The organism is Pseudarthrobacter sp. AG30 (genome assembly GCF_003116525.1).
Classification (GTDB): domain Bacteria; phylum Actinomycetota; class Actinomycetes; order Actinomycetales; family Micrococcaceae; genus Arthrobacter.
The window spans coordinates 1-55,484 of the sequence record NZ_QEHL01000027.1 but is presented as its reverse complement, the minus strand read 5'-3'; the positions used below and the strand labels follow the sequence as shown (position 1 = coordinate 55,484).

60 protein-coding genes are annotated in these 55,484 nt (G+C 63.7%); 20 read left to right on the top strand and 40 right to left on the bottom strand.

The genetic code is table 11. The features are described 5' to 3' along the window. The first annotated feature begins 583 nt into the window (after positions 1-583). Complete coding sequence (locus DC347_RS19335; protein WP_109864119.1) at positions 584-1,156, top strand: adenylate kinase; 573 nt, start codon at positions 584-586, stop codon at positions 1,154-1,156. Positions 1,157-1,603: 447 nt separating this feature from the next. Here DC347_RS19335 and mftF read toward each other — a convergent pair whose 3' ends face one another. From mftF to mftA, 6 genes are all read right to left on the bottom strand, one after another. Next, complete coding sequence (gene mftF, locus DC347_RS19330; protein WP_109864118.1) at positions 1,604-3,016, bottom strand: mycofactocin biosynthesis glycosyltransferase MftF; 1,413 nt, start codon at positions 3,014-3,016, stop codon at positions 1,604-1,606. A gap of 325 nt (positions 3,017-3,341) precedes the next feature. Then, positions 3,342-4,094, bottom strand: a complete 753-nt coding sequence (mftE, locus tag DC347_RS19325; RefSeq protein ID WP_109864117.1) for a mycofactocin biosynthesis peptidyl-dipeptidase MftE — start codon at positions 4,092-4,094, stop codon at positions 3,342-3,344. After that, positions 4,091-5,293: a pre-mycofactocin synthase MftD gene (gene mftD, locus DC347_RS19320; RefSeq protein ID WP_109864116.1), complete on the bottom strand. Its 1,203-nt coding sequence runs from the start codon at positions 5,291-5,293 to the stop codon at positions 4,091-4,093. Before mftD ends, mftE begins: the two co-directional genes overlap by 4 nt. 27 nt (positions 5,294-5,320) lie before the next feature. Beyond that, positions 5,321-6,556 carry a mycofactocin radical SAM maturase gene (gene mftC / locus DC347_RS19315; protein WP_109864115.1) on the bottom strand — a complete coding sequence of 412 codons (1,236 nt, stop codon included), beginning with the start codon at positions 6,554-6,556 and terminating at the stop codon, positions 5,321-5,323. Continuing rightward, entirely contained in the window at positions 6,549-6,848 is a 300-nt protein-coding gene (gene mftB / locus DC347_RS19310; protein WP_109864114.1) for a mycofactocin biosynthesis chaperone MftB, read from the bottom strand. The genes mftC and mftB overlap by 8 nt, the downstream gene beginning before the upstream one ends. Before the next feature lie 14 nt (positions 6,849-6,862). Further along, positions 6,863-6,967, bottom strand: a complete 105-nt coding sequence (gene mftA / locus DC347_RS19305) for a mycofactocin precursor MftA (RefSeq protein WP_109864140.1) — start codon at positions 6,965-6,967, stop codon at positions 6,863-6,865. A 127-nt stretch (positions 6,968-7,094) separates the two neighbouring features. Here mftA and mftR point away from each other — a divergent pair, with 127 nt between their 5' ends. After that, positions 7,095-7,685: a mycofactocin system transcriptional regulator gene (gene mftR, locus DC347_RS19300; protein WP_109864113.1), complete on the top strand. Its 591-nt coding sequence runs from the start codon at positions 7,095-7,097 to the stop codon at positions 7,683-7,685. Between the two features lie 1,290 nt (positions 7,686-8,975). Beyond that, positions 8,976-9,305: an Lsr2 family protein gene (locus DC347_RS19290; protein WP_109864111.1), complete on the top strand. Its 330-nt coding sequence runs from the start codon at positions 8,976-8,978 to the stop codon at positions 9,303-9,305. 96 nt (positions 9,306-9,401) lie between these two features. Here DC347_RS19290 and DC347_RS19285 read toward each other — a convergent pair whose 3' ends face one another. The 11 genes from DC347_RS19285 to DC347_RS19235 form a co-directional block, all read right to left on the bottom strand. Then, positions 9,402-9,842 carry a DUF4913 domain-containing protein gene (locus DC347_RS19285; protein ID WP_109864110.1) on the bottom strand — a complete coding sequence of 147 codons (441 nt, stop codon included), beginning with the start codon at positions 9,840-9,842 and terminating at the stop codon, positions 9,402-9,404. Between the two features lie 10 nt (positions 9,843-9,852). After that, positions 9,853-11,622, bottom strand: coding sequence for a type IV secretory system conjugative DNA transfer family protein (locus tag DC347_RS19280; RefSeq protein WP_109864109.1), 1,770 nt, complete (start codon positions 11,620-11,622; stop codon positions 9,853-9,855). Continuing rightward, a complete protein-coding gene (locus DC347_RS19275; protein WP_240617866.1) occupies positions 11,619-13,079 on the bottom strand; it encodes a DUF87 domain-containing protein in 1,461 nt (486 codons plus the stop codon). Before DC347_RS19275 ends, DC347_RS19280 begins: the two co-directional genes overlap by 4 nt. A 113-nt stretch (positions 13,080-13,192) precedes the next feature. Next, complete coding sequence (locus tag DC347_RS19270; RefSeq protein WP_109864107.1) at positions 13,193-14,701, bottom strand: SCO6880 family protein; 1,509 nt, start codon at positions 14,699-14,701, stop codon at positions 13,193-13,195. Continuing rightward, positions 14,688-15,851: a hypothetical protein gene (locus DC347_RS19265; RefSeq protein ID WP_240617865.1), complete on the bottom strand. Its 1,164-nt coding sequence runs from the start codon at positions 15,849-15,851 to the stop codon at positions 14,688-14,690. The genes DC347_RS19270 and DC347_RS19265 overlap by 14 nt, the downstream gene beginning before the upstream one ends. Positions 15,852-15,959: 108 nt before the next feature. After that, on the bottom strand, positions 15,960-16,706 hold the full coding sequence (locus DC347_RS19260) for a hypothetical protein (RefSeq protein ID WP_109864105.1): 747 nt from the start codon (positions 16,704-16,706) through the stop codon (positions 15,960-15,962). 27 nt (positions 16,707-16,733) lie between these two features. Then, positions 16,734-17,003: a hypothetical protein gene (locus tag DC347_RS19255; RefSeq protein ID WP_109864104.1), complete on the bottom strand. Its 270-nt coding sequence runs from the start codon at positions 17,001-17,003 to the stop codon at positions 16,734-16,736. An 11-nt stretch (positions 17,004-17,014) separates the two neighbouring features. After that, a complete protein-coding gene (locus DC347_RS19250) occupies positions 17,015-17,614 on the bottom strand; it encodes a DUF6668 family protein (protein WP_109864103.1) in 600 nt (199 codons plus the stop codon). A gap of 40 nt (positions 17,615-17,654) precedes the next feature. Further along, a complete protein-coding gene (locus tag DC347_RS19245; protein WP_109864102.1) occupies positions 17,655-19,115 on the bottom strand; it encodes a chromosome partitioning protein ParA in 1,461 nt (486 codons plus the stop codon). A 43-nt stretch (positions 19,116-19,158) separates the two neighbouring features. Next, positions 19,159-19,671 carry a hypothetical protein gene (locus tag DC347_RS19240; protein WP_109864101.1) on the bottom strand — a complete coding sequence of 171 codons (513 nt, stop codon included), beginning with the start codon at positions 19,669-19,671 and terminating at the stop codon, positions 19,159-19,161. Beyond that, the gene (locus DC347_RS19235) at positions 19,668-20,747 is read right to left on the bottom strand and encodes a CHAP domain-containing protein (RefSeq protein ID WP_109864100.1); all 1,080 of its coding nucleotides are present in this window, start codon (positions 20,745-20,747) and stop codon (positions 19,668-19,670) included. The genes DC347_RS19240 and DC347_RS19235 overlap by 4 nt, the downstream gene beginning before the upstream one ends. Positions 20,748-20,917: 170 nt before the next feature. On the opposite strand from DC347_RS19235, the gene DC347_RS19230 reads away from it, so the two are divergent. Continuing rightward, positions 20,918-22,060, top strand: coding sequence for a S9 family peptidase (locus DC347_RS19230; RefSeq protein ID WP_109864099.1), 1,143 nt, complete (start codon positions 20,918-20,920; stop codon positions 22,058-22,060). Positions 22,061-22,068: 8 nt separating this feature from the next. Here the strand turns inward: DC347_RS19230 and DC347_RS19225 are convergent, their stop codons facing one another. The 3 genes from DC347_RS19225 to DC347_RS19215 are packed head-to-tail and all read right to left on the bottom strand — an operon-like array spanning position 22,069 to position 23,883. Next, complete coding sequence (locus DC347_RS19225; RefSeq protein WP_109864098.1) at positions 22,069-22,980, bottom strand: hypothetical protein; 912 nt, start codon at positions 22,978-22,980, stop codon at positions 22,069-22,071. Positions 22,981-22,983: 3 nt separating this feature from the next. Next, positions 22,984-23,430, bottom strand: a complete 447-nt coding sequence (locus tag DC347_RS19220; protein ID WP_109864097.1) for a hypothetical protein — start codon at positions 23,428-23,430, stop codon at positions 22,984-22,986. Continuing rightward, entirely contained in the window at positions 23,431-23,883 is a 453-nt protein-coding gene (locus tag DC347_RS19215) for a hypothetical protein (protein ID WP_109864096.1), read from the bottom strand. It abuts the gene before it with no gap. A gap of 571 nt (positions 23,884-24,454) precedes the next feature. Between DC347_RS19215 and DC347_RS19210 the strand changes: the two genes are divergently transcribed. Beyond that, positions 24,455-24,748, top strand: coding sequence for a hypothetical protein (locus DC347_RS19210; protein ID WP_240617864.1), 294 nt, complete (start codon positions 24,455-24,457; stop codon positions 24,746-24,748). A 237-nt stretch (positions 24,749-24,985) separates the two neighbouring features. Continuing rightward, complete coding sequence (locus tag DC347_RS19205) at positions 24,986-26,809, top strand: MarR family transcriptional regulator (protein WP_109864095.1); 1,824 nt, start codon at positions 24,986-24,988, stop codon at positions 26,807-26,809. A gap of 81 nt (positions 26,810-26,890) precedes the next feature. Here DC347_RS19205 and DC347_RS19200 read toward each other — a convergent pair whose 3' ends face one another. Further along, on the bottom strand, positions 26,891-27,148 hold the full coding sequence (locus tag DC347_RS19200) for a hypothetical protein (protein WP_109864094.1): 258 nt from the start codon (positions 27,146-27,148) through the stop codon (positions 26,891-26,893). A 254-nt stretch (positions 27,149-27,402) separates the two neighbouring features. Further along, positions 27,403-28,173: a ParA family protein gene (locus DC347_RS19195; protein ID WP_109864093.1), complete on the bottom strand. Its 771-nt coding sequence runs from the start codon at positions 28,171-28,173 to the stop codon at positions 27,403-27,405. Between the two features lie 1,357 nt (positions 28,174-29,530). On the opposite strand from DC347_RS19195, the gene DC347_RS19185 reads away from it, so the two are divergent. Genes DC347_RS19185 through DC347_RS19175 form a run of 3 tightly spaced genes read left to right on the top strand, consistent with a single transcriptional unit; the run spans position 29,531 to position 33,311 of the window. Next, positions 29,531-31,198 (top strand): Mu transposase C-terminal domain-containing protein, encoded by a 1,668-nt coding sequence (locus DC347_RS19185; protein ID WP_109864091.1) that lies wholly within the window; start codon positions 29,531-29,533, stop codon positions 31,196-31,198. A 2-nt stretch (positions 31,199-31,200) separates the two neighbouring features. Beyond that, positions 31,201-32,109 carry a TniB family NTP-binding protein gene (locus tag DC347_RS19180; protein WP_109864090.1) on the top strand — a complete coding sequence of 303 codons (909 nt, stop codon included), beginning with the start codon at positions 31,201-31,203 and terminating at the stop codon, positions 32,107-32,109. Then, the gene (locus DC347_RS19175) at positions 32,106-33,311 is read left to right on the top strand and encodes a TniQ family protein (protein WP_109864089.1); all 1,206 of its coding nucleotides are present in this window, start codon (positions 32,106-32,108) and stop codon (positions 33,309-33,311) included. The genes DC347_RS19180 and DC347_RS19175 overlap by 4 nt, the downstream gene beginning before the upstream one ends. A gap of 107 nt (positions 33,312-33,418) precedes the next feature. Here the strand turns inward: DC347_RS19175 and DC347_RS19170 are convergent, their stop codons facing one another. From DC347_RS19170 to DC347_RS19135, 8 genes are all read right to left on the bottom strand, one after another. Further along, positions 33,419-33,907: a universal stress protein gene (locus tag DC347_RS19170; RefSeq protein ID WP_109864088.1), complete on the bottom strand. Its 489-nt coding sequence runs from the start codon at positions 33,905-33,907 to the stop codon at positions 33,419-33,421. Continuing rightward, positions 33,897-35,105, bottom strand: a complete 1,209-nt coding sequence (locus tag DC347_RS19165) for an MFS transporter (protein WP_109864087.1) — start codon at positions 35,103-35,105, stop codon at positions 33,897-33,899. The genes DC347_RS19170 and DC347_RS19165 overlap by 11 nt, the downstream gene beginning before the upstream one ends. A gap of 2 nt (positions 35,106-35,107) precedes the next feature. Further along, positions 35,108-35,536, bottom strand: coding sequence for a low molecular weight phosphatase family protein (locus DC347_RS19160; RefSeq protein ID WP_109864086.1), 429 nt, complete (start codon positions 35,534-35,536; stop codon positions 35,108-35,110). After that, positions 35,533-36,192 carry an arsenate reductase ArsC gene (locus DC347_RS19155; protein ID WP_109864085.1) on the bottom strand — a complete coding sequence of 220 codons (660 nt, stop codon included), beginning with the start codon at positions 36,190-36,192 and terminating at the stop codon, positions 35,533-35,535. The genes DC347_RS19160 and DC347_RS19155 overlap by 4 nt, the downstream gene beginning before the upstream one ends. Before the next feature lie 31 nt (positions 36,193-36,223). Next, positions 36,224-37,612, bottom strand: coding sequence for an FAD-dependent oxidoreductase (locus DC347_RS19150; protein ID WP_109864084.1), 1,389 nt, complete (start codon positions 37,610-37,612; stop codon positions 36,224-36,226). 164 nt (positions 37,613-37,776) lie between these two features. After that, on the bottom strand, positions 37,777-38,781 hold the full coding sequence (gene trxB, locus DC347_RS19145) for a thioredoxin-disulfide reductase (protein WP_109864083.1): 1,005 nt from the start codon (positions 38,779-38,781) through the stop codon (positions 37,777-37,779). A gap of 28 nt (positions 38,782-38,809) precedes the next feature. Then, the gene (locus DC347_RS19140; RefSeq protein ID WP_109864082.1) at positions 38,810-39,232 is read right to left on the bottom strand and encodes an arsenate reductase ArsC; all 423 of its coding nucleotides are present in this window, start codon (positions 39,230-39,232) and stop codon (positions 38,810-38,812) included. Positions 39,233-39,424: 192 nt separating this feature from the next. Further along, positions 39,425-40,096, bottom strand: a complete 672-nt coding sequence (locus tag DC347_RS19135; RefSeq protein WP_109864081.1) for a helix-turn-helix domain-containing protein — start codon at positions 40,094-40,096, stop codon at positions 39,425-39,427. Between the two features lie 46 nt (positions 40,097-40,142). Here DC347_RS19135 and DC347_RS19130 point away from each other — a divergent pair, with 46 nt between their 5' ends. The 8 genes from DC347_RS19130 to DC347_RS19095 all read left to right on the top strand — a co-directional run bounded on the left by DC347_RS19130 (position 40,143) and on the right by DC347_RS19095 (position 46,183). After that, positions 40,143-40,883: an MIP/aquaporin family protein gene (locus DC347_RS19130; protein ID WP_109864080.1), complete on the top strand. Its 741-nt coding sequence runs from the start codon at positions 40,143-40,145 to the stop codon at positions 40,881-40,883. Positions 40,884-40,946: 63 nt separating this feature from the next. Further along, positions 40,947-41,297, top strand: coding sequence for a helix-turn-helix transcriptional regulator (locus DC347_RS19125; protein ID WP_109864079.1), 351 nt, complete (start codon positions 40,947-40,949; stop codon positions 41,295-41,297). Beyond that, positions 41,294-41,806 (top strand): GNAT family N-acetyltransferase, encoded by a 513-nt coding sequence (locus tag DC347_RS19120; protein WP_240617863.1) that lies wholly within the window; start codon positions 41,294-41,296, stop codon positions 41,804-41,806. The genes DC347_RS19125 and DC347_RS19120 overlap by 4 nt, the downstream gene beginning before the upstream one ends. A gap of 28 nt (positions 41,807-41,834) precedes the next feature. Then, positions 41,835-42,365 carry a DinB family protein gene (locus DC347_RS19115; protein ID WP_109864078.1) on the top strand — a complete coding sequence of 177 codons (531 nt, stop codon included), beginning with the start codon at positions 41,835-41,837 and terminating at the stop codon, positions 42,363-42,365. Between the two features lie 142 nt (positions 42,366-42,507). Further along, positions 42,508-43,080 (top strand): recombinase family protein, encoded by a 573-nt coding sequence (locus DC347_RS19110; RefSeq protein WP_109864137.1) that lies wholly within the window; start codon positions 42,508-42,510, stop codon positions 43,078-43,080. Positions 43,081-43,095: 15 nt separating this feature from the next. Next, positions 43,096-44,556: a Mu transposase C-terminal domain-containing protein gene (locus DC347_RS19105; protein WP_109864077.1), complete on the top strand. Its 1,461-nt coding sequence runs from the start codon at positions 43,096-43,098 to the stop codon at positions 44,554-44,556. After that, entirely contained in the window at positions 44,543-45,454 is a 912-nt protein-coding gene (locus DC347_RS19100) for an AAA family ATPase (protein WP_109864076.1), read from the top strand. The genes DC347_RS19105 and DC347_RS19100 overlap by 14 nt, the downstream gene beginning before the upstream one ends. Before the next feature lie 117 nt (positions 45,455-45,571). Continuing rightward, positions 45,572-46,183 (top strand): recombinase family protein, encoded by a 612-nt coding sequence (locus tag DC347_RS19095; protein ID WP_109864136.1) that lies wholly within the window; start codon positions 45,572-45,574, stop codon positions 46,181-46,183. A 100-nt stretch (positions 46,184-46,283) separates the two neighbouring features. Here the strand turns inward: DC347_RS19095 and DC347_RS19090 are convergent, their stop codons facing one another. The 10 genes from DC347_RS19090 to DC347_RS19045 all read right to left on the bottom strand — a co-directional run bounded on the left by DC347_RS19090 (position 46,284) and on the right by DC347_RS19045 (position 54,046). Beyond that, on the bottom strand, positions 46,284-47,492 hold the full coding sequence (locus DC347_RS19090; protein WP_109864135.1) for an MFS transporter: 1,209 nt from the start codon (positions 47,490-47,492) through the stop codon (positions 46,284-46,286). A 291-nt stretch (positions 47,493-47,783) separates the two neighbouring features. Further along, positions 47,784-49,274: a multicopper oxidase family protein gene (locus DC347_RS19085; RefSeq protein WP_109864075.1), complete on the bottom strand. Its 1,491-nt coding sequence runs from the start codon at positions 49,272-49,274 to the stop codon at positions 47,784-47,786. Then, entirely contained in the window at positions 49,271-49,543 is a 273-nt protein-coding gene (locus DC347_RS19080) for an SHOCT domain-containing protein (protein WP_109864074.1), read from the bottom strand. The genes DC347_RS19085 and DC347_RS19080 overlap by 4 nt, the downstream gene beginning before the upstream one ends. Before the next feature lie 84 nt (positions 49,544-49,627). Beyond that, on the bottom strand, positions 49,628-51,034 hold the full coding sequence (locus tag DC347_RS19075) for a rhodanese-like domain-containing protein (RefSeq protein ID WP_109864073.1): 1,407 nt from the start codon (positions 51,032-51,034) through the stop codon (positions 49,628-49,630). Positions 51,035-51,082: 48 nt separating this feature from the next. Next, on the bottom strand, positions 51,083-51,538 hold the full coding sequence (locus tag DC347_RS19070; RefSeq protein WP_109864072.1) for a rhodanese-like domain-containing protein: 456 nt from the start codon (positions 51,536-51,538) through the stop codon (positions 51,083-51,085). A gap of 6 nt (positions 51,539-51,544) precedes the next feature. Beyond that, entirely contained in the window at positions 51,545-51,907 is a 363-nt protein-coding gene (gene trxA / locus DC347_RS19065; RefSeq protein ID WP_109864071.1) for a thioredoxin, read from the bottom strand. Positions 51,908-51,960: 53 nt separating this feature from the next. Continuing rightward, complete coding sequence (locus tag DC347_RS19060; protein WP_109864070.1) at positions 51,961-52,257, bottom strand: rhodanese-like domain-containing protein; 297 nt, start codon at positions 52,255-52,257, stop codon at positions 51,961-51,963. A gap of 52 nt (positions 52,258-52,309) precedes the next feature. After that, complete coding sequence (locus tag DC347_RS19055) at positions 52,310-52,651, bottom strand: rhodanese-like domain-containing protein (RefSeq protein WP_109864069.1); 342 nt, start codon at positions 52,649-52,651, stop codon at positions 52,310-52,312. Between the two features lie 22 nt (positions 52,652-52,673). After that, positions 52,674-53,432, bottom strand: a complete 759-nt coding sequence (locus DC347_RS19050; RefSeq protein ID WP_109864068.1) for a sulfite exporter TauE/SafE family protein — start codon at positions 53,430-53,432, stop codon at positions 52,674-52,676. Continuing rightward, positions 53,429-54,046, bottom strand: coding sequence for a rhodanese-like domain-containing protein (locus DC347_RS19045; RefSeq protein ID WP_109864067.1), 618 nt, complete (start codon positions 54,044-54,046; stop codon positions 53,429-53,431). Before DC347_RS19045 ends, DC347_RS19050 begins: the two co-directional genes overlap by 4 nt. A gap of 124 nt (positions 54,047-54,170) precedes the next feature. Here DC347_RS19045 and DC347_RS19040 point away from each other — a divergent pair, with 124 nt between their 5' ends. The 3 genes from DC347_RS19040 (at position 54,171) to DC347_RS22020 (ending at position 55,466) form a co-directional block, all read left to right on the top strand. After that, positions 54,171-54,428 (top strand): metal-sensitive transcriptional regulator, encoded by a 258-nt coding sequence (locus DC347_RS19040; protein WP_109864066.1) that lies wholly within the window; start codon positions 54,171-54,173, stop codon positions 54,426-54,428. A gap of 34 nt (positions 54,429-54,462) precedes the next feature. Further along, the gene (locus tag DC347_RS19035) at positions 54,463-54,879 is read left to right on the top strand and encodes a DUF302 domain-containing protein (RefSeq protein ID WP_109864065.1); all 417 of its coding nucleotides are present in this window, start codon (positions 54,463-54,465) and stop codon (positions 54,877-54,879) included. 161 nt (positions 54,880-55,040) lie between these two features. After that, a complete protein-coding gene (locus DC347_RS22020; RefSeq protein ID WP_368665765.1) occupies positions 55,041-55,466 on the top strand; it encodes a DsrE family protein in 426 nt (141 codons plus the stop codon). The last annotated feature ends 18 nt before the right edge of the window (positions 55,467-55,484 follow it).

The window sequence follows — 55,484 nt, the reverse complement described above, 5'->3', positions numbered from 1 at the left end:
CGCAACGACTACGGCGCCTCACCGCTTTTTCAGGTCGGTGCCAGATAACTGTGAGTCCGAGGGGCCGCAGGAGTTATGAGTGCAGGGACGTGGTCGGAAGGCCGCGATGGATCCCGCCGACGGAGGAGGAATTTATGACCCTTCACTTGCAGCCCGATTGGCTCCGACTTGTAGGTCAATTTGTGGAAGTCCGGTGCCCTGACAAGACCATCAGGACGGGCACCGTTGCCCATGTCATGCCCGACAACTCAATTTTATGGCTGTCGTGGGCCGAGGAAGGCAGGAGAACAATGATCCCGAGGTCTGATGGGTATCAGGTCTACGCGCGATACCCATGGGACGAACCACCGCTGGGATTCGAAAAGCAGTTGTATAGCGGCAGGAACTGACACCAAGAGCGCCTTCGTGAGGCAGTTTTCTCCCCGACGCGCAGTAAAGTACCCGCACTGCATACAGCCAGCTCCCAGTTTAAAGCTAAGCCGGGTATTACCCGAATCCGGCTGCTAACAATTGGCCTTTCAACACAACATTTGTCCTACAAAAGCAGAAGTACACCAGCGTACCCACAAGAAGGAGCACTGTAATGGCCAGACTGATAATCATGGGCCCTCCCGGATCTGGAAAGGGCACTCAGGCAACAAGAATTGCCACGCACTTGGGTGTGGTAGCGATATCGACAGGAGAGCTCTTTCGCGCGCACGTTGACGGAGGAACCGCGCTTGGCGTCGAAGCCAAGAAATTCCTCGAAGCCGGCGACTTTGTGCCGGATAGCGTCACCAATCACATGGTGCGTGACCGGCTCGGCGAGCCGGACGTGGAAGGCGGATTCATCTTGGACGGGTACCCGCGCACTTGTGAGCAAGCGGACTATCTGGACCACGTGCTGGCGGAGAGCGGTCAAAAACTTGATGCTGTGTTGCAGTTGACGGCGCCAGAGGACGAACTCGTCACACGCCTCCTGAACCGTGCCGGGGAAGAAGGCCGACTTGATGACACCGAAGCCGTGATCCTTCACCGACTGAACCTGTACGAGCAGAAGACACAAGCCGTCATCACTCTGTACGCAGAGCGTGATCTTCTGACCCAGATAGACGGCACTGGCGAAGTTGAAGACATCACGAAGCGTACGCTCGAGGCGCTTAGCGTAAGCCTCTGAATCGCTCTGAGTCTCGAAGCAGGTACTTCACTTCCCCTCCTGGTGGCTGCTGAACGGCAGCCACCAGGAAGGAGCTCAGCTCAAGGACTGCCGAAAGGTACGGCACCATTTATCGCTTGGCTAAAGTTCGTTCCTATGAGCGACGGGGTCGGCTCGACCACCTGGTCTCATTCAGGAGTTTCGGCGGGAAGGCCTGACTGATCCGCCGGGACGGATCCGGCTTCCAGCAGCGCAGCATCGAGCGTTCAGAGGATCCTCGCTCAGTTATAGGGCGGTAGGGGGCAAGGCAGCGCCCGCTCCCGCCACGAGGGCGTCGTACTTCATGGCGCCGTTCTTCAATAGTTCAACCTTTACGTGCAACTCGGAGGCCTCATTCCTTTAGACGCCGATGGGCCGGCTCGAAAGCCGGCCCATCGGCGTTTTGGTCGGAGACCGTGCCCGGATGTCCTATTTGGGGTTTCTCCTGACATCGGGCAGAAGACACCGTAGGGATCTTCCTTTCAGCGCGCTGTACCAAACCCCGGATCCGTAGGCTAGATCATCGAGGCGGCGTGCCAGAGCGAACCGGAATAGATCGAGTTGGGGACGGGTGCGGCGGTACTCCCAGAGGGCGTCAACCACGCAAGAGATGAGGAGCGCCCGACGCAGCCTGCGGGAGAAAAAGCTTCCCGCAACGGCCAGAGGCCACCAATGACGGACCAACAGCGCCATAGTCTGCGTTTGTGCCGCCATAAGTCCGCGAGCCGTCAAGCCCGCACCCACACGGACTGGGTGCTCGCTTCGACCAAGCTTCCTCGTGATCTGCCATCCAGCAAGGGTGGTAATGGCCCCTGCAGCCGGAACCGACCAGGGGCGCTGGAAGAGGATCGCTGCCACAACCGCCAACGACCAAGGTGCAAAGACCGCTGGTGCTATCGCCTCGGAGTGCCGGAGGGCTAGGACGTGCGCGGAAGTTCCATAGAAGGCCTTCCGAGACAACCAAGCAGCAACAGCTTGGCGGTGCTCGTGCCAGACTTTCGCCTCGGGTTCAAAGCGCACCCGCCAGCCTTGTTCCGCCATACGCCAGACGAGGTCCACGTCCTCCCCCACTCGGCTGCCGGCATCAAATCCTTCTCCCAAGGCATCTGCCCTGGCGAGAAGGAACGCCCCTGGAAGCCAGGAGACAGGAGAACGTGGACGGACCGTGGCTGGGTAGACGCCCAGGTCAAGCGAGGACCGGGCCTCTTCATACCGCTCGATCCAGTTCATTCCTTCGCCGTCATCGAGACCGAGCACCCTGGGACCGACCAAGCCCACTTGGGGGTCATTGAAGTGCTTGAGGAGCAGCGAGATGGTGTTTGTGTCGACGATGACGTCCGAATCGGCGAAGGCCACATACGGCGTGGCTACATGCTTGAGCCCTGCGTTGCGGGCCTGTGCCGGGCCGCCGTTGACCGCCAGCCGCAAGAGCTGGACGTTGTGCTTCTCCGCAACGGCTTGGATGGGCTCCGGCTCCGGCGAGCAGTCATCAACCGCAATGACCCTGTGTTGACTGCCGATACTAGTGAGCAGTCTGTCCAAGGCAAGGGGGCGGCCGTAAACGGGAACAACGACCGTGACGGTTGCGAGATCAAGGTCCGGCAGCGACGCGAGCACCGGATCGGCCATACCCGCCTCAAGGAGGCGGTCGGCCAACAGGCCGGTCCCGGCGTCATTGACCGAAACCTTCCTATTCACGATCATTCGGCTGGCTGCCTCCGATAGATAGAGGACCCGGGTCGGTGAACCGCCGATGAGCTCCCTGCCGCCACCGGAAATTCGTACCCGTCGGTTTAGCTTAACGATGGTCCCCGGAACGAGCCCTGGTCGGGAGGTCGTCATATGATTTCCTGATGGCGGAGAGAGCTGTGGCCCAGCGCCTGCGGTTCTAAAACGTGGACCGTCAAACCGCCGTCCTGCCAGATCAGTTCCCTGCCGGCGTTGCCCAACGCGGCCAGCCAAGGCCCGGAGCTGTCTGGTCTGGCGGCATCCACCGGTCCCTGCAAGTACGTTCGGCCCCTGCGCTGCACTGCGACGCCCTCTAGAGTGGGCCACTGCGAATTCCCTGCCGGAGGCTCGACAGGGCACTCGCCCGGAATCGGAGGCCCATGCACGTCGATGTCCTGCGGTATAGGCGGTTCGGTGCCGGCCTGATGGGGAGTCCCGTTCATGCCGGCACCCGCACGGTCCCCCGCCGATCAACGGCAAGCATGCCGTGATCATCCGCGACGCCATGTGTAAGGCGCCGGAAGGCATCCTCGACCATCAGCTCCAGTGAGCGCTGTCCTTCTCCGACGGAGGCGCCGGCTGGATCGCCCAGCACTCCGGAGGGCGAAACGGCGCGGACACCGTGGGCCTTCAGCTCCGGAAGAATGTCCGCCAGAGGCCGAATGTCCCCCGCAACGGCTCTTTCCAGCCTGACAGTGTCTGGGCTGAGGTGAAGCATCAGCGAAGTCTCCACCCGTCCCGCGTGGAGATCGCCGCCTTCGGTCACGCAAGGAAGCCAGGCGACGTCATGACACTCTGCCCTGAGCTGGCGCACGGCAGCCGAGACAGCGGCGACGTTTCCGCCATGGGCGTTGACGAGGACGACGCGCCCACACCAGGCGGACAGGGACCGGACGAGCTCGACGACAAGGAACCGCAGAGCCTCGAACCCGATCGACGCCGTACCGGCGAAAGATTCATGCTCGCCGCTGGAGCCGTAACTGATTGCAGGTGCTACCAGCACCTGTCCGTTTGTTCTAAGGGACACAGCATCTGCGACGGCGATAGTCACCGCCGTCGCGATAACAGTGTCCGTGTCCAGGGGCAGGTGGGGTCCATGCTGTTCGGTGGACCCCACCGGGACCATGACCATCGGTCGGCTGTGAATGTCGGGCCACGCGAGATCACCCAGTTCTTGCCAGCTGATAGTCATAAGCGCACTGGTGCAGGAAGGCCCAGCTGGCGGACAAATCCGGGAGGTATGACCAGGTGTTCGGGCCGGAGGTCCTGCACCGAGGGGACGCTCAGACCCATCAAAGCGGAGTCGATGCCTCCCCGCAGGATGTCGAGAATGTTTTCGACGCCCGCCTGCCCGTTAGCGGAAAGTCCCCAGAGGTAAGCGCGTCCGATCATCACGGCACGTGCCCCCAAGGCCAGCGCTTTAACAACATCGCTGCCGCGGCGAATTCCTCCGTCAAGCACGATCTCTATCTGATCGCCTACTGCACCGGCGATCGCGGGCAGAACACGGATTGGAGCTGGTGTGCCGTCGAGGTTGTTTCCTCCATGGTTGGACACCGAGATCGCGGTGACGCCCGCATCTACGGCGCGCAGGGCATCATCAACCCTGCACACGCCCTTCAGCATGACAGGGCCACCCCAAGTGGTGACCATCCATTCGATGTCCTCCCACGTCGGTGGAGGGGTCTTCATCCATTCGTAGTAGGCGCCGAAAAAGGTGGGTCCTTTCTCCCCCGCAGGGGCGAGATTTGGTGCCGTCAAATCCGGCAGGCTGCGCGCAAACGAGGCCAGCCAGCGGGGCTTCAAGGCAACTTCGGGGGCGAGCCTGACGGCTGCCTTAAGATTGACCTTTTCCGGGATTTCCGGGCTGCCCCAATCCCTTCCCATGGAGAATGACCAGTCCGTTGTGATGATCAGGCCTTTGGCGCCCGCGGCCCTCGCCCGTTCCATGCGGTTGACCATCTGGTCCCGAGTCCCGGTCCAGTACATCTGGTAGAACGTCTTTTCGTTGGCAGCAGTGACCTCCTCCACCGGCTTGGAGGCGAAGGAGCTCAGCCCCACGATGGTTCCGCGCGCCGCGGCGGCGCGGGCTACGGCCACCTCACCATCCGGGTGCACAGCCTGCACCCCTGTCGGGGAGATCATGACGGGAAGGGAGATGTGCTGACCCATGACGGTAGTCGCCAGGTCACGTTCGGCCGGCTGGCCGACGACATGGGGGGCGAAGCCGAGTTCACCGAACGCGGCGGTGTTGTCATCGAGCGTGGTGCCCCGCTCCGAGCCGGCCACGAGGGCAGCGTAGACGGACGCCGGGAGTCGCTTCTTGGCCCGACGCTGGGCCTCGGCTACAGATTCGAACCAAGGGTTCTGAGCCCAGGGATTCTTTAACATGGTTGCCTTTCAAAATTTGTGTTGTGCCTAAGGCCTGAACCCGGCCAGCGGGCTGGCAGCGCAGGCCGATACAGGCGGGGCGGTGATCTCGGGCCTTTTGAGACTGAGTTGGACCATGACGGGCTGCGCCCGTTTTGGGAGGGCGGACCGCGAGTGGTCCTGGCTGGGTTGTGGACGGCTACGGTCGCCGGCAAGGGCGGTTTCACCGTAGCCCTGGACGCATTCCGGATCAGGCCCGTCCAGCGGTAGGCCCGTGAAGAATTTCGCCGCCATACAGCCACCGCGGCAGGTGTCGAAGAACGCGCACTTGGTGCACGCCCCTGAGGTCTGTGGGGAGCGGAGTTCGGTAAACAACGCCGATTCCTGCCAGACCTCCCTAAAACCCCCCGCGTTCAGGACGTTACCGGCGAGGAAGGTTTCGTGGATCGCGAAGGGGCATGCGTAGACGTCCCCGACCGGGTCGATCAGGCATACGACCCGGCCTGCCCCACACAGGTTCAGCCCTGGCAGGCTCTCTCCAAAGGGTGCGAGATGGAAGAAGGAGTCACCGGTGAGAACGTTGTCGCCGTTGGCTATGAGCCAGTTGTAGATGATGCGCTGCTGCTCGGGCAGCGGGTGCAGTTCATCCCATACGTCGGCGCCGCGTCCTGATGGGCGCAGACGGGTCAGGCGCAGCGTCGCGCCCTGCTCATCGGCGATCCGTTTGAAATCATCGAGCTGGTTCACGTTTTGCCGGGTCACCACCACGGAGACCTTTGCGTCCTTAAAACCGGCTTCCTTGAGGTTCTTCAGGGCCCGAATGGCTGTGTCGTATGATCCGGGTCCGCGGACGTAGTCATTGACTTCCGCGGTGGCGCCATCCAGTGAGATCTGGACATCGACGTATGGGGTGGAGGCGAGGAAGGCCGCTTTTTCCTTGTCGATGCGGATGCCGTTGGTGGAAAACTTCACGCCGACCTGGTGGTCTACGGCGTACTGCAATAGGTGCCAGAAATCAGGACGCACTGTCGGTTCCCCGCCCCCGATGTTGACGTAAAAAACCTGCATGCGCTGCAGTTCATCGATCACTGCCTCGCACTGCTCCGTGGTCAGCTCGCGGGGGTCACGTCGTCCCGACGACGACAGACAGTGTACGCAGGCCAGGTTGCAGGCGTAGGTCAGCTCCCAGGTCAAGCAGATCGGGGCATCAAGTCCGAATTCGAACTGGTCAACCAAGGAACCGCCCGAGGGGCGTGTTACGGGCGTGCTGATGGTGTCAGTCATTGGTCTTTCCTTCCATGGCGCGGATCATGTCAGTTGCCGCCAGACTTCGCAGGGCGGCAATGTACGCGGGCCACTGGGATTCAGGGACAGCTGCCTGGGCCAGTGCCTGCCGCACCGTTCCGCTGTCCTGAAGGGACTGAACCACCCGGACAAGTTCGGGTCTTTTGAGGAATGTCAGCTTGCGGTTGCCGAAGTGGTAAGCCATGGCCCCGAACGGTTCCGGTCTCAGCGCCACGGCCGGGGACAGCACCCACCCCTCGTCAAGCATGGCGTCTGTGCTGGTCGTCTTCATGGATCTGGCCGTGCTCAGTACACGCCGCACATGCCGTCGATCGACACATCCTCGACGAGGTCCTCGATGACCAGTTCCTCGGATTCCTCGGTACCTTCCGATGCATGGTTCGGGTTCATGTAGTCCACTGTTTTCTCCCTGCTGTACGGGCTCTCCGGACCGTCCGGAAGAGGTAGGAATTAGAATAATGGCACTCAGCGCCAAAAAGATAGAGGGAGAGAGGAAGGCTGCTAAATTGTTCTCACGATGACCGCAACCGCAAACCGCTCCCCGGGCCGCCGGGCCGTAACGGACCATGGCTCTATTGAACGCGCCGCCTTCACGCTGTTCGAGGAACAGGGGTTTGATGAGACGACGATGGAACAGATTGCGGAGGCTGTGGGTGTGGGACGCCGGACACTGTTCCGTTATTTTCCGTCCAAGAACGACATCCCGTGGGGTCAGTTCGATCAAAGCCTGCGCGTCTTTGCCGCGCAACTGGCTGCTGTCCCTTCGGACGTGCCGGTTGCCGATGCCGTTCACCGTTGTGTTGTAGCCTTCAACGATTTTGATGAGCCATCCTTGCCGCAACACCGGACAAGGATGCGGCTGATTCTGGGCACACCGACTCTTCAGGCCCATTCAGCCCTCCGGTACGCCGCGTGGCGGGGGGTCATTGAGAACTACGTGGCAGCCCGGTTGGACGTGGAGCCGGATGGGCTGATGCCCCGCCTCGCCGGCCACGTGAGCCTGGCACTGGCCGTCTCATCGTACGAGCAGTGGCTTCGTGAACCACACAGTGATTTGACCCGCATCCTGCAGCTGGAGATGGACGCGCTTCGCTCGTACCTGCGCTAAGAGGCTTCAGAAAATCCCCCCTTGCCGAATAATGCAGCTGCGAAGGCTCGGTTTCTCATGGCAGCGGTGCATTAGCTGTGCTCGATCCGGGTGACCGGAATGTTGCGGCTGGTGCGGGCATCAAAGTTCAGCCATCGTCAGCTGGTGTACACCCCAACCTGACGTCAGATTGGGACGCGTTCGCTGCCAAGATAGGGTCCAAACCCGCATTTCGCTACGTTCTAGTGAGAAGGTCTTAGGGTCTATCCCGACATTGCCTGTCTGGAACCATCATCTGGCCGTTCTGCCGGTAAGGAAATGCCGGGTCGATCAGTCGATCATGGTGCAAGCGCAGCACCCTTTAGGGGCGTGCCGCGGAAAAGCAAGAGCGCGAACTCTCTATTCGTAGGGCCGTCAGCACCATACAAACGGATGTCATTTGTCATAGATTCGATCACGCGCCGGTTCAGCCGCCCCCGCCCGCGATTCCTCAGAGCGCGGGTAAGCCTGGCGCGCTGAAAGCGAATGACTTGTGTAACCCTCACAGTGATGAGGAGCAGGAATGAACCCGGCAGCGCACAAGCAATCATCAGCATCGCCAACGCCGGCGAAAAAGGCGAAGCCAAGGGCAGCCCGAACGCCACAACGATCAAGAGGACACCAGTCCCAGCTATCCAGGGCAGCGCCCTGGAGACGGGGTATTCCGATTCCACCCGGCTGGCTATTGCGGCATCGTCCCGGGCCAGTTCGTCCAGGCGACTCGCTGTCGAACGTGTAAAGCGGAAATCGAATGAATGCACTAGCCGGTGAGTCCGTGCCTCCATCGAACTCTTAGGTGGAGTTGCACGCAGCAGTCTTCCAAGCATCGGTGCCAAGGCGGATACAAGATCGTGGAGCATACCCGAAAGATATAACCCCGATAAGACAAATTGCGGGATATGCCGCCCGGCAGTTGCCCGAACGATGGAGATTTTCGCGGGGACTAGGAGATTGCGCAACAGGCTGTTGCACAATTGTCCAGAGGGCGTCTGGACGATTGGTTCCGCTGCCCACAGCCGGGGACAATCCTGACGGGTTGTCCACCGCTACTGCTGTTGAGGGAGCTTTCCCGATGGCTCCCGGTTTCAGCCGTGGATAACCCGAGTTGACCCCAACTGTGGACTGCTCGCTTCGTCAGTGCCTTTCGCTGCGCACTTCTTATGGCCCAGCTGTTTCGAAAGTTAGCACCGTCCTGCTTGGTCTCCTCAGCGGTCTATTAATCACCTGCGAGTGGCACATCCCTTTCGTTCAGCAGGCTGTTAAAATCGTTTTATGGCAAGAAAGACGGTCGTGGTTCTGGAAGATGACATTGATGGCTCGGAAGCCAGCGAGACGATATCTTTCGCCCTCGACGGCAGTGAATACGTGATTGATCTGAACGAGGGGCACGCAAATGAACTGCGCGGAGCCCTGAGCCGTTTTACCGACGCTGGACGCAGGGTATCCGGCGGCCGTGGTCGTCCGGCGCCCCGAACGAAGTCCTCGCAGGGCGGACCGGATGCAAAAGCGGTACGGATGTGGGCAGTTGAGAACGGCATCCAAGTAAATACTCGTGGTCGTATTCAAGCGGAAGTCGTAAGGAAATACGAAGCCGCTCACTAGGGCCGAAACAACCAAAAGTCGGGGCTGGGATCTCTAACAGATTCCAGCCCCGACTTATTTTTTGTTGAACTGACCTCATCCCGCAGCTTCCTGTTTCTAGGAGAAAATAGTCCGCACGTCCGGAAACCAGCCGGCCGGAGCCTTCTTTGGTTCGAGGTGTTCGGGGTCCCGGTGCTTTTGCATGTCGCATTTGTAGAACGGCCCGCGCGGATCCAGGAGCACGCTCATGTGGTGGTCTGCGTGGTCTTTGAACCAGACGCTCATGCCGGTGGCCCCGTCGAGTCTTAGGTGTTCCCAAGCCCGCCACAGCGCTTCCACCCGGCAGACAGCTTCAGGGTGGAAATACCATTCAGTGCACCACTTCGCTGCACGACCGTCCACGTCACGGACGTACGTGGGGAGCAGTTGCTCGTGCAGGAATTCCTCGGCCGAGCCGTAGACCAGCTGCGGAGGCTCCTGCTGCTCGCCGTCATCAGCGCCAGCTTCTTGCGCGTTGGAACTGGGAGCTTCACTGAACCGGCCAATCTCGATAGTCATGCCTACTCCCCTAACCGTTCACCCACGGATTTGGCGTCGGCGCCGCTGCTACCGGTACCGGTTCCTTCTCTGGCTGCGGGCTGTACTTCTTGATGGATGCTTCCACGGCGTCTTTGTGGGGGCCGGTGTACCAGGGCATGGTGCGCACCAGCGTGGCCGGGGCGCCGGATGCGAGGACGACGGCGCGGCCGCGGTCGAGTTCGGCGAGGTTGGAGACGTCGAAGATCCGCTCCTTCCCTTCCTGGCAGGAGCGGCTGGACCCTGACTTCCCTGATGAGATGGAGACGTTGATGTAGCTGTAGTCTCCGATCAGGTCAGAAAGGGCGCGGAGGAATCCTTCTTCGGCGACGCCGCCGCCATAGATCTTGACATTCGCGGCGGACCAAATCTTCCTCATGTTCGCCTCGCCCCAGAGCTCGACGCCTTGGGACCAGGACTGCAGGATGCCCATGACAATCAGGCCTTTGGAGCCGTAGTGGCTGAACTGATCCGGCAGGCCGGCCCATCGGACGACGTTGGCCAGCTCGTCCAGAGCGAACAGCGCCGGCTTGGCCAGGCGTCCGCCGCTGCGCTCTGCGCGCTCCTCCATTGCCTCAGCGATGGCCACCGTCAGCGCGGTGGTCAAAGGAGCGGCAGAGCCAGCACCTTCCTTGGAAAGGATGTAGATCGACTCCTGGGACGCAGCGAAGGCGTGAGGGTTGAACTGTCGACGCGTCTCCGTGGCCACGTTGGCACCACGGGTGGGGGCGACCCAGCGGAGGGTGTTGCGGCTCTTGAGGCATTGGATCATCTTCTCGGCGGTGCCGAAGATACCGTCCCGCTGCTTGTCGGCCAGCTTCAGCGTGGACTCCAGGCCCTTGTACTGCAGCTCGTAGTTATGCTCACGGAGGATTTCGATGGGTTCCTGGCTGACCTGCTCGGTCACCCACAGGTAGACCTGCGTGATGGGCAGGCCGCCCAGTGCTGCAGCGAGGAAGTAGGAGGAAAGAATGTCTTCGGCTTTGGGGTCGAAGTAGGCATCCGGTTTCGACCCGGGTACCCGTGAGCCGACCGCGAAGTGTTGGGTGAGCTTGTACGCCTTCTCTTCGTCGGTGACGTAGGAGAGGGGGTTCCACCACCAGTCCGGTTCTTCCTGGGCGATCTTTTGTGGGTCGAATACCCACACCGGGGCCGTGGCTTCGCGGACGCCGCGGGTGCCGTCCACCACGTCACGCTTGTTCGAGGTTGAGACGACGGCGCCCGGGGCGTCCAGGATTGCGGGGATCACCCGGGAGGTCGATTTACCGGTCCGTGGTCCCCAGATGTCGAGGCTGAGGTCTTCCCAGGACTGGACGAATTTCTGGCCGGTGGAAACCACCTTGCCGACGACGATGCCGGGGTTGTCCTTGATTCCCAGCCGTTCGGCTTTGGCTTGCGCACCCTTCTCGGAGAAGGCTGCGAGGGACTTTCCGCGGCCGAGGTAGCGGGCGGCTTTGTCCACTCGGGCACGCTTGGATGCACCCTGACGCCAGGCCACCAGGACGACGACGGCCAGGGCCAGGACCGGGCCCGCCATGACGGAAACGACGACGGTGGACTGGGCCGGCCAAGGCACCTTGCCCTTGATGAGCCCGGCGATCAGGTCAATGGGGTGGGCCGGCGGGGTGTCGATGCCGGCCATCCAGGACCCGATGTGCACGGCGGCGTACGTGCCGCCGCCGAAGACGACGATAAAGCCGATGGCCAGCCAGACGAGGATGGCGTCCCCGAGACCGATGCCTTTGCGGTTCGGTGCGCTCACAGGGCGCCTCCTTCAATCGTCAGCATGGTTGCTGCCGGGTCGAGGATGGGTTCCGGGGATCCGTGCCATTTCCCGTCGGTGTCGTTGACCCCGTCGGGGCCGTGCTCCACGGAGGTCAGGCCCACCTGGACCGGGATTCCGGGACGGCCGCCGACCTTGATGAGGAACTTCCCACGACCTGGCGGTTCGACGTCGACACCCCGGGAGTCCCACGCGGGCGGGTCCTGCCAGGAGATGAGTTTCTGTTGTTCCTGCCGGGACAGCGGGATCGCGGAGGTCAGCAGCGGCATTTCGGAGGCTGGGAGGCCGCCGCAGATGACCATGCCGGAGCGTTCGACGAAGCCCCGTGCTTTCATCCGGTCCTCTTCTGCGGGCAGTGCCAGCAGGTCGGACATAGTGTGGGAGATCATGATCTGCCCGACGCCGACGGACCGGTTGAGGCGGGTCAGGGCGTCCACGCGGTCGACCATGCCCTTGCCGGCGCGCAGGGCCCGCCACAGCTCGTCCAGGACGACGAAGTAGTTTCTGCGCGGTTCCAGCCCTGCTTCGGCGAGGGCGTTGGCGACGTTCACGGTGCCGAAGCCGTAGGACCAGCAGGCCAGCAGCACGGCGGCCTGCAGATCGGTTTCTGTCTCGTCGATGCTGGAGACGTCGAAGACGACGGCCCGGTCACGCTTCATGGGGTTGGTGGTTTGCCGGGAGAAGATTTCGCCGAGCTTTCCGCCGCCGGTCAGGCCCAGCAGGGTGGCTTCCAGGGCCCGGGTTTCCTGGAGGTAGATGTTCATGTCGCCGCGGTCCAGTGCGACCTGGCGCAGTTCGTCTGGTGCGGAGACGATCACGTCGAGCAGGTCTTTGAGGACCGGGACGCCGTCGAAGCGTTCATCGAGGACGCGCAGGGCCCGGTCCAGGATTGTTTGTTCCTGGTCGGTGGGCGGGTTGTTCCGGCTGATGGTGATGAGGGAGACGACCATGGTCAGGCGGCGGCCGTGGGCGTCGGCGCGGACCCGTGCGGCGTCTTCGTGGTGCCCGCTGTCTTCGAGCAGCTGGGCGGCTTCGACGGCCTGGCCGGGGTCGAGGATGTTCATGTAGCCGACGCCGCGGCCGAGCTTGATGACCTGGCCTTCGAGGGCTTTGACGGCTTTGACGTGCTCGCCTTTGAGGTCGCCCAGGATCAGCGGGTGCACGCCTTGGGCGGAGAGGCCGATGAACATCCGCCGCACTACAGTGGATTTTCCGAGGCCGGGTTTGCCGAGGATGAACGCGGACGGGTTGGAAATCAGGCGTGCGCGCTGGAACCAGCTGATCGGATCACAGCAGACTGTTGCCTGGGTTTCCTCATGCCGGCCGAGCGGGACACCGATCATGGGTGATGAGGCACCGGAGGAGAACGGCCACAGTCCGCAGACCTGGACCGTCGTCCCTCGGTACTCCCGGACTGACGGGAGGAGCTGGGCCATGCCGCCGCCCCGTCCGGTCCATCCCCGCGAGCCAGGCCCTGCTTCCTTTGCCGGGGGTTTTGCTGTCTTTACTGTCGTTGCCTTCTTTGCTTTCAGAAGCTTGATCCGGGCCATTAGAGGGCGTCCTTAATCTCGGTGGGCACCATGCTGTGCTTGGGCAGAACCAGCCCCAGGGGCAGGGAGGCTGCGAAGGCGGTGTCCTGGGAGCCGTAGGCGCGGCGCAGCAGCACGCGGGCGGTACCGGAGGTCTGCTCGATGGCGGCAACGGCGTCCGGCAGGCGTTCCATGTCGGTGACGGTGGCCGTGACGACCATGCCGAAGTTCACCAGACCGGCGCCTTGGGCTTCTTCCTGGGCGGTCTGCGCAGCAGAGCGGGCATCGATCAGTGCCCGTGCTGTGGGGCGGGTGCCGGAGGTGATGCGGACATTGGCGTTGTTCTGGTCCCGCTCAACGACGGCTGCGGCGCGGGCGGAGTCCATCGGGCGGTACAGCAGGGAGACGCGCTTGCGGTCAATGTCCCCGTGCGGGGCCAGCAGCCGTGACAGGACCGATGAGTTCACCGAACCGCGGGGAGCGCCGGTCATCGTCCAGGACGCCGAGAAGGCAGAGTCGTGCCGGTAGTCGTCCCAACAGGCCTGCGTCGCGGTCGGACCGACCTCGCCCCAGCTCAGGGACACCGGCGTGCCGGCCGCGTGGGCCTCGTCAATGATCAGCGCTGCAGGAGGGTCGTAGGCGATCCTTACTACCTCACAGAGTTCCTGCGCGGCCATAGGCCGGGCAATCCCGGCCCCGGTGGACTGCAGCCGGGCCGACAGCCCGGGGATCCGGGAGGCCAGGTCGCGGGCGACGTCCTCCGGGGTGCGCTTCTTCGACCCTGCACGCAGAGAGGCGTTGAAGGTCAGGGACACCCAGGCACGCACCGTGGCCGATCCTTCCGGATAGGTGTCTACGACCTCGTGGAGCATGTCCCTGGCGAACTGCGGAGCGTCCGGGTTGATGTTCATCAAGACCTCATTCCGCAGCCGGTACCCCGAGTCCGGAGCGGTCTCAACGGTCACGGCAGCGGCATCCAGACCGGCCTCGTCCGCCAGCCCGGCAAGCCAACCGCCCCAGTTAGCCACCCAGGCATCAACCTGCTCCGGATCCACAAGGGAAGCCCCATCCGGTTCTGTGGAAAAGATCACGGTGAAGTGGCTGGTGGCCGGTACATGGAGCATGGCGAACGGTCGCTTGTAGGAGTCGGCGAACTCGTACAGGGTCGACTTCGCCGCCAACCCGGGCAGCTGGTACATGCCCCATTCAGTCACGCCCAGCGGCCCCGAACGGTACAGGTTGGTCCCTGAGGACTTCGAGACCTGGAACGCCATGCGAATACCCAGACGATCTACGACGGACTGGCCGTGTATGTCCTTGACGGTCAGAAGCAGTGCGCAGGCGCCGGAAACGGCGAGGACGCCTAGGCCGACGAATAGACCCCAGATGGCGAAGCTGACGATGCCCAGTAGGAGTCCGACCATGACAACGCCGGTGCCGATAGCGCCGAGGTTGCCGAGTCCGGCTGAGCGCGGGACCCGCCAGTTGCCGTAGGACGGTTCCTTGTATTCGGTGTTAATTGCTGCCACTGGGGCCCTCCCCGGTTGAATCCTGCGCGGTCGTCTTGATTGCCTCTGATGTCCTGGACGCCACCTGTACGCCTGCGGCTACGGCCATGCCGGCCGGGCCCGCGGCCGTGGCTCCCGTCGCAGCCCCAGCACCTCCGGCCGGTGCGGCTGCTCCCGCTTTGCCTGCGGTGCCTGCGGCGCCGCCCGGTCCTGTAGTGCCGGGCGTCGGCTGTCCTCCCCCACCCCGTGGGCCCGAAGAACCAGCGCTGCCCTTTGGAGAGCTGCCCGTGTGGGTGTTGGGCGTGCTGTTGTTGCTGGCCGGCATCGGTGTCGCGTTACCTCGTCCACTGCCGGGACGGCCCATGGAGACAGCCCCGGTTGCAATAGCACCGAACGCGGCCCCGGCTGCCGCGCCACCGCCGGAGGCAACGGCTCCGACCATTGGGGTGACGAACCGCATCAAGGCTGGAAGCGCGAACAACGCCACGATCATCAGCGTGAATCCGCTGATGGAACCCACCAGAGCGTCACGGCCGCTGGTGTTGCCCATCAGTAGGAACGCGACCGAATACACGATGGCTGCCGCCGGTTTGTAAAGGATAAAGGCGATAGTCCAGCCGACTGCCCTCTGGAACCATTGCCTGCCCATTTCCGTGTTTGTGAAGGCGGCCGTGGTTGGCAGGATGCCCGCCAGGATCACCAGCATGCCGCTGCGGACAACCATCAGCACTATCTGCACCAAAGATGCGATCAAGCCAACCAGGCCCAGAACGATCAGAATGAACCGGGCGATACCGCTCTGACCGGTCATAACCAGGCCATTCATTGCCTCGGCAAAACCCTTACCATCTGTGGACCTCTGGATGATCGCGGCCGCGAAGGTATCGGCTGCGATCACTAATATGGCGATGACTCCCAGACCGAGTCCTGAAACCAGGGTGAGTGTGAGAAGCGACCGGAGCAGATCCTTTAGGGGCACCCCGCGCTGTTCCCAGACCATTCGGATGCCGCCAATAATTACGGCAAGGACGGCCAGGGCCAGAGTCCAGGGCATCAGCTCACTGTTCACGGCGGATACCACTGGACTCGCTGCTGATCCGTCCTCACTGGTCAGGTTCACGGTCGGCATGGAAACCCAGAACGTGGATAACGTCGTCACCATCTGGCTCATGCCTTCAGTGATGGCTTTGCCCAGGTTGGTTATAGCGTCGTCCACGGCTCCCGATACCACGTTGCCGGCAACGCACGTGATATCCCCCAGTTTGCAGTCAGCCATCGCTTACACCCCAGACCAGGCAATGAAGCCGCTCAGATCAGTGAGCTGGGCGGTGCCGGTGAATATCTGGCCCTCATCTGAGGCTTTAACCTTCCAGTCCCCGTCCACCCACCGCAGCGAGAGGACGCTGTGCGCCAAGGCCCCGTTTTGGAGCTGAAAGGCCAAATCAACATCGGCCTCAGTGGGGCTGTAGGACTTCATGATGAAACCCCTGATTTGTGCGCTTTGACTGGATTCAGCCGATGAACTTCGTGTTGTCGCGGCCGTGATGGCCGCATCTCTGCCAGGGCCCGGTACCAGTAGCCGCTCCGCGAGCTTGACCTCGTCCTGAGCGGAGGAACCGAGAGCGACGGCGTTCGCCGCGGAATAGAGTGCTCCAGTCGGTGAGTGTGCAAAGCAGGAGCGGAAGCCGCTGGCGTCGGTCAAACCTGGGCCGGAAGTCGTGGGCTCAGTCGGTGCAGCCATGCGGCCGACCAGTTCCCACTTGGATTGGGGAGCCTTTCCTAGGGCTGTGTCAGAAGAAGAAGGCAGCCCACAGATGCTTTTGTCTGCACGTGCGGGACTGACACTTGCTGCAGCTGAAGCGGATTCCGCTGCATCAGGTAGGGGGCCGGCATCGCTCTGCCCCTTGGGGAGAAGGAAGATGACGATCGCTGCCGCAACCAGTGCAAGCACAAGCGCGGCCGCGACGATGAACCCGGGCCTGGTGAACGAATTGCCTTCGGTGGTGCTCTCTTTTGACTGGCTCATACAGAACCTCCCGTTGACGGTGCTGGCTTAGACGAAGGCGCGGACGATGCCCGCGGCGCCGGTGATGATGATGCAGCCCATGAGGACCCAGCCGAGCTTGCCGATCGCCTGCGCGCCTTCACCGCGCTGGAGCTGAATGACCATGCCGATGCCGACGATGATGACGCCCAGGACGCCCAGGACCAGGCCGATGCCGGAGGCCCAGTTCAGGATGGTCAGCAGACCGCCCGCCTGCGCAGGGACAACGGGGGTGGGGTTAGGGATAACGCTGGTGGTGACTGCAGTGATCGTGTTCATGGTGAGACCTTTCAGTGGTTGGTAGCCGTGGCCAGGGCGGCCACGTCGGTAATGAAGCGCTGGTATTCGCGGGCGACTGGCAGTTCCATGGCGTCCGTGTGCCGCCAGGTGTCCACCCAGGGCAGCGTCCAGAACCGTGGGGCTCCACCGCCCACAATGGCGGCGAAATCCCGGAGGGCTTTGGGTGTCTTTCCCGGCGCGTCTGCCAGGACGGCGAGGCCGAGCAGGTCGTTCTGCGGGGCTGCGCCTGACGCCCACTGGGTGAGCGCGTTCCTGGCAGTTGTCAGGCCCCGCATGTCTGCCCGGCAGACCAGCAGCACCCGCGGCTTGCCGCCGCTGGAAAGAACAGGCCAACAATGATCAGTCGAACGGGCAGACTCGATGAGGTCAGCGATCCGGCTTTCACCCGCTCCCCCATGGGTACCGACAACCCAGAGGCGGGCTGTACCGACCATGCTGCGGGACGCCAGCCGGTCCGCCGCGTCTGGCTCGACCATGCCCCGCAGCGGTGTGCTGATGATTGCGGCCGGCGGGGCAGCCGCAGCCCGGGTTTCCACATCCGGTTCATCAGCCGTGGGGCGCGTAACCCAGGGGTTCAGGGTCTGTTGCATTTGGTCCTCCTCTCAACTCTCAAGTTCCGTAGGGATAGTGCTAGAAGCCTCTGGCCACGGCAGCGGCCGCGGCGAGCCACGCCCGCTGGGTCGCGGGCCGGAGCGCTTCGTAACGTATGGGTCCGTTGACCAGGGCAGGGTCGTACGGGATGCGGACGACGGCGCGGACGAACGGCCCGAAGCCGTCCGCGATCCGCTGCGCCTCGGCTTTCGCGCGCTTCAGGGCATCCCCTGTCATGCTGCGCTTGGCGTCGGTGGACTCTGAGACGATCACGACGGCGTTGCGTGCCAGCTCGGCGTCGTGGCCACCGCGGGATTCCAGGGTCTGCAGGGTCAGCCGCGCTGCTTCTGCACGGTCCTCGATGGCGGTGACCGGGACGACGAGCTGGTTGGTGTGGTCGATCATCCGCCGCCAGTTCGCCGCCCGGGCGGTGTTGCCGGAGTCCATGATCACCAGACGGTAGTACCGGGTGAGGACCTGGTGGGCGATGTCCACTTCCTCGGCGGTGACTTCGTGGTCGCCTTCCTCGTTTTCGTCCGAGCGCAGCACATCGAACTTGTCGGCGGTCTGGTGGTGGACGAACTTGGCGATCTCGGCCGCGTTCGTGGAAGGGGACAGCAGCTCGGTGGAGGAATCGATCAGATCCAGGACACTGCGATCGTGCGCACCCTTCTCGGTCCGCCAGCCAAGCGTGCCCTGGGATTCGTTGTTGTCCCACGCCACCGTTGCTGCACCGCTGTAGCGGGCAAGGATCGCCGAGAGCATCACCACGGTGGGGGTCTTGTTCGCCCCGCCCTTGCGGTTGACCACGGCGATCGTCCGCGGTCCGGGCCAGTGCTGGCTGACCGTGCGGATATCTTCACGCTCGGACAGTTCCTCCTCCGAGGGGTCCATCCGGAACCCCAGCCGGGTCAGGATACCGCGCCAGCCCTGCGTAGCTGGCTCCAGCACCGGGGCGCTGACCAGGAAGGAGATCTCCTTCAAACTACGCCGGGTCACCGGCGCATCAGCTGCAACAGCCCGCTGCGGTGCCTCATCGTCGGCCGGAGCCTCGTCCTCGGCCAACGCAGTATCCGTTGGAAGGGGCGGCCACAGCTGGCGTTCCACCGTCGGCTGGGCAGCTTCAGGCGTCACCGCAGGCGTCGGCGCTGGAGCGGCGTCGATAACTTCCGGGGTGGCCGCAGCGTGCGTGCTCGCGGGTGAGGCGGTGCGCCGGCGGGCCGGCCGCGGTTCGTAGGAGACGGACTCGACGTTGCCGTCCGGGTGGACGATCAGTTCGCCGTGGCCCTCGGGATCCTCGATACGGACCCGGACGGGGCGCTGCAGCGTCCTGGCTTCGGCCACGACAAGGGCCAGGGCGTTGTCGCGCAGGTCCTGCAGCGTCTCCCCTGCCGGGACGACGCGCGAGTTGCCTGCCACGACGACCTCGGCGGTGCCGTTGTCGCTGATGATGGCCTTGATGTTCGGGAAGGCCAGGACCTCTGTTGAAGTGGTGCTCATGAACCTGATTCCTTACGTTGACGGGGTTAGTGAGGTGCGGCGTTCAGGATGTGGGTGGGGTGAGTCGGTTGACCTTCCACGGGGCTTCCGGGCCGGTGCGGAGCAGCTGCACGGTGTAGGTGCCGGCATCGGTGGGCACGGCTGCCACGACGCCGTAACCGTTGGCCTCATCGACTGTCAGCGTTGCGGGGCCGGTGACCCGGCTGGCGGGGACGTTGGCGGGGTCCACGGCGGAGTAGTCGGCGGTGGCCTGGGGTGTGAGCCAGCGGGCGAGGTCGTTGGACCACTGCTTGTCCTCCACGGTGGGGCGGGCGAAATCCGTCATGGCCTTTTGGGCGGTGTCTACGGCGGCGTCCTTGCTGGCCTGATCCCAGCTGATGCCGATGGTGGCCGGGACGGTTCCGCCTGGGGCCTGCGGGCCGCTGCCCGCGCTCAGGGAGACCGGTGCTGAGGCTGTCGCGGCCGTGCTGGTCGCCGGGACCGGCGTGGTGTTCGCTGCCGGTGCGCAGGCCGTGCACAGCAGGACCACCGCCGTCAGTGCCAGGGATTGTTTCACTTCTTCTCCTCTTGGGTGGGCAGGTACAGGAAGGCTGACGGAACCGAGTTGCTGACCGTCCGGGTGTAGTAGCTGTGGTCATCCGGGGACGGATTGCCGTTGTAGCCCTCTTCGACGTAAGTCCCGTCGTCCTTGACCTCCTTGACCACGGCGACGTGCCCAAAGGTGGGGTCCGCTCCCCCGGCGCCGGGCGCGTACCAAACGACCGCACCGACCCGGGGAATGTTGCCGGTGGCCCAGCCCTTGGCGTCCCAGCCGTCCTTCCAGGTCCGGGCCGAACCCAACTTCTGGCCGTCCGGGCGGAAGGTGCCGTTGAGGAACTTGAACGGGGCACTGGTGGATCCCATCTGCTGGTTCACCCGCCACAGGGCAAAGTCGACGCATTCGCGGTAAAACATGCCCAGCGGAGATGCCGCCGCTGGGTCCGTGCCGGCCTGCACCCAGGTCGGTGAGTTCTTCCACGGGTAGTCATCCCCGGCCCCGGACTGCCCTGGAATGGCGCAGCCGCTGCCCTGCAGCGAGAATGTGCCGTCCGAGAGGGCCAGGACGAGTCTCACGGCCTCGGGCCAATACTTCTGGTAGTGGTACGGGTCAGCGTTTCGCTGGACCTTATTGCCGGCAATGGTCGGCTCCAACAGCTCCCAGCCGTCCACCATCTGCAGTGCCTTGATGAAGTTCGTCGCACTGATGGTCGGGTCCATCCGATCCGCGTAGGATCCCCACGCACCGTTCCCGCGCTGCTGAAACAACCCCCGGGAATCAGGCCCGGCGACGTCGCCGCGGTCCAGAACACGCAGCCCCGACTCCCCCAGCGCGACCATGACGCTGATCATCTGGCCCTTCACGGGCAGATTCAGCGTTTTCCCGGCACCCAGAATCGCCGCAGCGTTCTTCAACTGTTCCTGGGAGTAACCCTCCACCTTAGTGTCGCCGTTGATGGCCACCGATACGGTTGGCCCGCAGTCGGCGGCAGCGGGCCTCGCTGGGGTGAGGAGTAAGAGGATGGAAAAGACCGCGCCTATCAAGATGCCAGGGAGGACGATCAGAGCCACGAGACCAAGTGACTTCCGCTGCATGTAAATCCCCCTTTGAGCCCCTGGCTAGCCCTCACTAAGGGTATCCGCCTGTAGCGCACATGTGCAATGCCTGTAGTGCACATGCATCATACATATCCAAAGTTAGAGGAACGTTTACGATAATCGGACTTGGATACACTTCCCGGATCGGTGCTGGAGGGTGGGACCTGATGCTGACGACACGGCGTGGCCTGGCCTGCGTGGCGTTCCTTGCACCGCCGACCGCACTATTCGGATTCGCGGTCGTCATGGCCCGCAAGATCGTGAAACGGGGTCCAAAGGACTACCGTCGCGCCGAGCTGACCGATGATGGCCTCAAAGTTCGCATCGACCTGGATGACTACACAAAAGCACCCGGCGAATTTGGAGTGTTCGACCCTGTAGCGGAGCGGTACACCGGAGTCGGCGAGATCACTCTGATCGACCATGATCAAAAGTTTGTTGAGCGGCTAATCCATCCGGCCGGATCGGGGCCGGCGGCTCTGGGACCCGTGGTCGACTGGACCCCCGATGTGTTCTTCGAGCCGTCTGCGGTGTCCGGACGGTTTGAAGAGGTCCGTATCCCCACCGCCTACGGTGAGGCGCCCGCATGGCTTTTCGAAGGTCGGAACGCGGACACATGGGTTATCCATATCCATGGCAGCTGGACCGATCGCACGATCATGTTCCGGGATGTCCATGCCTTCAGTCCCTTGGGGTTCACTTCCTTGGTGCCCTCATTCCGCAGTGACCTGGAGGTTAGTCCGCCGCAGGCCGAAGCGAGTCACCTAGGTCAAACGGAATGGCGAGACGTAGACAGCGCTGTGGGCTATGCCGTGGCTCATGGAGCGCAGCGAATCATCCTTTCGGGCTGGTCAATGGGTGGCACCATTGCCCTACTCACTGCGGAGCTCAGCGCTTACCGGGACCGGATCGTTGGATTGGTCCTAGTAGGACCCGTCACGAGCTGGCGGAAGACCATCGCGGCAGGAGCGGCCGCGGCCTGCGTGCCGGCTGTGGGGGCCGGCCTTGTCATGTCCCTGCTGCAGGCTCCCCCATTCGCGAGGATGATCGGGCTGGAGGAACCGATCAACTTCAATGCCCTTGAATGGGTCGACAATCCTAATCGGGTAGCAGTTCCAACGCTGGTCCTGCACTCCAGCGCGGATCAGGAGGTTCCCTGGGAGATCTCGGCTGCGTTCCAACGCGCGAATCCTGACACCGTCACCCTGATACCCCTACCCGAGGCGCACCATACTCAGGAATGGAATGCCTCGCCTGATACTTTCACCAATGAACTCACGAGTTGGATCAGCAAAACGATCTTGAATTGAGCAAGGGGCTAGGTCTGCGCGTCAAGCTTGGCCTCAATGTGGCTGATTCTGCCCTGAACAGGGTCCGAGAACGTCGTCATGCTCGCCCGTTGGTAGTTGTGCAGCACAATGAGGCTTTTGTAGACCCCATTCTCCAGCGTTTCATTGAACAGGTCCCACGCCGGACTGACGCGGGACTGATCGGCATGTACCCGGATCCGCAGCGCAGTAAGCCAAAACGCATCGACCATCCACAGCCGCAACTTCGGCAACTGCTTGGACAGAAATAGAATCAGCCACCCCGCAGCGGTCACCGAGAGGCCGGCATAGAAAAGCCGGTCAAACCAGGCTCCGATCGCCTCTGCGAACGCATGCCAGGGCGTGAAGTGGAACAGCAGCACGTAGGCAATGTGGCACGAGACAGCCGCTGCAACCACCAGCAGGCCTGCTGAAAATGTTGCGTACAGGCCCCGGGCCTTGTGCCGGAGCATGTAGATGATCCGGAGAACCGTGAAGAGCAACGCGAGCATGTACGTGCCGCTGTACGTGGCAGTTGCGAGTTGGTCCATACGGTAATCAATGAAGTCCGCAGAGGTTGGACCCTTGTCCTTGATGAGGGCGAAGCTGACAATCATGACGGGAATGCTCAGTAGCGGAGCATAGTAGGTCCATCTGACGGGTACGTTTGCTAACCGCCGGACGCTGTCGTTGAAGAAGAAGATCGCCAGTAGCGCGAAGACGGCTTGAAGAAGGTTGGTCACGTTGACGCCACCCAGATAGCTGTCGATGGACGCCAACGGTGTAACCGTCCCCAGGACATAGAGCGCCGCGAGGCCGAACATCGATGCCACCCACGATGCCCGGGCTTCCGACGCCTTGACCACTGAGGGGATCCGCAGGAGGCATAGGGCAGTCAGCAGCACAAAGAGCAGCAGTTTCATGGTTTAGAGGAAAGGCTCAGGCTCGAGCGAGCTCCGCGTCCGGGTCTTTTTCGACATTTCGAAGGCGAACTCCTCTACCCAGCGTTCGACAGGATGATTCGGAACAGACCGGCAGGTGATACTGATTGCATCCGCGGTTTCCCGCAGCATCTCTTCCGAGAGATTCGGCAGGGCCAGAGAAATCCGAAAGCTCTCCAAAAAGATGTGCCCAAGCTCGTGATAGATGCAATGAAGTTTGTACTGCTGCGACTTCTGCGGTGGGAAGTAGACGTTGATGCGATCTTCAAACTCGGCTTTGAAGGCTGTCAACGCACCCCAAGACTCCTTGTACTCGATCAGGTTGATCGGCTTCTCACAGATGACGGTCAAGCGGTCGACAACGTCCTCCAGCGACGTCGTACCGTCCCCACATAGCTCCTCGACCTTTTCTGCGACCGACGGGAGGCTCATTTAGTCCTCCTCTTCGCCGTTCATCGATCCATCGATGATCCTGGTGATCGTCTTCAGCATCTCGGGCGAGGTGGCCCCCAGGTTTCTCGCGGCAAAGTTTTTCACCTTCAGCTTGCGCATCTGTACCAGGAACTCCATGCGCGCTTCCACTTCGGGGGGAGTCTCACTGTTGAGATCACACAAATAACTGGCAGGTACCGCAAAAACATACTCTGCCATGCCCCTTAGCAGTTCCTGATCCGTCACAAGGCTCCCAGTGCCATTGATCAGGTACGACCATCGGGTTCGTGACAGGTGGATTCCGTGAGAAGAAAGTGCTTCTTCCACATGAGGGTAAGTGAGCGCAATGTTGTTATCGGACTCCCAGATATCCACCAGGATGCCCATGCGATCCGCCAGCCGCTCCTTCTTCTGTTGCTGCGTGAGAAACACGCTGCGGCCCCCATTTGCCATCCAGGTAGCTCCTTAGCCAAGCTCAGCCTCTTGTGTAGACCGCCACACAAAGCAGGCGGGCAGCTGACACCAAATGTTACCCGATGACTCCCTGCGGGTATAGGCAACGAGTTGTACATGTGCGAAGCATGTATGTAGTCTGTCGCTGCGCGAGATTTTGAAAAAACGACCAGAGCGCTCATTGACAGCATGGAGAGTGCGGAAAGGGTATTGAGGAGACGGGTCCACCCTGAGCGGGCGCGGACCGAATCCGCAGCTGATGGCAACGGCCGGGGGTAGCCCTAGTATGGGGCAGGTTCGCAGCAACCGCAGGCGAATTAGCCCAATCAACGGCGGCCATCACATCACGGGACGTTAAGGCTTGTTCGTGCAACGGTCGCGCTGAGGATCCCACCAGGTGTACCGTCCCGGCTCCGCGGTTAGGACAAGCGCCGGAGCGCAAGGGGCTGTTTCCGTTTCAACACGCCGGGAACTGTTTCTGTTTCAATGCCGAGGCATGGAAGTTCTCGGTGGTAGTTTCAGTTTCAGAGGAGCTGGAGGCCCAGCATTCGCTCCTTTAGGGCCACAAAGAATGCGGCTCGATCACTCTATTGAAGTAAAGGCAGCCACGGTTGCCGTAGTTCAAAGGACAGGGATGATGGCTCCAACTACTCGTACGGGCAGGCGCTCTAAGGGCGACCGCAAATTTGTCGGATTCCGCATCGCTACTCCGAAGGCCGATGCAATGGAGGAAATTGCAAAAGCGGAGGGGTACCAGTACGTCAGTGACTGGCTGTCCGATGTGGTCGAAGAACGCCTGGCCAACACCAAACTTCACGCAATCGTTCAGCAGGAGGAGTTGCCACTTGGCCGCTTAGCTTCTTAAAAGTTGAAGGCCCGCACGAGGCGGGCCTTCGAAGCTTCTGATTCACGAACTGGGATGCTTGCCGGCGAACAGTCCGCGAATCGTTTGGAAGTCCTTGACAGAGCTTCATTTGTGTAACAAAACCGATCCGCCAAGATCGGTCCCTTTTCATTGCCTCTCACAGCAACTCTCCCCGAAAGGATTGTTCCCATCGTACATGGACACCCATGGGCGTCGCCAGCTATACCTGTCACGGGCGTGTCGCGCAACCCCACTTCATCATGCTCGCCCGCAGAGGCGTGGGCTGCCCTCGCACCCGTCCTCGCAGGTCAGCCCCGGGTCCGACTTTCCAAGGATGCGGGCAGGTCCTATCCGCAAAAACATGAACGAAATCTCACCGATGTACTTCCTTCGGTTCCCGCCGCAGTTCGGATCTTTGGCAAGGACGGCACCTGCGCTGCGATCTTCCTGGACTTCGACTCAGGGGTAGCCGGGCAGGATTGGGTCCAGGCCGATGTCCGGGCTGTCCAGACCTGGCTGCACTCAGTTGGGGCGCGCTGGATCGAGGACTACTCTCCCAACGGCGGCCGCCATGTCTATATCCCGCTGGCGCAACGGGTCACCTTCTCCGAAGCGCGTGATCTTGTCGAGGCGCTGGGCACCCGGTACCGGACCCTCGACAAGACCCCGCACCAAAACCTGCTCCACGGCTGCATGCGAACCCCCGGCTCAGCGCACAAGCGCGGCGGCCATCAGCAGCTGGCGATGAGCCTTTCCATGGCCTACGACATCGCCCGCCGGCCCAATAGCTCCGCAGTCTGGACCGCCATGACCAAAGACCTAGCCGCAGAGATCAGGGCTGTCCGGGCCCTCAGGCAGGAAGGATCCTTCACCCCCTCAATCCCGAACGCCCCGGCCATCGACCAGCCCGCCGGACGCATGTCCCGATCAATGCAGGTGCTCGCCCAGACCGGACTCTACGACATAAATCAGTACGCCTCGGACTCCAACGCACGCCAGGCCGTCATCCTGTCCGCGGCGGCCGCCGGCCTCGAGTTGGTCGATGTTGAACGCCGCATGCTCCAGGGAACCTGGCCCGGGCTCGCCTCCTTCTACGCCCGGTACGCAGCCCGTCACAGACTTCCGTCCCTGCGCCGGGACTGGATGAACGCCCTCAGCTACCTCAGCAAAAACAAGACCGATAACGACCCGAATAACAATGTCCGCAGATCCCCCACAAGCCAGCCACCCCCACAGGCGGCAGCGGTAAAGGGCTCCTCCTCAAATTCCAACCCCGATGCAGAGCATCGGTTCATCAGGACCTGGCGGAACGCGCTCAGGATCAGAGAGGTGAACTACCAGGAATCTAGGGAGGGAATGGCACGACGAATGGTGCTACGAGCACTGGGCGAGGCAGCCCACATGACAGCTTCCCGGTTCATCGAATTCGGCGTCCGGTCCATCGCGGTTGCCACCGGCCTTGACCACACCACCGTCGGCCTCCACTTGAGGGAGTTGCGTGCAGAGAAGGATCCCCTAGTGACGCTGGTGGAAGAAGCTCGTGGAACCAAAGGCGATCTGTACATGCTAACCGTGCCTGAAGAGCTCAGGGCCGCCGCCGAAGATGTGAGGTGGCAGAAGGGAAAGCTTCACGCCTTGCGTCCGGTGTTCCGGGAGTTGGGGCTGCCGGCGGCCTTCGTCTACGAGGCCCTGGAGCAATCTCCCGCGATGCCGACATCGGAAATTGTCCGTTTTACGCGCCTCTCCAGGTCCGCGGTGCACGAGGCGCTAGAAGTCCTTACGGCATGGAACCTGGTCGCCCGTGACGCCGGTAGGGCCTGGTCGGTGGTAACCGCGACGTCTTTGAGACAGCTCGCTGAACAGTTCGGAGTTCTGGAGGCAGTGGCGGCGCAGGTGCAGAGGTACCGTCAAGACCGGATCATCTGGCGGGAATGGCTGGCCAAGAACGTTACTACCGTAGCTGAGCTTCTCTCGCCCGGTGAGGATTACCCGTGGGAGCTGTTCGACGCACCGCCCGATGAGTGGTCATTATCCGACATGGCTTTCAGACAACCGGCCTGACCCCTCCTCCGGCGGCAAAGGGAAAAGCCATGCTTTCATGCATGAATGAATGCACGAAAGCATGGCTCGAGGGGATGCGGGTTAGCGGGCGGAGCCCCAGCGCATCCGGACACCCTGCTCGATTGCGTCTCGCAGGGTAACGCCTTCGTTTTCCTGGGCGTCGTAGAGCAGATCCAGGATCTCCTGGGAGACGCGGGTGCTCAGCGGGAACGTTACCTCGCGGCGCTGGGACTTCTTGTTCGTGGTGGCCTTGGCCTTTGACGCTCTGGACGCTTGGCGCGCAGGAGCGGGAGCCTGCGGCTCGAAGGGAACCGCGACTGCCGCAGGTGCAGTCTCCACTGCAGTCTCTGGCTCTGGCACAGAGACGGGCTCAGCCGTGGTAGCAGGAAGTGTCGCAAGCGCTGCCTCCACGGCAGGCCTCTGCTCCCCTCCCGCACTGGCTGGGCTGGGCTCAGGCTGGACCGGGGCGGCGGCCGGTGCTGCCTGAGTATGGGTTGCCGGGTTGTAGTCGACAGGGTCCACCGTCTCATCCGGGGCGGGCCGGGGCCTGCGGCGCAGCTGTGCCGGTCGGTCTTTGATTACGCTTGCCTCGGTCATCGGACGATCTCTTTCATCAGCTTGGTGTAGGCCTCCACTACCGGCAGGCCTTTTCGGTACTCCCCGTACCACTCTTGGGTCATGCGCATCTCTTGGACGATGGTACGGTGCGGGACCAGCGGGGTGAGCAGCATTCCGGTTTCACGCAGTTCCTCAATGCTGGCGACCGCAATTCTGGACATGACTGTGGAGGCAACGGCGCCGACGATGATGCCGGCTTCATGGAGGTTGTCGGGCGCACCGATGCGTTTGCGTGAGGTGCGGAACTGTTCAACGCTGCGGCGAGCACCCGCTACCCCATCCACACCGTCCACCGTGGCGCCGGCGGCGTACACGATGGTGTCCGCTGCGTTGAGGGCGGAGAGAGTGAGCGGCCCACCCTGACGGTTCGGGCAGTCGATGATGACGACGTCGGCGTCGATTCCCATTAGGGATGTCTTGAGACGGAGCTCTGCGTGATCGGCCCGGTCTGCTTCACGGTTGGAGACGCTGCGGGCAGACGGAACGACGCGGAGGTTGGGGAACCAGCTAGACCCCACGGCTAGGTCTTCAGCCCAACCCTCCGGGTCCGGGTCGCCCAGGATGGCACCGACGTGGAGGCCAGACTCCTTCGGCTCCACCCCGATCCACTTGGTTGCGGCGGCACGCGGGTCGAGATCAACGAGGACGACCTTGCGTCCCGAGGCGGCAGTTACAGCGGCGAGAGAGACAGCTGACGTCGTCTTGGTGGCGCCACCTGACTCGCTGTAAACCATGATTGTTTGCATGGCTCAAGCTTCCCGGGCGCATTTGTGCGTTACAAGGAGCCACGCCGTCTACTCCCCAGCTGTGATCAAACTGGCATGACAGAGTTCTTTCATTCATGCATGAAAGAAAGTAAGCACGCAGGCATGCTTCCTTCACAATTTTCGGTCGGAGACGGTGCAACGGTACGCCGACCACTCCCCTCCCCCATCCCAAGGCCATGCCCCGTTTCCCTTGCTAATTCGGGTGTTCTCTTATCCTGCTGCTGGTCCTTCCTGCGTGCATTCATGCATGAACGAATGCAAGGTGTATGCATCCTGGGAAGGATAAGTGGGAAGAGGTGTACCCCCCCCCGAGTGTGGCACCCGACCGGGTAGGGAGCCGGACCCAACCCGCATCCCGAGTACGTGCTGTAATGCAACGATGCTTTCATGCATGAATGCGTGCAGGCGTGCTCCCTTGCATGCGGGATGGCTGTCAACGATGCCTGAAGGAACGCACGCTGACATTCCAGCTTGCAAGCCTGCTCTTCGGCCGTCCGGCCTGGCTTACGTAAGCGGCACTGTCCGGCCTTTACTCAGGCTTCATTTCTCGCACGTCCTTCATGCATGAATGAATGCATTCCTTCCCGTCGCTTGCGCGTGTGAACTTCGACGGCGGAGTTCATTTAACCCAGCAGGGTCACGAACTGCTGGATCCTAAACGTTCCCGCATGAATGCATGCAAGTGCCCTGCTGGAGCTTTGGAACTTCGTCAATTGTTCAAGCACGAGTGGATGCCTGAGCGCAATGCCGAAACCGACCGGTCTCTCATTCTTTCATTCATGCATGAAAGGAAAATCGCGCGTCGAAAGCCGGCATGCCGGGCGGAGGTTATGCTCCTGACCAAAGCGGAGTGCATGCATTCAGGTATGAATGAAGGAATGCTTGCTCGCCGGCCCGGGAGGGCCCCTTGCCGCCCACCACACCTTCCCCCGCCTGCGTTCGGTCGGCATTGCCCCGGCCCCTGGCAGATTCTTGCGATCCGCGTCTCGTCACCTACTGCTGTCGTCCATGCTGGCAGGGGGAGGGTGGGCTGCGCCGCCCAGCAGGCCTGCATGTTCGCGCGCACACTTGTGTGCACCGGTCTTGCTTGCTTTCTGGATACCTGCCAGCACGCGCGCATGCATGCGTACATTCATTCATGCATGAACGCATGGCGTATGGCAGGTGTCAGTTTCCGAAGTCGTCTGCACTGGCTCATAGGGGATCAACACTCCGGTGCAGCCGGCTGTTGATATTGGCTTGTCCGAAGTGCTCTGCACCCAAGGTATTTTCTTCCGAAGACCCCTGCACTAACCTCAACCATGGCCAGGATGCATCTTCACGGACGTGGGCACCTATGACGGCCGAGGAGCCGCCGATCCTCGAGCAGGGCGTGCTGAGCATGCCCAATGAAGCGTGGGAGCGCTTACGCCGACAGGCTGAAGCCATAGAGCCGCTGGTAGCTAGGACTGCCGTCACCCACGATGCTGCTGACGCTGCGGGGGAGCTGCTGGGTCTATCGCGGCGGCAGGTATACGTCTTGATCGACAGGTACCGACAGGGCAGTGGCCTGCTGACGGATCTGGCGCCCGGCAGGTCCACGGGCGGACGCGGGGTCGGTCGCTTGCCTGAGTCGGCGGAGACAGTGATCCGCGAAACGATCCGCAAGGCTTACCTGAAGAAGCAAAAACCCAGTTTGGCGGCCGTACACCGTGACATTGTGCGGGAGTGCAGCGCGCGAGGTCTGCCGGCGCCCGCGAGAAATACGGTGTCCCGCAGGGTAGAGAGACTGCACCCGTTGATGGTTGCCCGAAGCAGGGAAGGCGCCGAGGGTGCCCGGCCGTTGCAGGCTGCCGGTGGCACCGTCCCGGAAATCTCCGGTCCGCTGGGGCAGGTGCAGGTCGACCACACCGTGATGGACGTGATGATCGTTGACGAACGGGACAGGTCACTGATTGGCCGCCCGTATCTGACCGTGGCGATCGATGTGTTTAGTCGTTGTTTGGTCGGGATGGTGGTCACTTTGGAGCCTCCCTCGGCAGTCTCGGTTGGCTTGTGCCTGGCGCACACCTGCAGTGACAAGCGCCCCTCGTTGGAGCGTCTCGGGGTCCAGGCGGATTGGCCAATGAGTGGAAAACCCCAGCAGTTGTACGTGGATAACGCGGCGGAGTTCAAAAGTGAGGCGCTGAAGCGCGGCTGCGAGCAGCATGGCATCAGACTCACCTTCAGGCCTCACGGCCGCCCACACTACGGGGGAGTGGTGGAGCGGGTGATTGGCACGGCGATGACAATGGTCCATGAGCTTCCGGGAACAACGTTCTCCAACCCGGTCCAACGGGGCTCGTATGACGCAGAGAAAATGGCGGCGTTGACGCTGCGGGAACTGGAGAAGTGGCTGACGCTGGCAGTTGCCCGCTATCACGGCGGCATCCACAGTGGCCTGCACCAGACGCCGGCCATGCGGTGGGCCGAAGGCGTAGCAGGGACAGCAATCCCGCGCGTGGTCACGAACCCGACAGCGTTCCTGATCGATTTCCTGCCGGTTATCCGACGCACCCTTACCCGGACCGGGTTCGTTATTGACCACGTGCACTATTTCTCGAACACCCTCAAGCCTTGGATTGCCCGGCGCGGGCAACTGGGAAAGTTCATCATTCGTCGTGACCCGCGGGACATTAGCCGGATCTGGGTGTTGGAACCTGCAGGCGGAGCCTATGTTGAGGTCCCTTACCGCACGCTTTCCCGTCCGGCCGTCACTCTATGGGAGCACCGCCAGGCAATGGAGCGGCTGCGCCGGAACGGCCGCGCCCAGGTCGATGAACAAGACTTGTTCCGCATGATCGGGCAGATGCGCGACATTGCCCTCACCGCCCAGAAGAACACGCGAAAAACGCGTCGGGAGAACGAGCGCCGCGGGCATCTCAAGGTCCCAGCGGCTGCGGCGGTGCCGGAGCCGCCCGGCATGCTCCCTGGCGCGGATGATTCGGCGGTGGCTGTGCCGTTTGAGGACATAGAGGAGTGGTAGCTGTGGATGACTATCCGGTTCCTGACCTTGGGCATCTGCAGCCGTCCGCGCAGGTCCTAGCCCGACTGCCCGGTGCCGAACGCATCCAACGGATCCGGGCGGACCGGTGGATCGGATATCCGCGGGCGGTGGATGCGCTGGCACGGCTGGAAACCTTCTACGAGTGGCCGGCTAAGCAGCGGATGCCCAACCTCCTGCTGATCGGTCCGACCAACAATGGCAAATCCATGATCATCGAAAAGTTCAGGCGCCGTCATCCGGCCGAGTCCGGCCCGGACCGCGAAACCATCCCGGTGCTGATTGTGCAGATGCCCTCTGAGCCGTCGGTGAGCCGTTTCTACACGGCCTTGCTCGCTGCAATGGGCGCGCCGCTGCTGCCCCGTCAGCGGCTGGCGGACCTGGAGGTGCTCGCGCTATCTGTGCTGCGCAGGGTTGGTGTGAGGATGCTTGTCATTGACGAGCTCCACAATGTCCTCGCCGGCCGGGACAGTACCAGGCGCGAATTCCTGAACCTGTTGCGGTTTCTGGGCAATGAACTGCGTATACCTCTCGTCGGGGTCGGAACCCGTGAGGCATATCTGGCTATCCGATCAGATGACCAGCTTGAAAACCGCTTCGAACCCGTCGTCCTGCCCCTCTGGCAGGAAGGTGACGCCGCCCTGTCGCTGCTCGCCAGCTTTGGATCATCCTTTCCGCTGCGCAACCCCTCGACCATCGCCACCGCCGATGCGGCACGCTATCTGCTCGCCCGCAGCGAAGGAACTATCGGGGAACTGACATTGCTGTTGACTGAAGCCGCCGTTGTCGCCGTCGACAGCGGGGAGGAAGCAATCAATCAGCGCACCCTGTCCCTGGCCGCGTACCAGGGCCCGACCGAGCGTCGCCGGCAGTTCGAACGCGAACTAACATGAGGCCGCCGAACCGGTGGCCGCTGCACCCGTACCCGATACACGGCGAAGCCATGACCTCCTGGCTCGGCCGTATCGCCGCCTGTTACTCCATGAATGCCAGGAACCTCCTCACCTCGACGGCCGTCGGAAACGGAACGAGCCGACCCGACCTTGACCTCGACCCTCCCAAGGAATTGCTTACGGAACTGAGCCTGCGAACAGGAGTTCCGTCCGAGACCCTGAGCCGCATGAACATGGCTGGCTGGATTCCTTGGCTGCTGGACACTCTCGAGCCTGAAGAGGCCGCATTCAACACGTACGTCAATGAGTTCTCCATTTTCCTGAAACCCGGCATCCGACCGCCGCGGATAGTGCCCGGCTGGCGGGCCTGGATTCCCAAGATTCCCTATCCACGGGCCTGCCCCCAGTGCCTGGACGACCCTGCCAGAGAAGGGCTGTATCTGCTGTGGCAGCTTCCCCTGCTGCTCAGCTGCCCGGACCACGGCTGTCTTTTGGAATACTGCGCCGGCGTCCCAGGGGAGTATTTCGTCTGGCGGACAGAGGACCCCCTGCCGCGCCCGGCAAGCGAAGCGGTCCGGGAAATGGACCGCAGGACGGGGCAAGCAATAAACGATGGCTCCGTGGCACTGCCGCGCCGCACCGTGCACGCTGGCATCTGGTTCCGGCTACTGCGAACCATCATCGATGAACTGAGCTGTCCGCTGTCCTTGTGGGGAGCGCGCAAGACTGCCATCGAGTCGATGTGGGATGCGTGCGGGGAGCCTGCTCGCGGAGGACTCGCTAAATGGCAGGCGCTGGAAGAGTTGCCGCGGAACAAACAGGGCAGTCTGTTGACGGGCACAGCACACATCATTCAGGCGTTGCAGGAAGGCGCCCTACCGGGCTACGGAACCTCCTCGGATCTCTTCCTCCCGGAACCTGAGCGGCTTGTCGATCCGGGCACGCGACCCCAACCGAAGACCGCGGCAAAACTTAGCGGTCTTGAGTTGGTCAAAGAAGCGCTTGACCGGGCTCTCGAAGACGCACGCCATAACCCCGAAACAGCCCAGGCACTTCTCGGTTTCGCGACCTACGGCCGGACCGATACTGCCACGCTGGACACTCTGACTCAGAGAATGGTCGACCTCGGGATCCCGGCCGAATATCTGTCACACAAACTACTTGGCCAACCGTCTACGGCACATAAAATAAGTGACGGGTAAAATGACATCGGTGTGAATCGCGGCGATGGTTGGCAGCTTTTTCGCATCGCTAAGTGGCACGCTCGTTGACTCTCGTCCGGCTCGGGAAGGCCGGCAGTGGGTTTCACCTATCCGGGCTTGTTGCGGGGCTCCGGGATGATGAGGACTGGTCGCTCCTGGCGGTGGACGAGGGCCGCTGACACACTTCCTTCGAGGGCGCGGTCAAGCCGTGCGAGGGTACCGCGCCTGCCAGCCCCGACGACGAGCAGGGCTGCGCCTGTGTTTTCGGCGAGGCGGCTGAGGGCTTTGGGCACGTCGCCGTTGAGCACGCGAAAGGACCAGGAGTGTCCTGGCTTGCCGAGGATGGCTTCCAGTTTGTGTTGTAGGTACCGCGACGGGAATTCTGCTTCTGCGTTAATGCTGGGGTCCAGCGATAGGGCCGTGCGGTGGTCCGCTGGTTCCCATTCCGTGAGGTAGCTGGCGGGGTCGACGAATGCGCAGATGAGGTGTTCTTCGATGGAAGCTGCCAGGGCGGCTGCTGTCCGGATCATATGCTCGGTGAAGCTCCATCCCACGCCGAGGATGATGGGGCCTGGAAGCCGTCTCTCATCGGGCATGGCGGCCCCGCACAGTGTGCCCGACGGTGATCAGCAGGGCGGTTCCGGTGGCGGCTGCCATGGTGTAGGTCATGGTTGTGAAGGAGCCGGACCAGGTGGCCAGTGCCGGGCCAAGGGCCGGGGCGAGAGCTGTAACGATGGTGAGGGGCGCGGTGAAGAGGCCCTGAAGGGTGCCAAGACCGGTGGCGCCCCAGTTGGTGGCGACGATCGTGGCCTGCAGGAGGGTCTGGCAGCCCCTGACGGCTCCGGCGATCATTCCTGCGCCGATCAGCAGCGGCGCCGGTCCTGGCATGAATGCCAGCAGCAGGAGCGCGGCGGTGGCTGTGCCGGCGACGGCGGGGATGCGTGCTTTTGTGGGCAGGGCTGCGAAGAGCAGCCTGCCGGCGACTTGTCCTGCTCCAACGAGTCCGAGGCCGAGTGCGGCCAGGGTGTAGTCGGCTCCTTTTTCCATGAGCAGGGGGATGATGTTCAGCGTCACGGTATATAGTCCGAGGCACAGCACGACCATGAGGGCTTGGTGGGCCAGGAAGTCGTGGCTGCGCCGAATGCGGCGTACCTGGGCGGCATCTTCGACGAGTTGGGCCGCGGACAGTTCCTGCTGCCAGGCCCGGTTGAGGTAGCGGGTGTGCAGTGGCACGGTCACGGCGCCCAGCAGTCCAGCGAGAACGAGGAACGCTCCCCGCCAGCCGATTGCGGTGCAGAGGGCTGCGGTGAGCGGGGCGAAAATCGTAGAGGCGAATCCTGCCACGAGGGTCAGGATGGTCAGCGGCCGGACCCGGGCCGGGCCGTACCAGCGGCTGATCACCGTGAAGGCTGGCTGATAGAGCACCGCCGCCTGCGCGGTTCCGGCCAGCAGCCAGGCGCCCGCGAACCAGACCAGGTTTGGTGACAGGGCCGCCAGGGCCACGGCGAGCACACCGACCAGCGAGCCGGCCACCATCAGGTTGCGCGGTCCGGTCCAGTCCAGCATCGTTCCTACGGCGATGCCGACGGCTGCTGAGACGACCAGCCCGGCGGAGAAGGCTCCGGTGACGAGCGCCGGGTCCCAGCCGGTGTCTTCGCAGATGGGCCCGACGGCGGTCATCAGCGCGTAGTAGAGCACGCCCCATGCGGTGGTCTGAGTGATGCACAGCGCGGCGAGCCCGCCGCGCGGTGCACCTTCGGCGACCAGTGTCCGGGATACCGCAGGGGCGGGCATGGCTACTTCCCGGTGAGCTCCGTGTAGAGGGCCTGCACCCGGGTCCTGATGTCGTCCCGGACCAGTCGCATCCGTTCCATGCCTTCGATGCCCCGTTCGGAGGGTTCGTCGGTTTCCCAGATTTCGAAGCGTTTGCCCTCGCGCGGTTCAAGCTTGGCCTCGGTGCCCAGGACGATGACGGCGTCCACGGTGTCCAGGACGTCGTCGGTGACGGGCTTGGGGTGTTCGCCCTCGACGCCGATGCCGAGCTCGGCCAGGGACTCCACGGCCTGGGGGTTCAGGGACTTGCCCGGTTTGGTTCCGGCGGAATGGACGGTGACTGTATCGCCTGCGAGGTCCCGCAGGAGGCCGGCAGCGAGCTGGGATTTGCCGCCGTTCTTGCTGCAGACGAACAGCACAGCCGGTTTCTTCAATGTGGTCTCTTCAGTCATGAGTGGGTTGTTTCCTTGGTGAGTGAGTCGACGAGGGTTTTGACGCGTTCGTGGATCTGGTCGCGGATTTCCCGCACCTTCTCGAGGGGCTGGCCGGCCGGGTCGGGCAGGTCCCAGTCCTCGTAGCGTTTGCCCGGGTAGATCGGGCAGGAGTCCCCGCAGCCCATGGTGATGACCACGTCCGAGGCGCGGACGACGTCATCGGTGAGGGGCTTGGGGTAGTTCCGGGATACATCCAGGCCCATCTCGGACATGACCGTTACGACGGCGGGGTCCAGTTCTGCGGCCGGCAGGGATCCTGCGGAGCGGACGTGGATCCTGCCTTTGGCTTCGACGGTGAGCAGTGCCGCGGCCAGCTGGGACCGGCCGGCGTTCTGCACGCAGACGAACAGGACCTCGGGGACCTCGGAGGCGATGGCACCCTTGGACTTAGCCAAGGCGCTGAGCCGGTCGCTGGCGAAGTGTTCGGTCGTGGCGGGCAGATGGCTGCTGACTTTTGCGGTCCTGGCCAACGCGGCGTAGGACTCGAAAACGTACCGCTCCACGGTTTCGGGCGCGAAGATCCCAGCGAACTTCTCGCCGAGGCGGGCGCTAATACGGTGCAGGATCTCGGTGTTGTCCTGTAGTCCCAGGCCGGTGGTCCGGTGTTCAGTCATGGCAGCACTCCTTGAGTGGGGACAGGCCGTGTTAGTTGATGCCGGAGCGGCCGTGGGCGAGCCCGGTGGGGAAACCGACCAGTACGGGTTCGGGCGTGGTGCAGCACCCGACGGTTCCCTGATCGGCGGCGGATGCTTTTCCGACGGTCGCCGGAACATCGCAGCTGGTGCCGGCGTCGGTGGAGCAGACCCCGGTTTCGGGCAGTTCGAGGTGGACGGTGTCAGCGGCGTCCTGGTCCCCGGCCAGGGCCGCGACGACGGAGCGGACCTGTTCGTAGCCGGTGGCCAGCAGGAACGTCGGGGCCCGGCCGTAGGACTTCATTCCGACGATGTAGAAGTCCTTGTCCGGGTGGGCGAGGAGCTTCGCGCCGTGCGGTGGGACGGTGCCGCAGGAGTGGAATTCGGGGTCGATCAGCGGGCCGAGTTCGGTGGGGGCTTCGACGGCGGGGTCGAGGTTGAGCCGTAGTTCGCGCAGGATGTCCAGGTCCGGGCGGAACCCGGTGCACGGGACGATGATGTCGGCTTCGATGGTGCGACCGTCTACGGCTCCCACCATCACTCCGCTGTCAAGGTTCTTCAGGGAGCTGATGCCGAAGCCGGTGTGCAGTTCGATTTTGCCTGCTTCGACCAGACGGCGGACGCGGCCGCCGAGCTGGCCGCGGGCCGGGAGCCCGTCGGCGTCCCCGCCGCCGTAGACCTTCTCGGCCGTAGCGCCGCGGACTGCCCACAGGATGCGGGTATCGGGTTCGTCTTTGGCGAGGTCCGCGAGGTTAATCAGGGTGTTGGCCGCAGAATGGCCCGCCCCGACGACCAGGACGCGGCGGCCGGCGAACGCTGCCCGTTCCCGCCCGGTGACGTCAGGCAGCGGGGCAGAGATCCGGTCCGCGGCGGTGTCTTCGCCGATGGCGGGCAGGCCGGAGGTCCCCAACGGGTTGCGGCCGGACCAGGTGCCGGACGCGTCGATGACGGCCGCGACCGTGTGGTCGCGGATTTCGCCGTCGGAGTGTTCGACCCGGACGGTGAACGGGGTTTCGTCGCGGCTCCGGACGTGGGTTTTGTCCAGGCCCTGACGGGTCACGGCGATGACGCGGGCGCCTGTCTGCAGCCGGTCGGCGATCTGCGGCAGCGCGGCCAGCGGCGCGAGGTAGTTGTCGATGAGTTCCCCGCCGTAGGGAAGGGCGGTGGGGCGCGGTGATTCCCAGCCGGTGGCTTCAAGCAGCCGGGCGGCGGCGGAGTCGATGTTGAACCGCCAGGGTGAGAACAGCCGGATGTGGCGCCACTGCTCGATGGCGGCGCCCGCCGTCGGTCCTGCTTCGAAGACGATCGGCTCCAGGCCGCGCTCGAGCAGGTGGGCCGCGGCCGCCAGGCCAACGGGTCCGGCGCCGATCACGGCAACGGGAAGGCTTTTCGCTGAATCCATGCTGTCCTCATTTCCATGCTTTTGATGTGGTTGGTGCCCGCCGGGCCCATTGTGTGGTGCCCGGCAGGCGGCGGGGGTTAGCAGCAGTCCTGATCGTCGTCGCAGCAGCCGGAGTCGCCGCAGCATCCTGTCCTCATTCAGCTCACCTCCCTCCCCGCGTGGGTCTATGCGTGAATTGGTTCCTCGACCAGCGCAGTCGCGATGCTGGCTGCGTCCTCCAGCGCTGCCAGGAAGCGTTCCGCGTCCAGGGCCGCCGCGCAGCCGGTGCCGGCCGCGGTGATGGCCTGCCGGTACCGGTGGTCCACCGCATCGCCGCAGGCGAAGACTCCGGAGAGGTTGGTGCAGGTGGTGGGGGCGTCCACCTTGATGTAGCCCTCCTCATCCAGATCCACTTGGCCGGCCACGAGTTCGGTCCGTGGCAGGTGCCCGATGGCCACGAAGATTCCGGTGGCATCCTGGTGCCGGGTTTCGCCGGTGCGGGTATCCGTGAGGGTCACACCGGTGACCTTGCCGTCGCCGTGGATGGCGCTGACCGCGGAGTTCCAGGCGAACCGGATCTTGGGGTTGTCCTTGGCCCGTTGCGCCATGATGCGGGAGGCCCGCAGTTCGCCCTTGCGGACCACCACGGTGACGGTCTTGCCGAAGCGGGTCAGGAAAGTTGCTTCCTCCATGGCGGAGTCGCCGCCGCCCACGACGATGATGTCCTGGTCGCGGAAGAAGAACCCGTCGCAAGTGGCGCACCAGGAGACGCCGTGTCCGCTGAACTTCTTCTCCTCCGGCAGGCCGAGCTCCTTGTAGGCCGAGCCGGTGGCCAGGATGACTGCCTGCGCCTCGTACGTCTCCCCGCCACCGGTGACCACGCGCTTGACCGGACCTTTCAGGTCGACGGAGGTGGCGTCGTCGTACTCGATGCGGGCGCCGAACTTTTCCGCCTGCTGCTGCAGGCCGTCCATCAGCTCCGGGCCCTGGATGCCGCCCGGGAAGCCCGGGAAGTTCTCCACTTCGGTGGTGTTCATCAGGGCACCGCCGGCGGTCACGGATCCTGCCAGCACCAAGGGGTTCAGTCCGGCGCGGGCGGCGTAGATGGCGGCGGTGTAGCCGGACGGGCCGGAACCGATAATGATCAGCTGTTCGGCCGTGGCGGCAGCGGGCGTTTCGTTGGTGCTCACGTCTTGGTCTCCTGGTGTCCTGGGACGGCTACTTGGCCGCAGGGATGAGGGATTCGATCAGGTCCTCGATGCGGGTCTTGATCTGGTCCCGGATCGGGCGGACGGACTCGACACCCTTCCCTGCCGGGTCCTCAAGCACCCAGTCCTCGTACCGCTTGCCCGGGAAGTACGGGCACTCGTCGCCGCAGCCCATGGTGATGACCACGTCGGATTCCTTCACGGCCTCGGTGGTCAGGACCTTGGGAACCTCGGCGGACATGTCAATGCCCAGCTCGGCCATAGCCTCGACCGCGGCGGGGTTGATCTTCTCGGCAGGCTGCGACCCGGCGGAGCGGACCTCGATCCGGCCCTGGCCAAGGGTAGTCAGGAACGCGGCGGCCATCTGGGAGCGGCCGGCATTGTGGACGCAGACGAACAGGACGGAGGGCTTCTTGGCGGTTTCAGTGCTCACTGGTTTTCTCCTGGAATCAGTTGGTGGATCGGTGTAAATAGAAGTCGCCACGACCACACATCCCACATCTGCATATCGATGTTTATCAATGTATGGAAGTATCCGACGCTTTATTGATGATTGTCAATATTCGGTTGCCGGGCGGGCCTGGTTTCGCAGGGCGGCGCCCGGCGCGCCCCGGGCAAGGTGCTTTTAGGCGGCGCGCAGTTTGGGTGCGAGGTCGTGGATCCGCCCGGAGAGGTCGTTGAAGGCGGACTCGAAGGCCTCCTCGGTGTTGATCCGCAGCGGATCGGGCACTGACCAGTGGACGCCGTCGAGGCTGGTGAGTTCCTCGTGGGCGTTGTCGCAGACGGTGATGACGAAATCGCCGGCGGCGACCTTCCCGAGCTTGCGTGGGGGAACTTCCGGCAGATCCACGCCGTGCCGGCGGGCCGCCTCCAGCGCACCCTCTGCGATCCGGTCCGCCGGGTGCGTTCCGGCAGAGGTTGACGGGATTTCACTGACCTGGCGCCAGAGCGCGGCGGCCAGCTGGGAGCGGGCACTGTTGCGCGTGCAGACGAACAGGACCCGGGTGGCACCGTGCTCAGCGCCGGGCGCCAGACCGTTCAGGGCGCCGGCTGCCAGGCGGATGTAACTGCGGCGCTTGTCAGCCTCCGAGCGGCGGCGGACCGTCAGGCCCGCGTCTTCCAGCACCCGGAGGTGGTGGGCCATCAGGTTCGACGGCATGCCCAATTCGGCCTGGAGCTCCGTGGGTGAAAAGTCGCCAACGGTCAGCAGATCAACGATGTGCAGGCGCGCCGGATCGGCGAGGGCCGCATGCCGGGCTACCCGCACCCGGAAAGCATCAGCTGGATCAGTTTTCATTGACTCAATTTTGACTGACTTAGTTGCGTGGGTCAAGCTTGATGCCATGACTACAAACCAGCCGCCGCTGTGGCGTCGTGCCATCGCCGAATTCCTGGGCACCAGCCTGCTCGTGATGATCGTCGTTGGCTCCGGGATCATGGCCCAGCAGCTCTCCCCGAACGACATCGGACTGCAGCTGCTGCAGAACAGCACCGCAACGGTATTCGGCTTGGCCGTACTGATCCTCGTGCTCGGTCCTGTCAGCGGGGCACACTTCAACCCCGTCGTCTCGATCGCAGACTGGGTGCTGGGCCGGCGCAGCGGCAGTGGGCTTACCCTTCCTGATGTCGGCGCCTACGTGGTTGCGCAGATCCTCGGTGCCGTCTCCGGCAGTGTGGTCGCGAATGCCATGTTCGAAGTGGGGACTTCCATCTCGGGGAAGGACCGGGCGACGGGCGGACACCTGCTCGGCGAAGTCGTCGCCACCGCGGGGCTCATCGTGCTGATCTTCGCCCTCGCCGCCACCCGGCGCGGCGTTCTCGCCGCGCCGGCGGTCGGTGCCTATATCGGAGCTGCGTACTGGTTCACCTCCTCCACGTCCTTCGCGAACCCTGCCGTCACGGTCGGCAGGATTTTCAGCGACACGTTCGCCGGCATCGCACCGGGCTCCGTTCCCGCGTTTGTCATCGCCCAATTCCTTGGCGCCGCGGTTGGCATGGGGCTCCTCCTGCTCCTCTTCCCGGCTTCCGGCCGCGCCGCGGATGACGTCGTGCTCCCGCACGACGCGGACAAGACCGCCCCCTAGCCCGGTCCCTTGCCGTGGCCGCGAATGTATTGATCGATGTCAATATGGGCGCATAATGGGGAGATGACTGTGCTGCCCGTCCTGGATCCCGTCGCGGATACTGCCTGCTGCCCGCCCGCAGGCGGTCCTGCCCTGGACGCCGGCGAAGCAAAGCAACAGGCGCTGGTATTCAAAGCGCTGGCTGACCCTAACCGGCTCCGTCTGTTGTCCATCATCAAGGCTTCGTCGTCCGGGTCCACCTGCGTGTGCGACCTCACCGAGCCCTTGGACCTCAGTCAGCCTACGGTGTCCCATCACCTGAAAATCCTGGTCGAAGCGGGCCTGCTGCTGCGTGAGAAACGCGGCACCTGGGCGTACTTCTCGCTGGCCCCCGGCGCGCTGGAGGACGTCGCTAACCTCCTGGCCAACCTGTGAGCGCGACCCCGACGGTCCGGGCCCTGGAACCGGCGGACTGGGACCAGGTCCGGTCCATTTATCAACAAGGCATCGACACGGGGCACGCGACCTTTGAATCCGCCGGCCCTGGGTGGGAGTCCTTTGACCAATCCAGGCTGACCGGCCACCGTCACGTTGCCGCTTCGCCCGACGGCGTGGTCCAGGGCTGGGTGGCAGTCTCACCCGTCTCCGCCCGGCCCGTTTACGCAGGGATCGTGGAACACTCCGTGTATGTTGACCAAGCCGCACGCGGGCTGGGCATCGGCGCAGCCCTCCTTCAGGAACTCATCAACTCCACCGAGAGCGCCGGGATCTGGACCATCCAGGCCAGTGTCTTTCCCGAAAACGAAGCCAGTCTCAGACTTCACCACGCCTACGGATTCTCCACCGTCGGACGCCGCCAGCGGATTGCCCGGATGCCCCACGGCCCGCTGGCCGGGCAGTGGCGCGACACTCTTCTTATCGAACGCCGCTCCGACAACATTTAAACAGCCGACCGGCACGCTGGAGGACGATATGGAAGCGTCATGCGAAGAGATCATCGCCGGCTACCGCCGGGTCCGGACCGACCTTGATGCCTGGCTGGCGGGCGCCACCATGGCGGATCTTCGCCGCAAAAGCAACGGCACCAAATGGACCAACGAAGAGCTGCTTTTCCACATGGTCTTCGGCTATATGGTCGTCCGTGCGCTGCTTCCCCTGGTTCACCTCGTCAGCCGGCTCCCTACCCCCGCCGGCAAACGCTTCGCCGCACTCCTGAACGCCGGCACGCGCCCCTTCGACGTCATCAACTACTGGGGCTCCCGCAGCGCAGCCCTCTACTTCAATAGACTCCGGATGGCCCGGAAACTTGAAACCACCATCAACGCCATCACCCGGAGACTGGAACGCGAGAACGGTAGATCCCTGGGCAGGTCGATGCCCTTCCCGGACCGCTGGGATCCCTTCTTCGCTCCCATCATGACCATCAACGACGTTTACGCGTACCCCACCAAACACTTCGACTTCCACGCCCGGCAACTCAGCCTGACCCACCCCAGTCACTAAAACGGCTGACCGGCGCGCCAAGCATCGCAAACGACCGTTTACGAGACTTCGAAAGACACTCATCGGAACTGCGGCATGTCTTGTCTCATGACCCGTGTCCGCTATCTATGTATCAGAGGCGGCGTTTGCGTTACATTTAGGTGTGGCTTTAATCGGGTATGCGCGTGTATCAACCAGAGACCAGCACCCCGAGGGGCAAACGGACGTTCTCGAGGCTGCGGGTTGCGAGAAGATCTTCGTTGAACATGCCTCCGGTGTCCTCGCCCGGCGGCCGGCTCTTGACCAGGTGCTTGAGTACGTCCGTGCCGGCGACACCCTGGTTGTCACCAAGCTGGACCGGCTGGGACGCTCGGTGCGCAATCTCAAACAAGTGGCGGAGGAACTGCAGGAGCGTGGGATTGGTCTGCGTGCCCTGTCGCAGGGAATCGATACGACCACGCCCGGCGGCCGCCTGTTTTTTCACATGCTGGCCGCGATCGCTGAGTTCGAGCATGACCTGATCGTGGAGCGAACCCACGATGGCCTCGCCGCTGCCCGCGCCCGCGGACGCAAGGGCGGGCCCAAGTTCAAGATGACGGCGACCAAGATCTCCCAGGCGCGCGCCATGTACGACTCGAAGGAACACACCGTGCAGGAAATCGCGGATACCTTTGGAGTTTCCCGGCCCACCATCTACCGCCACCTGCAGGCGCCGTCCGCCGGGCCGGCGCGGTAAGCAAAGGAACGTGCGGTGCCGCGGGCTAAGTACTCGGCTGAGGACCGCGCCGTGCTGCTGCGACGGCATCTCGATGAAGGCATCCCGCTGTCCCGTCTGGCTGCCGAGTCGGGCATCGCGATCCGAACCATCCGCCACTGGATGTCCAGGTACCGTGCTGAGGGCACCGTCGCGAGCCTCGAGCGTTTGCCCCGGTCCGACCGGGGCAAACGTACGATTCCGCAAGAGCTCATTGACGCCGTCGAAGGACTCGCCTTGCGCCGCCCGGCACCAACAGCTGCATTCATTCACCGCAGGATCACCGGCATTGCCTTGGCCCGCGGTATCCCAGGCCCCAGCTATTCGACCGTCCGTGCACTGATGGCCGGCATCGATCCAGGCCTCAGAACGCTCGCGCAGAAAGGAGACGCCGCCTATCGGGACACCTTCGAACTGGTCTACCGACGCACCGCCGCCCGGCCGAACGAGCAATGGCAGGCCGACCACACCCTCCTCGACATCGAAGTCGCCAACCCAAAAGGGGGCACCGCGCGGCCCTGGCTCACGGTCGTGCTCGATGACTACTCCCGCGCGGTTGCCGGCTACACAGTATTCATCGGAGCGCCCAACGCCCACCAGACCGCCCTGGCCCTTCACCAAGCTATCCGCGGAAAAGCCAACCCGTCCTGGCCGCTCATGGGGCTGCCGGACGTGCTGTACAGCGACCACGGCGTTGATTTCACCTCCACAAGGTTGGAGCGGGTCTGCCTCGACACCCACATTCAGCTGATCCACTCCAGGCCCGGAGTGCCGCAAGGGCGCGGGAAGATCGAACGGTTCTACCGCACCGTCACCACCGAACTCCTGCCCCACCTACCCGGCTACATCCCGCACGGCACACGAGGGCGGCCAACCAGCACACCCGAACTCACCTTGCAGCAGCTCGATAGGATCCTGGAGACGTTCATCGTCTCGGAGTACAACCACCGTCGACATTCATCAACGAGGCAGGCACCCGTGCAGCGGTGGTCCGCTTCGGGATTCATCCCGAGAATGCCCGCGCACCCGGACGACCTGGACCTGCTATTGCTGACCGTAGCCACCGCCAGGAAAGTACAGCGCGACGGCATCCAATTCGCCTCCACTCGCTACGTTTCTCCGGTCTTGGCGGCATACGTCGGCGAACAGGTCACCGTCCGCTATGACCCCAGGGACATCGGAGAAATCCGTGTCTACTTCAACGACATGTTCCTCTGCCGAGCCATCGCCCCCGAACTGGCAACAGAAGCCATCACCCTGGACCAGCTACGCGACGCCAGGGCCCATAGGAAACGCGAACTCAAACACCAGCTGCGCGAACGGCGCAGCCTGGCCGACGCCCTCCCCGCGGATACCCGCTATGCCCCCACGACGACCGAGGCGCTTCCAGCCCCCTCCGAATCATCACCCATTCCCAAACCCGTCCAACAAAAGCTGCGTACATATGAAACCGATTGAACCCGGAAAGCGCACACTTCTCGACGGAAAGGATGACGGCAGCAGATTCCTCACTTACAAGTTAGGTGAGATAAATAGTGCCGCCCCACCGTCGCCGCCGGACCAGCCTGCCTTCCTGGCCACCAGAGAACATCGCCGATTCACCGAGTTCGCCAACACCGTCCGCAGCAACCGTTACATCGGCCTATGCTGGGGGCCGGCAGGAGTCGGCAAAACCCTCTCTGCACGCCACTACGCTGCAGTGGATGAGTGGGATGTCTGGCAGGCTGCCCTCGCGGAGAAGGTTCAGCCGGTCCCGGAACGGATCCTTGAAGCACGCACCGCGTTTTTTACCCCCACCGTCGCCGCAACCGTACGGCAGATTGACCAGGGGCTACCCACCGCCTGCCAGCAAATCTCTTACGCGGTCGACTATGCCGAGCATGGAGTCATCGACCCTTTCGTGCATACCGAGTCCCGCTCCAGCGGCCGTACCGAGCTTCTGATCATCGACGAAGCAGACCGGCTCAAAGCCACAGGACTGGAACAGGTGCGGGACTACTACGACCGTCACCACATGGGGGTCATTCTCATCGGCATGCCCGGCATCGAGAAACGCCTGGCACGATACCCGCAGCTCTACAGCCGCATCGGGTTCGCCCACGAGTTCCGGCCACTCACCGCTGAAGAGCTCACAGCCGTACTCACCCAGCGCATACCCCCAGAGCCCCAACGGCCCGAAGACAACCTTGGGTACTCAACTGCCGTCGCAACAATCGCCAGAATTACAGGCGGAAACTTCCGGCTCGTTGACAGGCTGCTCACCCAAGTACGGAGGATACAAACACTGAACCACCTCAATGCACTCACCCCAGAAGTCGTCGACGCGGCCAGGGAAACACTCCTGATCGGCCACTAAACCCTGCGTTTTTCGGGCCAAATAACTCTGCGGTTCACATGACATCGGAGTGGATAGCCTTGAGCTTTGCGCGCGGTGTCACTTAAACGAACGTATAAATCACAGAGGAGAACCGTGGTGCTGGTCGGATATATGCGGGTCTCCAAGGCCGACGGCTTCCAGTCCACAGACCTGCAGCGCGACGCGCTTCTGGCCGTCGGCATCGACACTGGCTCTCTTTATGAAGACAGGGCCTCCGGGAAGAAAGATGACCGGCCCCAGTTGGCTGCCTGCCTCAAAGCCATGCGCCGCGGCGACACGTTGGTTGTCTGGAAACTCGACCGGCTGGGCCGGGACCTGCGGCACCTGGTCAACATCGTCCACGACCTGACCGAACGGGGCATCGGACTGAAGGTACTCACCGGGCAGGGCGCCGCCATCGACACCACCACCGCCTCCGGAAAACTCGTCTTCGGCATCTTCGCCGCCCTCGCTGAATTCGAACGCGAACTCATTTCCGAACGCACCCTCGCCGGCCTCGCCTCAGCACGGGCCCGCGGCCGGAACGGCGGGCGGCCCTACAAGATGACTCCCGCCAAACTCCGTCTCGCCCTGGCGTCCATGGGTCAACCCAACACGAAGGTCAGCGAACTCTGCACCGAACTCGGGATCACCCGCCAGACCCTGTACCGGCACGTCTCACCCACAGGGGAACTGCGTCCGGACGGTGAGAAACTTTTTTCCAGATAGTCTGCCGGGCAGTGAATGGGAAACGGGAAGGGGCCTAAGCCTACGGTTCAGCGCCGTGGGGCGGCTACTTGTCCCCGCCGCTGTCCTAATCCTCTCTGGGTCAGCCTGTGGGGCGGCTGGATATGTGGTCAGCGGGGCGCATGCGAATGGCCACGATGAAGCCGGAGAGCGCAGTCAGGCCGGCGACGGTCAATACGGCTGCCGGGATGCCGTAGGCGTCGGCGATGAGTCCCGAGAGCAGGGCGCCGACGGCAAACCCGCCGTCGCGCCACAGCCGGTAGATGCCGACTGAACGTGCCCGCCATTCGGGGTGGGCGACGTCGCCGATCGCTGCAAGCAGTGTGGGGTAGACCATGGCAGTGCCGGCACCGAGCAGGATGACGGCGGCGAGCCAGGTGCCGAAGTCATGCCCGAACCCGACCATGCCCAGTGCCAGGGCTTGGACGAGCATGCCGCCGGCAATCAAGGGTTTGCGCCCGATCCGATCCGACAGCGCGCCGGTGACCAGCTGCCCGGCGCCCCAGATGGCCGGGTAGAGAGCGGCGAGGATCCCGATGCGTTCGATGCTGAGCCCTGCGGCGGCGAACAGGACGGGGAAAAGTCCCCAGGCGAGGCCGTCGTTGAGGTTGTTCACCATTCCGGCCTGGCTGACGGAGGACAGGGAGTTGTCCCGGAAGCTGGTCAGGATGAAGACGGCACGGTTGCTCAGCCCGGCGTGGCTGCCCGCATGGACCGGAACGTGGGCGGCGGCTTCGGCCTTGGCGTGGTGATGTGTTTCGCGGATGGTCAGCACGGACAGGCCGAGGCCGACCGCGACGAAGGCAGCCCCCAGCAGAAACGGCCCGGGACGGAGCCCGTACGCGGCGGCGATGTAGCCGGTAGCCAGCGCCGCGCCCGCGACCCCCAGGTAACCGGCCGCTTCATTCAGCCCCATGGCCAGACCGCGGCGCTCAGGGCCGACGAGGTCCATTTTCATCATGACGGTGGTGGACCAGGTCAGGCCCTGGCTGACCCCGAGCACCACATTGGCAGCGACGATCCAACCCCAGGACGGCCCGAAGATCAGCAGCACCGGGACAGGGATGGCAATGAGCCAACCAGCGACGAGGACCGGTTTTCGGCCGTACCGGTCCGAGAGGGTTCCGGCAAAGTAGTTGGTGGCGGCTTTAGCCAGACCGAACGCCAGAATGTACGTCAGCGCGGACGTGTACTCATCGAGGTGGAAGACCTTTTCGGCGAGCAGCGGCAGGACGGTGCGTTCCTGGCCGAGGGTGCCGCCCACGAGGGCGTTGACGGCGACGAGGAGCATGAACTGGGCCAGGTTCTGCCGCAGTCCCAGCGTGATGGCCTCTGTTGTTCGAGGCTGCCGGCGGGTGTTGCCTGAGATCACTGGTGGGTCCTGTCGGTCTTAGGGGTGCGGGCATCGGGCTGATCCGACGGCGGTGCCCCCAGTGGAGCGGGCCGTTCACCCGCCCGGAGCCGGTTGATTCTGAACGCACCTGCACCGGCCCGTCCCGCATCGCCACACCGGAGGTCCAGAGTCAACGGTTGCAGAGCCATGTGTTGCGGTGATGGGGTTTTTCGCCCGGTCGCTGGCTGGTCAGCGGGCTTGGACGGTGGCCATCATGCCTTGGTCTTCGTGGTCCAGGATGTGGCAGTGGATCACGGTGCGGCCGGGGAAGTCGTTGAAGGCTACCCGGACTTTCACCCGGCTGCGGGCGGGGACGTTGACCACGTCCTGCCAGGTGGGTTTGGTTACGTCGCGGTCGCCGTCCTGGATGACCTGCATGGGCCATACGTGCAGGTGGATGGGGTGGTCCATGGGGCTGGAGTTGGTCAGGGTCCACTCCTCCACGGTCCCGGCCGCTGCCGTCTCGTCGACCCGTTCGGGATCAAACTTCCGCCCGTTGATGGTGAAGGCCATCATGCTGCCCATCCCCGTGCCCGAGCCCATGTTTCCGTTCATGCCCGTGTTTGCGTTCATGCCCATGGCGAAGTTCAGGGTGCGGGCGGCTGTAACCGGTTCGTTCCGCAGATCGCGCAGGGGCCGGCCTTCGGGCACGGGCCCGGGGTCAGTGCCCGCGCTTCCCGACACGGCCAGGGAGAGCAGGTCGACCGGGCCACTACCGGATTGGTTGCCACCCCCCATCATGGCGTTCATGCTGCCGCGGTCCACGGGTGCCGCTGTGAGGGTGGAGGATCCGTCGCGGGTTTCCACGAGCAGCTCTACGCGGTTGCCGGGGGCGAGAACCACTTCGGTGACGTCCTCGGGGACCGGCAGGCGTCCGAGGTCCCGGCTGAGCAGCCGGAGCTGCTGTCCGTCCAGTGCCAGGCGCAGGTAGCGGGAGGAGCAGGCGTTGATGATCCGCCACCGCTCCCGTTCTCCGGGCGCGGCGCGCAGTTGCGGGCGGAGCTGGCCGTTGACCAGGACGATCTGCCCTTCACGTCCCATCATCTGCTGCATCCAGTCCGGCTGGGCAAGGTTGCCGTCTGCGTCAAGGGACAGGTCGGAGACCACCAGCACCCTTTCCCGGGTGACCGGGACCGCGTCGGGATCCTCCACCACAATGGCCCCGTAGAGGCCGGCGGCGACCTGGCCGGCGACGTGCCCGTGGCGGTGGGGGTGGTACCAGTAGGTACCCGGCGGGTGGGCGCCGGGCAGGGTGAACTCGTAGTCGAAGGACCCGCCCGGGTCAATGCTGACGAAGGGGTTGTCGCTGTTGCTCTGGGGGGAGACGTGCAGTCCGTGCACGTGCAGGTTCGTGGGAGCCTGCAGCCCGTTGCGCATGGTGATCCGGATGGTGTCGCCCGCGCGGACCCGCAGGGTCGGCCCGGGCAGGGAGCCGTTGAATGCCTGGACGTTGGCCTCCTGCCCGCCGACCCGGACCCGTGCCGGCGCGGCGGTCAGGTCCAGTTCCAGCACCCGGTCGCGGCTGGCCAGCAACTGGGGTTCGGTCAGGTCCTCACCCCCGGTGTGTCCGGATCCGGTGCCGGGGCCGGTGGTCAACCACAGCCCGGCGCCGCCGACAGCCGTGGCGCCGGCCCCGGCCGCACCCAGTGCCAGCAGCTGGCGGCGTGTCAGCGGCCTCACCGCCCGTCCTCCTCCAGCATCCGACGCCGTTCCTGGTATTCTTCGGTGCTGATCTCCCCGCGGGCGTAACGCTCCTCAAGGATCTCCCGGCCCCGGGCAGGGCCCGCACCCGGCCGTGGTGGTCCTTGCCCATCGGTGGGGGCGTTGCCGCCGGCGTTGCGGGTGAAGGCTTTGACCAGCACCACGGCGAGGAGGATCACGCCGGCGATCAGCAGGATCCAGAAGATCCAGGCTAGCCCCATCCCGCCCATATCAAAGCCGTTCATCATCAAAGGGTTTCCTTATCTCTTGTCGTGCACGGCGAGGCCGTGCCTGACCGTGCGTTCTCAGGGGGCCGTGCGGGGGCGGTGGTCCTAGGCCTCGGCTGACTGGCGGGAGTTGTGCCAGGCGTCCCAGGCGGCGTAGCTGCCGTCGAGTTCGACGACGTCGTACCCCGCCCGGCGCAGGGCGCTGGCCGCGACGGAGTTCCGCACCCCGGACTGGCAGTAGCTTACGATGGTGCCCTCGGCGGGGAGTTCATCCAGGTGCCACATGGCGCGACCGCCGCTGAGCTGGTACGAGCCGGGCACGTGCCCGGCGGTGTGCTCGGTGCGGTTGCGGACATCCAGGACCATGGCGGCGTCGAACCCGTCGAGTTCTTCGGGCTGGATCAGCTTCGGCGTGAAGGTGGGCAGCCCGTCGATGCTGGTGACGTAGCCGGCGACGTTGTCGATGCCGACCCGGACCAGGTGGTCCCACATGTCCTGCGCCTGTTCCTGGTCCTTGGCCAGGAGTACCAACGGGTTCTGATCGGTTTCCGGGTTCACCACCCAGGCGCCGTAGCTGGCCACGGACTTGCCGGCCGGAACGTTCAGGGACCGGACCACGGTGCCCTTATGGACTTCGCTGTTAGGGCGGGTGTCGATGAAGGTCAGGGTGTCCTCCGCCAGGCCGGCGGCAACGATCTCAGTTAACAGTTCAGGCAGCGGGATACGCTCACCCATGACAACAGGGCCTTCACGGTTTTCGCGCTTCATGCGGCCGAAGTAGGCGTGGGCGTCGGGCTGGCCATCGAGGAGCTCGTTGATGAAGCCGGTCTCGTCGTTCGCGGCCAGGTAAGGGCCCCACCAGGCGTAGAGCCGTTCGTAACCGACCGTGGAGGACGGGATGGCGCCCAGGGCCTTTCCGCACGCGCTGCCCGCGCCGTGGGCCGGGTGGACCTGGACGTAGTCCGGCAGGGTCAGGAACTTATCGCGCAGGCTCGCGAAGAGCTGCCTGGCACCCTCGAAGCGGGTCTCGATGCCACCGGCGGCCTCGTCCAGCAGGTCCGGGCGGCCCAGGTCGCCCGAGAACACGAAGTCTCCGGAGAGCAGGTAGCCGGGCTTGTCGCTGAACGCGCCGTCGGTGACCAGGAAGGACAGGTGCTCCGGGGTGTGGCCGGGGGTGTGGACGGCCTTGATGCTGATGTTGCCCAAGGTGATGGTGTCGCCGTCGTACAGCCGCTCGCCCTCGAATTCGTACTGCCAGTCCGGTCCGCCCTCGCCGGAAACGTAGATCTTGGCGCCGGTGGCGGCGGCCAGTTCGCGGGTGCCGGAGAGGTAGTCGGCGTGGATGTGGGTCTCGGTGACGGCCACGATCTTCATGCCGTTCTTCGCGGCAAGGTCCTGGTAGACGGCGATGTCGCGGCGCCCGTCCACCACGATCGCTTCACCCTTGGCCTGGCAGCCGATCAGGTAGCTGGCCTGGGCGAGGTCTTCGTCGTAAATGCGCTCGATAAGCATCTGGTGCTCTCCTTCATTGTGAAAGGGGATTGGAAGGTTGTTCTGCAATCAGTATAGATACCCCGGGGGGTATCTCGCAAGTGCACTGCGGCCTAGGTTGTTTTCCTGTGGAACGGCCTTCGGAACAGGTGCAGGAGGCCTGTGACTACACGGCTCCTGGCCGCTGGAGGCTGGTCTTCGGGTGCTTTGTTGATAGGTGACAGGGTGGCCTGCCCGGTACCACTCGGTGATTCCGCCGGCCACGTTGACCGTGGTGTATCCGCGGTCGGTGAGGATCCGTGCGGCCTGGCTGCTGCGTTTCCCTGATCCGCACAGCAGGTGGATGGTGGTGTTGGGCAGGTCCGCGAGCCGGGAGGGCAGTTCATCCAGGGGAATGTTCAGGCTCCCCGGAACATGCGCGGTGGCGTGTTCATCCCGGCTTCGGACGTCCACCAGTGCGGCACGGGGCCACACATTGGCGAGTTCTTCTGCCGTGACAGTACGGAAAGCGTGCTGGCCCGCCATGGTGTGTCAGGCGTGCTGGTGGCCGGCTTCGGCGCGGAGTTTGTCCATGTCCAGGTTCTTCACGGCCTGGATGACTTCCTCCAGTCCGGTGGCATTGAGTGCTCCGGGCTGGGAGAAGACGAGGGTCTTGTCCTTGAACGCCATCAGCGTGGGGATGGAGGTGATGTTCGCTGCGGCGGAAAGCTCCTGTTCGGCCTCGGTGTCCACCTTGGCGAAGGTGATGTCGGGGTGCCGTTCGGCGGCGGCGCCGTAGGTGGGGGCGAACATGCGGCAGGGGCCGCACCAGGCTGCCCAGAAGTCGACGAAGACGATGTCGTTGTCCTCCAGGGTCTGGGCGAAGGATTGGTCGGTGATGTCGATGGTTGCCATGATCTGTCGTGTCCTTTCGGTCGGGCTAGGGGTAAGTGCCCTGCGGCTGGGGCCTAGGTGGTGGGGAGTCCGGCGCGGGTCCAGGCGGTCATGCCGCCGGCCATGGTGTCCGCTTTGTAGCCGGCGCCGTTGAGGGCATCGGCGACGGCGGCGCTGCGGTTGCCGCTGCGGCATACGGCGATCACGGGGACGGCCGGGTCCAGCTCGCCCAGGCGGGCCTGCAGCTGGCCCATGGGGATGTGCAGGGCGCCGGGGATCATGCCCTCGGCGACCTCGAAGTCCTCGCGGACGTCGAGGATCCGGGCGGTGGAGCGGCGCTGTTCGGCTTCGGTGATGGTGATTTCAGCCATGGGGGTTCTCCTTCGAAGTGGTTTCGGCTGGGTGTGTGGAAGTGGTGCTTGCCTAACGGACGGGTTCGCCGGCCTGGCGCCAGGCGGCCATGCCGCCGCGCACCGAGTAGGCGTCGTAGCCCTTGGCGGCGAGGAGCCGCGCTGCTGAGGCCGAACGTACGCCGGAGGCGCAGACGGCGATCACGGGACGGGTTTTTTGGATGCCGGCGGTGCTGGCCTGCAGCCTGTCCAAGGGGACATGCTTGGCCTGCGGCGCCCGGCCGGTCCGCCGTTCCTGGGCTGACCTGACGTCGATGAGCGTGGCCCCGGAGCCCAGGAGGTCCTTGGCCTGCGCTACGGAGATTGTCTTGTAGGGCTTGCTGAAGGCCTTCTTGAGGGAATCGATCAGTCCCATGGTGTTCTCCTCTATGGATGAGTCAGGCGGTGACCGTGCCGGCGGTGACCCACGCCGCGACGGCGAAGATGAGTACGGCAAACGAGATACGGATGTGCTTGTCGTGCAGGTGGCGGGCAAACCGGGCGGCAACCACCGATCCCACGATGGCCGGGATGGCGAACGCCAGGGTGGTGGCCCAGTCGATGGTGTATCCGGCAGCGTGGGCGCCGAACCCGGCGGCGGAATTGACCACGATGATCGCCAAAGAGGTTCCAACAGCCTGCTTCATCCGCAGGCCCAGGAAGATGGTCAGTGCGGGGGTGATGAGGAAGCCGCCGCCCACGCCGAGGAGCCCGGTGAGGAACCCGACGAGCAGCCCCACCCCCACGGCTTTCGGGGCGCAGGACCGGAAAGCCCGGTTCGGCCCGGTGCTGCAGGAACCTTCGCTTTCGCGGGGCTTGCTGAGCATCCGGATGCCCGCGGCCACCATGATCACGGCGAAGGCAAGCATCAGGATGTTCGGATCCAGCAGCTTGCCCACTGCCGCGCCGGCCCAGGCCGCCGGGATACCGGCGGTCCCGACCAGTGCGATCACGGGCCAGTTCAGGCCGTCCCGGATCCGGGGAAGCAGGGCGGCCAGCGAGGAGATGCCCACCACCAGCAGTGAGGTGGGAATGGCCTGGGCGGGGCTCATGCCCACGCCGTACACCAGGGCCGGAACGGCGATGATGGACCCGCCGCCGCCCACAACGCCCAGTGCGACGCCGACGACGAGCCCCAGTCCCAGGGCCGGGATCATGCCGCAGCGCCCTCTTCAGCCGTCTGCACGGGAAGCTGCAGGATGGCGCTTTCGCGGGTGGGTTCCTGGGCGGCCTTGTTCCACGGCATGGCCGAGAGGGCCTTGCCCATGGCGCAGGTGTTGGTTGCGGCGGAGAACGTCAGCCCGGTGCCGATGGCACCGGCCAGCATGCGGACCTTGGGGGAGACGAACTTGCCCCCCATCAGGCCCAGCATCACCAGGGAGCCTGCGGCCATGCGGACCTGGCGCTCCAGGTCCCAGCGGTCCTTGCCCTTGACCACATCGCCGCCGGCGGCAGCAAAGCCGGGAACCCCGCCGGTGAGCACGTAGGCCGTGTCCAGGCCGACGGTGGCCATGCGCTGGCGGGCCTGCTCGGCACGCACTCCGGACTGGCAGACCAGGACCACGCGCGAGCCAAGCCGGGCGGCGAGTTCGTCGGTGTGCTCGGAGAGCAGCGGCAACGGCACGTTGTAGGAGCCGCGGATGTGCATGGATTCGAATTCAGCGGCGGAACGCACATCGAGCACCACGAGGTCCTGGTGCTCAGTGAACCAGGACTGCAGCGTTTCGGGGGCGAGTGCGGTCACGGCGGGTGCCTTGGAAGGGGAAGTCATAAGTGGCCTCTCGGAAGGGGTCGGGTGGATACCCCACCGAGTATTACAGATACCCCCGGGGGTAGTCAAAACACCCGTGGGGGTATATAGTTGGGGGTAGCACCTTATCGATGGAGACCCCCTTATGGAACTGAACCCAACCGAGCTCACGCCCGTGATCAACCGCCTCAAGCGCGCCCAGGGCCAGCTCGCGGCCGTCACCCGGATGCTCGAGGAGGGCCGGGACTGCAAGGATGTCGTTACCCAGCTGGCCGCTGTGTCCAAGGCCCTTGACCGGGCCGGCTTCGCCATCATTGCCACCGGGCTGGAGCAGTGCATTGTCCAAAAAGATGGAACCATGGACAAGAAGGACCTGGAGAAGCTTTTCCTCTCCCTTGCCTAATCAGCGGACCGGTCGAGCAACTTCGAGGAGCATCATGACGTACACCCTGGCCACCACCGTCTCCCTTCCCTGGGCGGAAGCGCTGCAGCGCACCCGCGAGGCCCTTGCGGCGCAGGGGTTCGGAATCCTGACGGAAATAAACGTCCGGTCCACCTTTGAAGCCAAGCTTGGCACTGAAGCAGCAGACGCCGTCGGGGATTACGTCATCCTCGGCGCCTGCAATCCGGCTCTTGCCAGCCGCGCCCTTGCCGCCGAACCTGAAATCGGCGCCCTGCTGCCGTGCAATGTCGTGGTGCGCCGGAACAAGGATGCAGACGTGACCACGGTGGAAGCAATCGACCCCCAGACCATGGTCCAGCTCAGCGGCGCCCCTTCCGTCAAAGAAATAGCAGACGACGCCGGCACCCGCCTCCGCACGGCCCTCGCCGGGCTGAGTGAAACAACCGAGTAATGTGCCCATAGACAGGGCCGCCCGCAGAAACCGCCAACGACGGCGGCGGCAGGGGCTTAGTCATTCACACCGTCGGGCCGCTTGAGCAGGACGCCCTGACCGGCATCCTCCGCAGCGCCACCAACGCCCGCGCCGCACTCACCCCGGGAACCGGGATTGAAGTGGTTGTCCGGGGCCCGGGTGTGAAATTCCTGGCCACAAACTCACCCGCTACCGAAGCCGTCAAAAGCGCCCGGCAACTGGACGTGCGTATCTTCGCCTGCGGCAACAGCATGCGCTCCGCCGGCCTGGAAGAAAAGGACCCTGCGCCCGGCATTGGCATGGTTCCCGCGGCCATCGCCCACCTTGCCCGGCGGCCAATGGGGCGGCTGGGCCTACGCCAGGCTTTAAAACCAGGCGGCTCCCGGCCGCTTGCGCCCTCGCACCGGCCACCGCCGAAAGCGCGGTTTCTGCGTGCCGACATACATCCAGTGCAGATGACTTCGGACATTCTGTGCAGACGACTTCTGAAACTGACAAAAAGTCGAAAAAGCACTCCTACTCTTAGTCAAAACTGGTTGCCGAAAAGAAAGTCGGTCAAAAGGTGAGTATGACAGTCTGATCGG

Bases quoted from the DNA above. Each gene is read 5' to 3' on its own strand.
- DC347_RS19125 (WP_109864079.1), top strand. From the start codon at position 40,947: ATGACTGTGCTGCCCGTCCTGGATCCCGTCGCGGATACTGCCTGCTGC.
- DC347_RS19100 (WP_109864076.1), top strand. From the start codon at position 44,543: ATGAAACCGATTGAACCCGGAAAGCGCACACTTCTCGACGGAAAGGAT.
- DC347_RS19045 (WP_109864067.1), bottom strand. From the start codon at position 54,046: ATGACTTCCCCTTCCAAGGCACCCGCCGTGACCGCACTCGCCCCCGAA.
- DC347_RS19050 (WP_109864068.1), bottom strand. From the start codon at position 53,432: ATGATCCCGGCCCTGGGACTGGGGCTCGTCGTCGGCGTCGCACTGGGC.
- DC347_RS19335 (WP_109864119.1), top strand. From the start codon at position 584: ATGGCCAGACTGATAATCATGGGCCCTCCCGGATCTGGAAAGGGCACT.
- DC347_RS19055 (WP_109864069.1), bottom strand. From the start codon at position 52,651: ATGGGACTGATCGATTCCCTCAAGAAGGCCTTCAGCAAGCCCTACAAG.
- DC347_RS19265 (WP_240617865.1), bottom strand. From the start codon at position 15,851: ATGAGCCAGATGGTGACGACGTTATCCACGTTCTGGGTTTCCATGCCG.
- DC347_RS19130 (WP_109864080.1), top strand. From the start codon at position 40,143: ATGACTACAAACCAGCCGCCGCTGTGGCGTCGTGCCATCGCCGAATTC.
- mftB (WP_109864114.1), bottom strand. From the start codon at position 6,848: ATGAAGACGACCAGCACAGACGCCATGCTTGACGAGGGGTGGGTGCTG.
- DC347_RS19195 (WP_109864093.1), bottom strand. From the start codon at position 28,173: ATGCAAACAATCATGGTTTACAGCGAGTCAGGTGGCGCCACCAAGACG.
- DC347_RS19215 (WP_109864096.1), bottom strand. From the start codon at position 23,883: ATGGCAAATGGGGGCCGCAGCGTGTTTCTCACGCAGCAACAGAAGAAG.
- mftC (WP_109864115.1), bottom strand. From the start codon at position 6,556: ATGACTGACACCATCAGCACGCCCGTAACACGCCCCTCGGGCGGTTCC.
- DC347_RS19080 (WP_109864074.1), bottom strand. From the start codon at position 49,543: ATGATGAACGGCTTTGATATGGGCGGGATGGGGCTAGCCTGGATCTTC.
- DC347_RS19255 (WP_109864104.1), bottom strand. From the start codon at position 17,003: ATGAACACGATCACTGCAGTCACCACCAGCGTTATCCCTAACCCCACC.
- DC347_RS19160 (WP_109864086.1), bottom strand. From the start codon at position 35,536: ATGACTGAAGAGACCACATTGAAGAAACCGGCTGTGCTGTTCGTCTGC.
- DC347_RS19040 (WP_109864066.1), top strand. From the start codon at position 54,171: ATGGAACTGAACCCAACCGAGCTCACGCCCGTGATCAACCGCCTCAAG.
- mftD (WP_109864116.1), bottom strand. From the start codon at position 5,293: ATGTTAAAGAATCCCTGGGCTCAGAACCCTTGGTTCGAATCTGTAGCC.
- mftR (WP_109864113.1), top strand. From the start codon at position 7,095: ATGACCGCAACCGCAAACCGCTCCCCGGGCCGCCGGGCCGTAACGGAC.
- DC347_RS19210 (WP_240617864.1), top strand. From the start codon at position 24,455: ATGCGGCTCGATCACTCTATTGAAGTAAAGGCAGCCACGGTTGCCGTA.
- DC347_RS19115 (WP_109864078.1), top strand. From the start codon at position 41,835: ATGGAAGCGTCATGCGAAGAGATCATCGCCGGCTACCGCCGGGTCCGG.
- DC347_RS19260 (WP_109864105.1), bottom strand. From the start codon at position 16,706: ATGAGCCAGTCAAAAGAGAGCACCACCGAAGGCAATTCGTTCACCAGG.
- DC347_RS19165 (WP_109864087.1), bottom strand. From the start codon at position 35,105: ATGCCCGCCCCTGCGGTATCCCGGACACTGGTCGCCGAAGGTGCACCG.
- DC347_RS19185 (WP_109864091.1), top strand. From the start codon at position 29,531: ATGACGGCCGAGGAGCCGCCGATCCTCGAGCAGGGCGTGCTGAGCATG.
- DC347_RS19135 (WP_109864081.1), bottom strand. From the start codon at position 40,096: ATGAAAACTGATCCAGCTGATGCTTTCCGGGTGCGGGTAGCCCGGCAT.
- DC347_RS19285 (WP_109864110.1), bottom strand. From the start codon at position 9,842: ATGACTATCGAGATTGGCCGGTTCAGTGAAGCTCCCAGTTCCAACGCG.
- DC347_RS19220 (WP_109864097.1), bottom strand. From the start codon at position 23,430: ATGAGCCTCCCGTCGGTCGCAGAAAAGGTCGAGGAGCTATGTGGGGAC.
- DC347_RS19290 (WP_109864111.1), top strand. From the start codon at position 8,976: ATGGCAAGAAAGACGGTCGTGGTTCTGGAAGATGACATTGATGGCTCG.
- DC347_RS19230 (WP_109864099.1), top strand. From the start codon at position 20,918: ATGCTGACGACACGGCGTGGCCTGGCCTGCGTGGCGTTCCTTGCACCG.
- DC347_RS19150 (WP_109864084.1), bottom strand. From the start codon at position 37,612: ATGGATTCAGCGAAAAGCCTTCCCGTTGCCGTGATCGGCGCCGGACCC.
- DC347_RS19155 (WP_109864085.1), bottom strand. From the start codon at position 36,192: ATGACTGAACACCGGACCACCGGCCTGGGACTACAGGACAACACCGAG.
- mftF (WP_109864118.1), bottom strand. From the start codon at position 3,016: ATGACGACCTCCCGACCAGGGCTCGTTCCGGGGACCATCGTTAAGCTA.
- DC347_RS19090 (WP_109864135.1), bottom strand. From the start codon at position 47,492: ATGCTCCTCGTCGCCGTCAACGCCCTCGTGGGCGGCACCCTCGGCCAG.
- DC347_RS19060 (WP_109864070.1), bottom strand. From the start codon at position 52,257: ATGGCTGAAATCACCATCACCGAAGCCGAACAGCGCCGCTCCACCGCC.
- DC347_RS19250 (WP_109864103.1), bottom strand. From the start codon at position 17,614: ATGCAACAGACCCTGAACCCCTGGGTTACGCGCCCCACGGCTGATGAA.
- DC347_RS19275 (WP_240617866.1), bottom strand. From the start codon at position 13,079: ATGGCCCAGCTCCTCCCGTCAGTCCGGGAGTACCGAGGGACGACGGTC.
- DC347_RS19170 (WP_109864088.1), bottom strand. From the start codon at position 33,907: ATGCCCGATGAGAGACGGCTTCCAGGCCCCATCATCCTCGGCGTGGGA.
- DC347_RS19235 (WP_109864100.1), bottom strand. From the start codon at position 20,747: ATGCAGCGGAAGTCACTTGGTCTCGTGGCTCTGATCGTCCTCCCTGGC.
- DC347_RS19245 (WP_109864102.1), bottom strand. From the start codon at position 19,115: ATGAGCACCACTTCAACAGAGGTCCTGGCCTTCCCGAACATCAAGGCC.
- DC347_RS19075 (WP_109864073.1), bottom strand. From the start codon at position 51,034: ATGCTTATCGAGCGCATTTACGACGAAGACCTCGCCCAGGCCAGCTAC.
- mftA (WP_109864140.1), bottom strand. From the start codon at position 6,967: ATGAACCCGAACCATGCATCGGAAGGTACCGAGGAATCCGAGGAACTG.
- DC347_RS19225 (WP_109864098.1), bottom strand. From the start codon at position 22,980: ATGAAACTGCTGCTCTTTGTGCTGCTGACTGCCCTATGCCTCCTGCGG.
- mftE (WP_109864117.1), bottom strand. From the start codon at position 4,094: ATGACTATCAGCTGGCAAGAACTGGGTGATCTCGCGTGGCCCGACATT.
- DC347_RS19035 (WP_109864065.1), top strand. From the start codon at position 54,463: ATGACGTACACCCTGGCCACCACCGTCTCCCTTCCCTGGGCGGAAGCG.
- DC347_RS19175 (WP_109864089.1), top strand. From the start codon at position 32,106: ATGAGGCCGCCGAACCGGTGGCCGCTGCACCCGTACCCGATACACGGC.
- DC347_RS19070 (WP_109864072.1), bottom strand. From the start codon at position 51,538: ATGGCGGGCCAGCACGCTTTCCGTACTGTCACGGCAGAAGAACTCGCC.
- trxA (WP_109864071.1), bottom strand. From the start codon at position 51,907: ATGGCAACCATCGACATCACCGACCAATCCTTCGCCCAGACCCTGGAG.